A 57,671-nucleotide genomic window follows, 5' to 3' on the forward strand; every position below is an offset into this window, starting at 1 on the left:
TTTAACAGAAGGTCGCCGTGGTGCAGCACTACGTTTAGCCATTGAAAAGGGCGCAACGACATTTGTTGCACCACCCGAAACGTTTTGTGAACGTTCTTATGCAAAAGCACAAAGTGAAAACATTCAATTTTATCACCTGAAAAGTAATACCCCCTATGAAGCATTTACATCAGCACTAGCGAATGGAGAGATTTCACTTTCTACGACATTACCAGAAGCGGAAATTTTACCAAGCGCACCTGTAACAAAATAATAAAAGATATGGAGGAATGAGCATGGTTGAATTTATTACAATGGCCCCGACTTCAGGAGATAGTGAGTATGTAGGAGGTCCATCGAAGGACAAAAATATTGATGGTTGGACTGGTACTGGTACGGATGCCAATCGTGAACCGTCTGTTGACTATATTACACAAGTTGCACAGGCTGCAGAACGTGGAGGTTTCTCAACGTTATTACTGCCAATTGGTGGCTTATGTATCGACTCACTTGTTGCGGCATCACATTTAACAGCAAGAACCGAAACTTTAAAATTTTTATATGCAGTTCGTCCAAGTTCAACAGCACCGACGATTTTGGCAAAGCAGTTTGCTTCCATTGATGAATGGTCGAATGGTCGTATCAACGTTAACATCGTCACAGGTGGTTCACCACAGGAGTTAGCAAGTGATGGGGATTTACTATCTCACACAGAGCGCTATCGTCGCACACGAGAATATATCTATATCTTAAAACGACTTTTTGCGGGCGAGAAATTTGATTTTAACGGTGAATTCTATCAGTTAAAAGGTGCGTATTTACCACGATTACCAAAACAAACACCACCTATTTTCTTTGGAGGTTCCTCGGATGTAGCAAAAGCGGTGGCGGCAGATTTAGCTGATGTATACATGCTATGGGGTGAAACAATAGAAAATACGAAAGCAGAAATTGATTCGGTGAAGGCGCTCGCGTCACAAAAAGGGCGAGAGCTGTCGTATAGTTTTTCATTCCAAGTGGTCATTGGTGATACAGAAGAAGAAGCATGGGCGAAAGCAAATAAGCTCATTAGTCAGGTAGATCCAGAATTTTTAGCATTTAAACATCAACAAACACTAGCAAATGGGGCAGTGGGTGTGAATCGTTTGCATACGTTAATGGTGGCGTCAAAAGACAATAATTTTGTCATTGGACCAAACTTATGGGCGGGTTTAACGCAAGTATTGTCTGGTAATTCCATTGCATTAGTAGGCACACCAGACCAAGTTGCAGCACGTATCGTTGAATATGCGGATTTAGGCTTTGATAAAGTGCTATTACGCGGATTCCCTCATTTAGAGACCATCGAAGAAGTTGGCCAAAAAGTAATTCCACGTGTTCGAGCGTTATTAGCGGAGCGCGAAGCAAAAGTTGTATAAGGAGGAATGGACCGATGACAAAAAAACAGATGAAACTAGGCGTCTTTTTAATGGGCACAGGGCATCATATTGCCTCATGGCGTCATCCAGATGTGCCGAGCGATGCAAGTGAAAGTATTGCATTTTTTCAGCACATCGCACAAGTGGCGGAAGCTGGAAAACTAGATATGTTATTTTTAAGCGATGGGCTATCGTTTAACCATTTATCGCATCCGGCTGAACTTGTGCGCTTTGAACCGTTAACATTGCATGCGGCATTATCAACCGTGACGAAAAATATCGGCTTAACAGCAACGGCTTCGACAACATATAATGAGCCATTTCATATAGCCCGGAAATTCTCCTCGCTCGATCATTTAAGTGGTGGTCGTTCAGGATGGAATGTGGTGACATCTTATTACGAAGCAGAGGCGTTAAACTTTAATCAAAATTCACATTTAGACCATACGCTTCGTTATGATCGTGCAGAAGAATTTGTAGAAGTAGTAAAGAGGTTATGGGACAGCTGGGAGCAAGAGGCGCTTGTCCGAGATAAAGACCTTGGCACTTATTTTGATAAACAGAAGCTACACACCTTAGCTTTTAAGGGCAAGTATTATGCAGTAAAGGGACCATTGAATTCATCTCGGTCTCCACAAGGACGTCCAGTCATAGTACAGGCAGGTTCATCGGAATCGGGCACAGATTTAGCTGCTAAAACAGCCGATGTTATTTTCACAGCCCAGCAAACATTAGAGGATGCGCAGTTCTTCTATAGAAAGCTAAAGGATAAGGCCATAGCCTTTGGGCGCAATGCAGATGATGTGAAAATTATGCCCGGTGTGTCACCGTATGTAGGTGATACAGAGGAAGAGGCCTATGCGAAATACGAACAATTGCAAAGTCTGATTACACCTGAAATTGGCTTGGATTTCCTGTCAGATTATTTAGGGGGCTTTGATTTTTCAGGCTATGATCTAGATGGCCCACTACCGAAAGATATTCCGCTGACGAACGGTAATCAAAGTCGTCAACAGTTGATTGTGGCGTTGGCGGAGCGCGAGCAGCTGTCCATTCGTGAATTGTATTTACGTATTGCAGGCTCACGCGGGCATCGTTTAATTTTTGGGACGCCTGAACAAATTGCCGATCAGCTAGCGGAATGGATGGATAAAGGTGCAGCGGATGGTTTTAATATTATGCCGCCATATTTCCCAGATGGATTTACTGATTTTGTGGAAAAGGTAGTGCCTATTCTACAACAACGAGGTATTTTCCGTACAGCATACGAGGGTACAACATTACGAGAAAATTTAGGTTTACCACAGGTGTTGTCACGTTATGACAAGGTAGAAGTTTAACTTCTTTCAGCAAATGTTTTCTGTAGCGAAAGCGAAGCGTCAGCTACAAATGTTCTGGTAGCGAAAGCGAAGCGTCAGCTACAAATGTTCTGGTAGCGAAAGCGAAGCGTCAGCTACAAATGTTTTGGTAGCGACAGCGGAGCTTATGAGAGATTCGGACGAGATTTTTGAAATTAAAAGAGCGGAAAAATACGTCAAAAAAACAGGATGATTACAACGAATCATCCTGTTTTTTGCGTATATATTTCGTGCAATAGCCTATTCATAAAAACTTTTTGGAATTTCACCAATATGTCTGCGATGATACAGTAAAGGTTCCTTTTGTGCATCATCAATTTCTAGGACCTGCCCAATAAATATCGTATGATCTCCAGCGTCGATTTGCTGAAACGTTTTGCATTGTAAAATGGCTGCGGTATCATGCAAAACCGGTAGACCTAAAGCAGAGATTGACCATTTAGCCTGTGCGAAGCGATCTGGGATTTTACTTGAAAATAGCGTACATAAGTGTTCTTGATTGTTCGCTAAAATATTAACAGCAAACTTTTGAGCTACTGTAAAATATGGATGCAGCTGTGATTTTTTATCGAGCGACCACAAAATAAGGAGTGGATTTATGGAAACGGATGCAAAGGAATTGACAGTTAAGCCAAAAGGCTCATTTGCGTCATTACAAGCAGTGACAACCGTAACGCCTGTTGGATAATTACCTAATGCTAGTTTAAAAGCAGCTACTTTGTCTGTCATTCTAATCACCTCTTCATTGATTTATGGAAATGAAAAATCTTTGCTGATGCACCATCAGCATTTCAATCATTTCGTTGCTGAGCATTTAAATATAGCGGTCATAAAATATAGTAACTTCTTAATAATTATAATATTCTTAATTTTATTTTAAACCAACAAAACTAACAGGTAAAGTATATAATAGAGAAAAAAAGGGGGGATAGTCATGACTTTATATTTTGACCATCTAGTTCATCAAGTTCAATCACCAGAGAATACAAAGATTTTCTTAAATAAACGTAATATCCATACAGTTAACGGTGGTCAACATACAATGTGGGGGACATACAATACGTTAAGCTACTTTGGATTAAACTATATTGAGCAAATAGCCATTTATGATCGTCATTTATTTGAAAATGCAGTGAAATTGCCTTATTCACTACATTATACGTTTAAGCATACAAACGAGCGCTATGGTTTTTCAAGAATTGCGTTACGTACAAAAAATATTAAGGAAGAGGGACAACGTTTGCGTGCACTTGGCTTCGAAGTATATGGACCTGATGCTTGTAGTCGTACAAGACCAGACGGCTCCGTAGTTGAATGGAAGCTATTGCATTTTGGGAAGCCAGGGCTGGAAATTGATTTCCCATTTTTGATTGAGTGGGCTGATACAGATGAGGAACGTGTTGCGCAATTAAAAGCAAATGGAGCCATTAAGACCGATCAACCCATATCGATGGAATCTGTACAATTTTATGTAAAAGATGTGCAAGCTACGGTGAAACTATGGAGGGAAGTATTACAATTACCAGAGCCTGAACAACAAGAACAGTTTATTTCCTTACATTTACCAAATATTCGCCTAGATTTTTATGACGAAGTTACTGCTGCTACTATGGCGCTAGGTCATTTAAATAAAGGGCCGTTTGGGGTTACACTTAAGGATACTGATAGAACGAAGGAAACGCTAGTTTTTCCAGGAGCTTTTTATTGGATCAATAGCTGAGGAGAGTTTAAAAGATCTATGAAGAGCATTTGAAAAAAAGGAGCCGTTCATCAAACGAACAGCTCCTTTGTACTTAAAATTTTACAACATTTGACGCCTGTGGTCCTCGATTGCCTTCCACCACATCAAATGATACCTTTTGACCGTCTTCAAGTGTACGGAAGCCTTCCTCCTGGATTCCCGTAAAATGTACAAAAACATCTTCTCCATCATCACATTCAATAAAGCCATAACCTTTTTCATTATTGAACCACTTTACGATTCCCTTTTGCATAAGCATTCGCCTCCCATGCGCTTGAAAGTAGAATAAAATCAATTAAGTCGTGACATAACCTGCGAAAATGTGAAAAAATGCATTTTCATTAAGAACATACATGAATTGAGCAAAGTTGTCAATTGATTGTCGAAATGCTTGTATAACTAACTATGATTTTTTTCACAATTAAGTCTATAATGGAAATTAACAACATAGAAAGTAGGATGCCAAATGACAACGACAAATCAACCTTTATCAGATTTAGAAATCGCAAATCAAGCGGTTATGAAGCCTATTACAGAAATCGCGAAAGATGCAGGTATTCCAGAGGATGCACTTGAGCAGTATGGTCGCTACAAAGCAAAAATTGATCCATTAAAAATAACAGCACATGGTGAGGATGCAAAGGTTGTATTAGTTACTGCCATTAGTCCAACTCCAGCAGGTGAAGGGAAGTCAACTGTAACGGTTGGACTTGCTGATGCACTTCATCAATTGAATAAAAATGTTGTTGTTGCTTTACGTGAGCCTTCACTCGGCCCTGTAATGGGTGTAAAAGGTGGAGCAACAGGTGGTGGATACGCACAGGTTGTACCGATGGAGGATATAAACTTGCATTTCACTGGTGACCTTCACGCGATTACGACGGCGAATAATGCATTATCAGCCTTTATTGATAATCATATCCACCAAGGAAATGCTTTAAACATTGACCCTCGCCGTATTATTTGGAAACGTGTAATGGATTTAAATGATCGCGCCCTTCGTAAAGTTGTTGTGGGTCTAGGTGGTCCTGTGCAAGGGATGCCACGTGAGGACGGCTTTGATATTACCGTTGCATCAGAAATTATGGCAGTCTTTTGTTTAGCTACAAGCATTGAAGATTTACGTGAACGTTTAGCAAGTATCGTAATCGGTTATACATTTGAGCGTGAGCCTGTTTTCGTACGTGATCTTCAAGTAGAAGGAGCTTTAACTTTATTATTAAAGGATGCCTTCAAACCAAACTTAGTGCAAACACTTGAAGGAACACCTGCCATTATCCATGGTGGACCATTTGCCAATATTGCACACGGCTGTAACTCGATTATGGCGACACAAACGGCTCGCAAGCTAGCTGATATTGTTGTGACAGAAGCAGGTTTCGGTTCAGATTTAGGTGCTGAAAAATTCATGAACATTAAAGCACGTAAAGCAGGCTTTAAACCAAGTGCCGTTGTCATTGTGGCTACTATTCGTGCCTTAAAAATGCATGGCGGTGTACCAAAAACAGAGCTTGTAGGCGAAAATGTTGATGCGCTTTTACAAGGAATTGAAAATTTAGCTAAACATGTCGACACGGTTCGTACATTTGGTGTTGAACCGATTATCGCTTTAAATCGTTTTATTACGGACACAGAAGCTGAGTTAGAAGCAGTCCTGAACTGGTGTCAAGAAAATCATGTTCGTATTGCTCGTACAAATGTTTGGGAAGAAGGCGGTAAAGGTGGATTAGCCTTAGCTGAGCAAGTAGTAGCCGTATTAGAAGAAGAAAATAACTTCTCTCCCTTATACGATGTAACAGAGTCCGTTGAAGAAAAAGTTCGTACAATTGTTCAAAAAGTGTATGGTGGGAAAGATGTACAATTTACCGAACAAGCGAAAAAACAAATTGCTCAAATCGAAAAATTCGGCTGGGATTCTCTACCGATTTGTATGGCGAAAACACAGTATTCTTTATCCGACCAACCAAGTCTTTTTGGACGTCCAGAAGGCTTTACCATCACAATCCGTGAAGTGATACCAAAACTTGGTGCGGGATTCTTAGTTTGTCTTACAGGCGATATTATGACAATGCCAGGTTTACCAAAAGCACCAGCTGCCTTACGCATGGATGTAGATAATGAAGGACATGCGGTAGGGTTGTTCTAATTGATACAAAAAAATTAACGTTAAAGCTGCTCCTTTTTCTAATAGGGGCAGCTTTTAACTTTTTTCAGCGGGTGTACAAACAACCGCTGAAAGAAGTTAAAGCCTCCGGCGGATTTTTAGAAAGTTCAAAGTAGTTAGGCTCCATATCGAATCAGTAAAAAGCTAGCCAACCATAAAAAAATGGCTACTCGAATGATTAGATCCATTGTCAATTCAAAGGCAGAAAGCTTTCTTTCTCGTTTTACCTTTTTAAGAAGTCTAACGGAAAAAGCAGAACATAGAAGTAGAACGGCAATAGATAGTTCATATATGTTTTCTAAAAGGCTTGTATTTTCTAAAAGATTTTTCAACAAAATCATCCTCTCTTTTAGAGGTTATGAGCTATTCCATTGTATTATGTAGGCACTCTGGTGTATGATCAGGGGCCTTTTTTGTGTTTACATATCAAGTTAAATTTACGCAAAGTAATATAGGAACTCTATTGTAAAAGTACACCCAATATTGGAAAGAAAAAAGTGGATTTTTATCACAAATCTCATTGTTAAATAAATTTTTATTAAAAATAGATTGAATTTTCTTTTTATTTTAAATATAATTTACTTAATTTATTAATTGGAACACTGTTCCGATAATAGGAACACGGAGGGATGAAGAGTTGAAAATCGCAACAGATATTGGCGGTACCTTTACCGACCTAGTTTACACGGATGAGAAGGGAAATCTTCAGTTTGACAAGGGGCATACGACTCCAGGTCATTTTGAGAACGGCATATTAAATGTATTAGGACGACATGTAACGGAAGATTCTCTTATTGAATCATTTATTCATGGTTCAACAGTCATTATTAATACATTAACGGAAAGAAAAGGGGGCGTAGTTGGATTAATTACGACGAAAGGTTTCCGTGACGTGCTAGAAATTGCCCGTGGGAACCGACCAGACCTATACAATTTTAAATATAAGAAGCCAAAACCTTTTGTTGAGCGCTATTTACGACAAGAAATCGCTGAGCGAATCGATTTTAAAGGTAATGTTATGAAGGCACTTAATGCTGAGGAAATAGGTAATATCGTACGTGAATTTAAAGAATTGGGTGTAGAGGCCATAGCAATTTCACTAATTCATGGCTATAAAAATCCAATACATGAATTAAAGCTTAAAGAAGAAATTTTAAAAATTTGGCCAGAGGTGTATATTACACTTTCGAGTGAAACGATTAAGGAATATCGCGAATATGAAAGAACGAATACAACAGTTTTAAATTCATACGTTAAGCCAATTGCACACGCGTATTTAAAAAGTTTAAAAGAAAAATTAAACACAATCGGTATTACAGATCATTTGAAAATTATGCAATCCAATGGTGGTACAACTAGCTTTGATAAAGCAATGGAATTGCCGATCAATCTTGTGGAATCTGGTCCAGTAGCTGGTATGTTTGGGGCAGCGAAATTAGGTGAACTTTTAAATGAATCCAATATTATCGCTTTTGATGTTGGCGGAACGACTGCAAAATGTTCGCTAATTACAAATGGAAAAGTAAATGTCACAACAGATTACTATATTGAAAGAAATGAAAAGTTTGCAGGCTATCCGATTAAAACTCCAGTTGTTGATATCGTGGAAATTGGCAATGGCGGTGGTTCCATCGCTCGTTTGGATCAATTCGGCTCCTTAAAAGTTGGTCCAGATTCTGCTGGTGCGAATCCAGGACCAGTTGCATATGGCTTAGGTAATACACAGCCAACGATTACGGATGCAAATATTTATTTAGGAAGATTATCATTAGAAAACTTCGATAATCCAGTGTCTATTGACAAAGTGGAGGAGGCACTTATAGAAGCAATCGCTAAACCGTTTAATGTGACAGCAGAGGAGGCAGCACAAGGGATTTTAGATACTGCCAACTCTAATATGTTAAATGCCCTGAAACTAATTTCTATTCGTAAAGGCTATGACCCTGAAGATTTTACAATGGTTGCCTTTGGTGGCGGTGGTCCTCTACATGCGATTAATTTAGCAGAAGAACTGGGCATGAAAAAAGTCATTATTCCATATGGTTCGTCTGTCTTTTCAGCACTAGGAATGATGATGACGGAATACCGACAAGATTATATCCAAACAAGTTTAATGGACTTTGATCATCATCATCTAGCTGATATTCAGAAAAATATCGATGAAGCTATTGAAAATGCCTATGCGGATGCACCTTTGTCAAAAGATCATTATTATTTTGAAATTAATTATGATCTTCGTTATAAAGGCCAAGAACACGCTGTCAAATTGAATGCATCGAATATTGCTATTTATGAAGAAGAGCTTGCTCATTTAGCAGAAGCTTTCCATATTAAACATAAACAGGAGTTCTCTTTTGATTTACCAGAGACGCCCATTGAGTTAGTGAATTTGCATCTTACTATTTACGGAAAAGATGAAGCGGTGCAATTTAAGGAATTAGAATTCTTCCATATTGACACTTCAATATGTATAAAAGCAACACGAAAGTTATACGTCAAGGAAACAGGCTGGGTAGAGGTAAATGTCTATGATCAACAAAAATTAGTACCTGGCTATGTGATTACTGGCCCTGCTATTGTGGAAAGTCCTACGTCTACAGTTGTGATCAATGAAAAACAATCTATTGAAATAGATAAATACGGTAATCTGATTGTAGAGATGGAGGGGAAATAAAACATGAAAAAAGACGTTTTTGCTATAGAAATTATTCAGGATTCTTTACTAGCTATTGGTGATGAGATGTTTGTAGCGTTAGCTCGTTCGTCCATGAGTCCAGTTATCTATGAGGTATTGGATTATGCTTGTGGTTTAACAGATGCAAAAGGCAATCTAATCAGCCAAGGTAATGGTGTAACAAGTTTTATCGGGATGCTAAGTCCGATGGTACAACGTGTCATTGAAAAGTTTAATCATGGGGAAGATTTACATGAAGGCGATGTCATTATTATTAATGATCCGTATGTTGGTGGAGGTTCGCATTTATCGGATGTTGGTTTAGTCTTACCAATTTTCTATAAAGGTGAGGTTATCGCTTATTCTGCAAACAAAGCGCACTGGACAGAGGTTGGTGGCATGGATCCAGGTTCATTTACAAGTAATTCGAATGAAATCTATCAGGAAGGTCTACAGTTACCTGGTGTGAAGCTTTATCAGAAAGGCGAGCTCAATGAAGGCATTTATGAAATCATTTCTACGAATGTTCGTTTACCAGAACTATCAATCGGAGATATGTTTGCTCAGGTGGCTGCCTTAAAAACGGGTGAAAAACGAATCACGGAGCTTTGTCAGAAATTCGGTGCCGAATCTGTTAAATTGTCCATTCAAAAATTATTGGACAAGGGTGAAAAAATTGTTGAGCTTGAACTACAACAATTACCAAAGGGCGAATTTTATGCGGAAGACTTTATTGAGGGTGATCCTTTAAAAGGCGGACCTTATCCAATCAAAGTAAAGGTAACCATCAGTGAGGAAGAATTTATGTGTGATTTTAGGGGATCACATCCTGCTGTGAATGTGCCGGTAAACTGCTCACAATTTGGTTTGATGGCCAGTGTGCGCGTGATGTTTCTGGCTTTACTTGGCGATATTGATGTCATAAATGAAGGTGTTTTTAAACGCTTAACGATTATGACAGATGACAATTCTATTGTATCTGCCAAACGTCCGCACCCTGTTTCTATGAACTTTGAGGCACGTATTGGTGCAGCGGATTTAATTTGGAAAGCACTTGCACCTCATTTACCAGAAAGATTGTCAGCAGGTCATTTACAGTCGGTTTGTACATTTATCTTAACAGGTAAAAATCCTGAAAATGATGAGTCATTCCTAATTGTTGAACCATCAGTAGGTGGTTGGGGAGCGTCAAATGATGAGGATGGTCAAAGTGGTCAATATTGTATGGGAGATGGGGAAACATATAATCTTCCTGTTGAAATTGCGGAGACAAAATATGGTATTCAGATTGATGAATATAGCTTAAATTGCGATGGTGCTGGTGCAGGGCAATATAGAGGTGGTGTAGGAGTACGTCGAGTTTATACCGTTAATAATGACGGTCAAAAGGTTTCTGTCAATTTAGGTAGACATCAATTTACCCCATTTGGTTTAAATGATGGTGAAGGAGGATCACATAACTATCTGATCATTCATAAAAAAGATGGTACAAAGGTTGGTCCGGTTGGTGTCCTAGCGAATTATGAATTGCAAAAAGGAGACCGTATAGAGCTTGTCACAGCAACAGGGGGTGGCTATGGCAATCCAAAAGAGAGAAGTACGAAAGCAATTGAAAAAGATTTATTAAACGGATATATTTCTTTAGAGGTAGCTGAAAAACGTTACGGTTACCAAAACGCATAGAAGGAGAAATATATATATGACTGTTAAGACATTAAAAAACTCATTGGATATACTTGAATGCTTCGCAACTACAGAAAACGCATTAGGTGTACGTGAAATTTCACGCATGACAAAATTGCACACAAGTGTTGTGCAAAGAACAATCAATACATTTACAGAAGCAGGCTATTTATTACAGGATGAAGCTACAAAAAAATATAAATTAGGTTATAAAATGTTTATATTTCATGATGCACTCGCCAATACTAGTGACCCACATTTTACAATCTATGAATTGATGCAGAGTCTTGCAAGTGAAATTAATGAGTCAGTATTTCTAACTTATATGGATAAAGAGTATGGTGTCACAACAAAAATTGCTGAAAGTAATAAGAATATAAAGTATGCAGTGTCATTAGGTACAAAAATACCACTTTATATCGGCGCTTCCTGTAAAGTTATGTTTGCCTATTTGGACAAAGAAAGACAGCTTGAATTATTAGCGTATTTTAATGAAGAGCAGTCTGAAATGGAACATGAAAAGCTTCTTAACAATTTTCAAGAAGAGCTGCAAATCATACGACAAAATAATTGGTGCGTCACTGTAGGGGAGTACAACGAACATGCTTTTGGTATTAGTGTGCCATTATTCAATCATAAGAAAGAAATCATGGCATCTCTGACGATTTCTGGATTAGTATATGACTTTGACGATCAAAGGGAGAAATACATGCTTGAACAGTTAGTGAAAATTGCTCATCAAATTCAATCTCACATCTCTAAACTATAACAACAATAGGGGAGCTGACACTATGAATAATAAAGTATTACATCCGCGGGCCTTAGAGCCCGTAACTCTATTAATGATAGTCTTAACATCTGTAGTTGGTGCAATTATAGGGATACAACTGATTACTACTTTAGGGATTTCTGCTAATACATCGATTGTTGGTGCAATATTTGCTATGATTCTTGGTAGAATTCCTATTGGAAAACTGATAGCATTTAAATCAGTGCATAGACAAAACATTATTCAAACTGCGATATCATCAGCTACTTTTAGTGCAGCAAGTAGTTTAATGCTGCCAATTGGTATTCCATATGTTTTAGGCTATGAAAATTTAGTATTACCATTGTTTATTGGTGTTGTTTTAGCGATGTTTGTGGATGCTTTATTATTATATAAATTTTTTGATACAAAGATTTTTCCAGCAACAGGTACTTGGCCACCAGGGATTGCAACTGCTGAAGCGATTAAAGCTGGAGATAAAGGTGGTAAAAATGCAAAGGTTCTAATCGGTGGTGTTTTAGTCGGTATTGTGGGAGCTGTACTGAAAATTCCAATGTCAGCTTTTGGAGTAGCGTTTATCGGGAATATTTGGGCGCTTACAATGTTTGGAATTGGTCTTTTACTAAGAGGCTATTCTGTTCAATTATTTAATGTGGATTTAAACCAATACTATATTCCACATGGAGTTATGATTGGGGCTGGTATTGTAGCACTGGTTCAAGTAGCCTTTACTTTATTGAGTAAAGGGTCTGCTGAAAATTCAGAAAAGTTAATCTATTCAAAAAGTCCGAAAGAAATAAGACAAGGCTTTGGTGCAGGTTTTATCGCATATTTAGTCATTTCGTTAGTGATTGCGCTATTAGGCGGTATGATTTCAAATATGTCTATCGGTATGTTACTAGGTTTCTTACTATTCGCAACAATTGCTGCGTTTGTCCATGAATTAATTGTTGGTATTGCTGCGATGCACGCAGGTTGGTTCCCAGCGTTTGCAGTAGCGTTTATTACACTTATTGTCGGCATTTTGATTGGTTTCCCACCACAAGCACTCGCTTTATTAGCAGGATACAGTGCAGCAACAGGTGTAGCATTCGCAGATATGGGCTATGATCTAAAAACAGGTTTTATTTTACGTGGAAATGGTAGTGACCCCGCATTAGAAAAAGAAGGGCGCAAACAGCAAATGATCGCTGGTATTCTAGCCTTCTCTATTTCTGCCATTGTTGTTTTACTTTCTTATAAATCTTATTTTGCACAAGATTTAGTGGCACCTGTAAATCATGTGTATGCTGCTACAATTCAATCTGGTGTTACAGGTGACGTAGCGAAACAATTATTAATTTGGGCGATTCCAGGCGCATTAATCCAACTTATCGGTGGTTCAAAACGACAAATGGGTATCTTATTTGCGACAGGTTTATTACTTGTCAATCCGATTGCTGGATGGGCTGTTTTAGCAGGGATTTTACTTCGAACTATTTTCACTTATGTGACGAAAGGTAAGAGAGAATCGGAAATGACTGTATTTGCAGCAGGTGTCATTGCTGGAGATGCATTATATAGCTTCTTCTCTTCTATTTTAAAAATAGGAAAATAGAAAGGAGTCATTTGATATGGTAAAAGTTCTAACTTATGAGGATGGTATAGCAGCAGTCTATGGGGGGGCGATTCTAGGAGGCGGTGGTGGTGGTCTCCTTGAGGAAGGTTTGAAACTTGTTGAGGGAATTTTCGCTACAGGTATACCTCAATTAATCGATATAGCGGATTTAGAGGATGAAGATTTAGTCGCATGTGTGGCGATGGTCGGAGCTCCTTCTGCAGCTGATCAATATATTTCACACGAACAGCTTTGTTGGAGTTATGAAAGTATGAATACGTATATGGGCGACCGTCTAAAAGGTATTATTACAAACGAGAATGGTGCCATTACAACGATTAATGGGTGGTTGCAATCCGTTTTATTGAACGTACCAGTTTTGGATGCCCCCTGTAACGGTCGAGCACATCCAACTGGTATCATGGGTTCATTGAATTTACATGAACAGAAAGATTATAAATCTATGCAATTTTATGCAGGTGGAAAAAATGAATTTGCAATTCAAGGCTTTATAGAGGGTGATTTGCAAAATACTGCAAAAGCTGTTCGCAATGCTTCTATTTTAGCTGGTGGAATGGTAGGGGTTACTCGAAACCCTGTAACCATAGGCTATTTAAAGGAAAATGGTGCACCTCATGCTATTTCCGCTGCGATTGAGCTCGGCTATAGCTTTCTGAATGGACAAACAATCGAAGGGAAATTAGAAAATGTTATTCATCAGTTGAATGGTAAGCACATCATTTCTGGAATCGTGACGGACTATTCGCTAACAAAAGAAAATGGCTTTGACGTTGGAAAATTAAAGGTTGAAGATTTTCATTTAACTTTCTGGAACGAGTATATGACTTTAGCTAAAGAAGGTAATATCCAATCTCAATTTCCAGACCTCATCATGACTTTTGATACGGAAAAAATGATCCCAGTACCGAGCGCAAGCATTAAAGAAGGTATGCACGTTGTTGTTATTTTAGTTGATCAACTTAATCTGAACTTAAGTACAACGATGAAAAATGAGGCGCTGTTACAGGAGATTGATGAGGTTATTAAAGCTGTTCTATAAATGAGTTGAAAAAATAGAAAAAAACAATAAAAGCTGCCATCATCTACAATAAATAAGATGGGCAGCTTTTATTGTTTCTTCAGCGGGTTGGTATTACATAACATAACTATCGTTCCTACTTCCTTCATAACTTAATACTTCATTTACGGCTTAAATAAAATTCGAAAAAAATGTTGCCTAAAAAAGAATTCTCTAGTCTAGTTAGCACGACTCTGATGATTTGACTTTTCGCAAATGTTGGCAAGAAACTGGTATGCTATTTGCCATTAATGGGAGGAGTTACGTTCACACATATTCAGGATAATGAATAGAAGAAGGTAACGTCGATTAATGATAAAAATATCACACGCTTGCGACATATGCTCAAAGCTTTCTTGGTCGTGAAAATAAGATAATTGTTTGTTCACTTATCTCGTCATGTACATTCACTATGCGGGTTAAAACAAAGAATTTCTAAGGGAAAGTGTTCACTTTTATTTGTTTAGATGATTGGTTTTCACTATACGCATGTCATCTTTCAACACAGTATTCAATTGTAAAGCCCGCTGAAGTTGTTAAATCTGTCAAAACATAGTTCTTGTACATCACTGAAATAGTGAGCTACAGAACAAGGTTAAATGTTCTGTACATTCACCTTACAATATTCTGAAAAATTTGTCAATTGAAATCAACTTTCTATATTGTTTTTTTTAGCCTCGTGGTTACTTAATAATTGCCAACTATTCTAAGCAATACAGTATAATAAAGTATGAAGGGACTGAACAAAGATTATGAACATTTTAATGGACAAAGTACGGGGAATTTACGAACAATTTGATGCTAGTCATGATTTTCAACATATTGAACGTGTTTATCGAAATGCGTTAGCGATATTACAAACAGAGTCAGAAGCGGATGCAGAAGTTGTGAAAATTGTTGTGCTCTTGCATGATGTGAGTGATAAAAAGTATACCGATAGCAAAGAGCAAGAAAATAAGCTGATTGCCGAGCTACCTTTAAGTGAAGAAAAAAAGCAACATATTCGGGATTGCATCGAACAAGTATCGTTTAATGGTGGCAATGAATTAGAAGCAACTTCTCTCGAAGCAAAAATAGCACGGGATGCAGATCGTTTAGATGCGATTGGAGCAATCGGTATTGCACGTACGTTTGCTTTTGGTGGGGCTAAGGGTCGAAAGCTTTATGATAAAGAAGAGGATGCACGTACGAATATGACAGAGGACGAGTATCGTAGTAAAAATACATCCTCAGTTACCCATTTTTATGAGAAGCTATTATTGCTAAAGGATTTAATGATTACAGAGAAGGGCAAACAAATGGCTGAAGAACGCCATCAATTTATGGTGCAGTTTTTAGAGCAATTACAAAATGAGATAGTTGAGATTCCCACCCCTAAAGGGACAAGCTGACTAATGTCAGTGGGATTCCTGAGTAACTAAGCGTTCGCAGTCCATTTCTGTTTTGAACAGCTCTCAAGATTGGGGTATCCCATTACCCCTCCCTATCCAGTGCATATAGCAGATAGGGCTACGCTACTGTTACCATAGCGTATAGTTGGTTCGTTCCATGTGTTTTAGCGTCTTTTTCATGACGACACATATTGTTTTACCGATAGCATGAATTAGGCTATCGAACCATATACAATATCCAATTTTCAATGAACGAGCGTGTTTTAAAGACTTTTACTTGTCTATACATGAAGGATAACACCCTTTCAGACAATTAAGGTAGCAATAGTTACCTCTTGTCTGACCTCACTTTCATCCCATGTCTAAAGACGGGCTATACCCGGCATGGGCTTTCTCATTCGGAAAATCTGTAAGTAATTCAAGACAAAAAATATGAGCACTCTAAATATAGATGTCTCCCTAAAAAATCCGTTGTCTTTCTTAATAGACAACGGATTTTTAGGGATGAACAATTTTGATAGAGCATGAACAAAAACGTGTAAGTTTATTTATTTTACTTTAGCTTGAGCAGGATACGAGTCTGCAATCGTACCATCACTGTGAAACCCTGTCCGTCTTTTTTCTGAACATCCTGTCATTAACATAATAAAACTCAACTACGTTAAACCTACTGTGGATTCTTCAAATTCATTCCCTCCTCCAATATTTCTTTTGCATGGAAGCTAATTTAAATGCTATTCGTATCTTTTTAGTGGATCTTTCACATGCTAATTTCAATAAAAATGATGCTGTCAAAAGTTTTCGGAATAAAGAAATTAATATAAAAAATGGATATTTACAACGAAAGATTATTTTTTTTCTAAAAAATGAGCCAAAACTCTTTTCATTCATTACGTAAAGCATATATAATTACTTATGTTTTTTCGACAATGGGGATCTTGGATTTGGTCTATATTTCATTCAAATAGTAGATCGTGGGAGAAATCGCCTTTTAAATATATTGGGGTAACCGTCAAAGGAGTCTTAACATCATGAAAGAAGCAAAAAGCGGAGTCAAATGGGTTCCTTTCTTCATTTCCCTTGCTGTTGGCGTGGCTATCTGGTTTTGTCCAGTACCTTCAGGAGTAGAGGAAAAAGCGTGGCATCTGTTTGCTATTTTTGTGGCGACAATAATAGGATTTATAACAAAACCGTTGCCAATGGGAGCGATATCCTTTATTGCTATGGCTACGATTGCCATAACTAATACATTAACTATAGAAGAGACATTAAGCGGTTTTGGCAATTCAACGATTTGGCTAATTGTTATTGCTTTCTTTATTTCTCGTGGATTTATTAAAACGGGACTAGGAGAACGAATTGCCTATGTATTTGTTCGTCTTTTTGGGAAAAAAACTTTGAGTCTGTCTTATTCTTTATTAGCGAGTGACCTAATATTAGCACCTGCTATTCCAAGTAATACAGCTCGTGCTGGTGGTGTAATTTTTCCAATCATCCAGTCATTATCCCATACTTTCGGATCTAAACCGGAAGACGGGACAGAGCGTAAGATGGGTGCCTTTCTTTTGAAGGTAGGGTTTCAAGGGAATTTAATCACGTCTGCGATGTTTATGACAGCCATGGCCGCGAACCCTTTAATTGTAAAGCTAGCAAGTGATTCAGCTGGGGTAACGATTACTTGGTTTGGTTGGGCATTGGCTATGATTGTCCCTGGGTTAACAGCATTAATCGTTGTTCCTTATGTTATTTATAAAATTTATCCGCCTCAAATCAAGGAAACACCAGAGGCAGCAGCAATCGCTAAACAGAAACTGGATGAATTTGGTCCACTGAAAAGTTCTGAAAAACGAATGATCGTAGTATTTGTTGTTGTGTTGTCGTTATGGATTGGTGGAGACTACTTAGGAATTGGTGCTACTACAGCAGCTCTTATAGGTCTTTCATTGCTTTTATTGTTAGATGTATTAACATGGGCAGATATCAAAAAGGAAGAAGGCGCATGGGATACACTAATTTGGTTTGCAACGCTATTTATGATGGCATCTTTTATGAACAAACTAGGGCTGATTCCATGGTTTAGTAATGAAGTGGGTGGACTGGTATCTGGGTATAGTTGGATATGGGCTGTTGTTATATTAGCATTAGTCTATTTCTATTCTCATTATTTCTTTGCGAGTTCCACAGCCCATATTAGTGCGATGTATGCAGCATTTTTATCTGTTATGCTGCAAGCGGGAGCACCTGCCATGTTGGCAGCTATATTATTAGCAGCATTTAGTAATTTATTTGGCGCCACTACTCATTATGGTTCTGGTCCAGCACCGGTCTTCTTTGGTGCAGGTTATATTGATCAAAAAAAATGGTGGACAGTTGGATTTGTAGTTTCCGTTGTTACCATCCTAATTTTTGTTATAGTAGGAGGACTATGGTGGAAGCTTCTTGGTTATTGGTGAAATAATTAGCTTCTGTATCCGGATAGAACATGTTCTATCCGGATATTTTTTTGAGATTTTTAACCCTTCTTTATTTTGCAGTTAATGGGGGAGGTATTTTTTTAGATGGCTAGAAGAGTTTGTTGTCCTTTGTTTACCTGTCATTTGGTGTTATGATAAAAATGGATATCAATAATAAACTACATATTAAAAAAGTAGTATGGACACTAAACAACACCTAAATGAAAGAGATGGACAAGTGTAATGAGTCATTTAATTGTACAAAATTTAACGAAAACAGTGGGCGATAAAACGCTCTTTCAAAATATTGAATTTACGATTTATGAGGGGGAGCGAGCTGGGCTAATTGGTATTAATGGTACTGGTAAATCCACATTGCTTTCTATTTTAGCAAATGAAATCGAAGCGGATTCAATGGAAGTTGACCGCCCAAATAAATATCGTGTTGCATATTTACCACAGGAGCCTACTTTTAATGGTGGCGAAACTGTGTTACAGGCAGTGTTTGCAGGGGATTCACCTATTTTAAAACTGAATCGTGAATATGAGGAAACGGTTGCTGCACTTGCATTAAATCCGACTTCAGAAAGTTTACAAAAAACGTTATTTAGCTTGCAACATCGTATGGATGAAGAGCAGGCATGGGATGTCAATGCACTTGCTAAGACAGCGCTTACGAAGCTTGGAATTGAAATGTTTGATAAAGAAGTATTAACACTGTCAGGCGGTCAGCAAAAGCGCGTTGCTTTAGCTAAAGTTTTAATCGAGCCGGCAGATCTTTATTTATTAGACGAGCCTACCAACCATTTAGATGTGCAGTCAACAGAGTGGCTGCAGGAAATGGTGTTACGATTAAAGGGAGCAGTTATATTTATTACCCATGATCGTTATTTCTTAGACGAGCTGTCTACGCATATTTACGAGCTGGCTGATCAAACATTATACCGCCATACGGGGAATTATGGGGATTATTTAGAGTCTCGCGCTATTCGTGAGGAAATGAAAGCAGCCTCTGCCCAAAAAGATCGCAACCGCTATCGCTCAGAATTAAAATGGATTCGTCGTGGTGCAAAAGCGCGTTCTACGAAGCAAAAGGCACGTATCCAGCGCTTCGAGCAGTTAGAGGATAACTTGGAGCGTAAATCTGAGGATGTTTCTCTTGAAATGGGACTAGCAACAACACGCCTCGGTCGGAAGGTTTTGGAGGCTGAAAGTATTTCAAAGGCATTTGGCCAACAAAAAATCCTTGAAAACTTTTCATTTTTACTACAGCAGGGCGATCGTATTGGTATTATCGGAGCGAATGGTGTAGGAAAATCAACATTATTGAACATGCTAGCAGGAGAGCTGACACCTGATGCTGGTGAAATTCTTGTTGGTTCTACAGTGAAGTTAGCGCATTTTAAACAAACACTACCGAAGATGAATGAAAATGAGCGCATGATTGAATATATTCGTGAGGCTTCAAATGACATCACAGATGCAGAAGGTGTACGTTATTCTGCTGCTCAAATGCTGGAGCGTTTCTTATTCCCACTTCATGCACACGGTACACCTATCGGTAAATTATCGGGTGGAGAACGTAAACGACTGCATTTATTACGATTATTAATGGAGCAACCAAACGTACTGTTACTAGATGAGCCTACAAATGATTTAGATATTGAAACATTAGGTGTGCTCGAGGATTTCATTGAGCGTTTCCCTGGAGTCGTTATAACGATATCCCACGATCGCTTTTTCTTAGATCGAATTGCGAAAAAGCTGTGGATATTAGATGGTCTGGGGCATGTTAATGAGATGCTTGATATTTACAGTGAATATTTACAAAAGCGTGAACAGGAAGCTGCTGTAAAGGTAGAGGCACCAAAAGTCGAAAAACCTAAGACTGAAAAGCCTAAATCGGACAAGAAAAAATTATCCTTTAAAGAGCAAAAAGAATGGGAAACAATTGCTGATGACATAGAAAAGACAGAGACAGCGATTATGGAGACAGAAGAAGGTATTGCTAATGCTGGAGCTGATTTTACAAAGCTACAGGAATTAACGGCGGAGCTAGATGAGCTGAATGCACAATATGAGCATCTTATTGAAAGATGGTCGTATTTAGATGAAATCGTAAATGGATGAGGAGCGATATACATGAAGATTATTACAATTGAACCGACACCAAGCCCTAATTCTATGAAGATTATCGTTGATACAGAGTTACCTTTTGGCAAAAGCTATAATTTTACAAAGGATAATAAAGAGGAAGCAACTGGTGAAGCGGCAGCGATTTTAGCAATCGAAGGTGTTAAAGGTGTTTATCATGTAGCAGATTTCTTTGCTGTTGAGCGTAACGCAAAGTATGCATGGGAAGGTATTTTAGCAAGCATTCGTCAAGTGTTAGGGGAAGATGTACAGGAAGTAAACACAGCACAAGTAGCCAATGAATTTTATGGTGAAGTGTACGTCCATGTGCAGTTTTATAAACAAGTACCGCTTCAAGTAAAGGTATTTGATAATCAACGTGAGCATCGTGTAAGTTGTGGTGAGCGCTTTGTAGAAGCTTTCAATAAAATTATTGAGACAGCAGTTGATGAAAATTATATTTTCCAACGTAAGTGGATTGACTATGGCGTACGTTATGGAGAGCTTGAGGAAATTGCAGAAGCCGTAAAACAAGAAATCAATGTAACATATTCTGAGGAACGTTTAACGGAGATTATTGCAACGATTAATGATTCTGAGAAAACAATTGAGAAGCCAGCTAAGCTAAAAATGACTGTTGAACAGTTTAAGCAACCAGAATGGGAAAAACGTTTCCAATTGCTTGACCAAATGGCAGATCCAGAGCTAGTTGATTTACCACTTTTAGATTTAGCGTTACAAGATGAGCAAATGTCTATTCGTCGATTAGCAACCGTTTATTTAGGAATGATTGAAGATGTGGCAGTTGTTCCATATTTGGAAAAGGCATTACAGGACAAAAGTGCAGCGGTACGTCGAACTGCAGGAGATTGTATGAGTGATCTTGGCTTCGTGGAGTTTGAAGATGCGATGCAGCAAGCATTACAGGATAAAAACAAACTTGTTCGTTGGCGTGCGGCTATGTACTTATATGAAGTCGGTACTGAAAAGTCATTAGGTGCATTAAAGACTGCTGCAGGGGATAAAGAGTTTGAAGTGAAGCTACAAGTAAAAATGGCGATTGCCCGCATCGAACAAGGTGAGGAAGCAAAAGGGTCTGTCTGGAAGCAAATGACAGAATCTCGTCAGCAATAAATTGAAATTTTAATCAGTGACCCGTTAATGGGGATAAAAGAAATAAACCAGCTCTCTGCTATGAATGTAGTTCAACAGAGACGCTGGTTTTCTTTTATTGTTACTTTTGGTAAAAAGTAAAATTATCTACTAATGTTCCAATAAAAATATTAACCTCTGATAAATGATAAAACCAACTTTGTTTCGAAATTGTATACATCTTCATTTAGTGAATAAAGATACCTTTTTCCTTTGTCCAAGTGCAAATCGTATTTCTATATGGCTTCCTTTTCCAGCTGGAAAAATGACGATAAGGAAGTCGCTTGCATGACTACATTTCTTTCGGAAGTTCCAATTTGTCTTTTAATCTTCCAATATAATAGCAGCACAATGTTTTTAAAAGTAGACTGTTTTCTCAAAGTTTGTTACTTCTGGTTTGGCTATCTTCTTCTTCAACAAAAGCACCCGATAGTTGAAGAAGGAAGTATTTAAAATTCAAAGTTTCGAACCACACCAAGGACAAAAATCAATGCTAATAATCGACTTCCTACCATCATGTATTATCAAACCGTAGTCATTATTTTGTTCATAAAAAATGATTATTTTATCAGGACATTCAAACGGATTCTCATGTATTTCACACTTGAAATTTGCATGAAAAGTCATATCCTCACAACAATGGTTTTTCATAATTTCATTTCCCCTTATTTAAGTAAAGCACCCCGTTAGCTGAAGAAGAAGAATTTTTTAGTCAGAAATAACGATTACATTTTCTGCAACTTTCTTTTGGTCAGTAGAACTTGGGTTTTCTACTAAATCAAAGGATACTTTTTGACCTTGTTTAAGGAATCTGAATTCATTCAGAAATCTTTCTTTATCAGGTAAAATCGAACTAAAATGAACAAAAACATGATTTTCATCCTCACCGTCAAGCATGATACGACCATAACCCTGTTCTTCTTTAAACCATTTAACAATTCCCTCTCGTTTCATATCTGTTCGACCTCCAATTCATTTTTTACTCAACTAATCTACGCCGTTAGCACAATAAGCGATTGCTCTAATCGAACTATCACCTCTTAGCTTACATGTATGTATTGACAAAATTAAACACCATAATGAATCAACCATCTATCTTCTTTTATTGCTTCAGCTATTTTTTTCATCAATTCTTCAAGTTCTTCTGATTTGTACTCGTCGTTTGCTTCACAAACCATATTTAAAAATTGTTTATGAGAACTCAGTGGTATCAATGTTATTCCAAAATAGGCTAGGCTTTTATAAGGTCTATTTGTGTTGTGTGCGAATGTTTCTAGATGATTCATTTTTTTACCAAAATCCTTAGACATAAGTTCATCAAAAAGGTCCCCATCTACACCTATGCAATTATATTTTTCAGGTTCATAACTAACATACTCTTTATTTTTTTCAATACATTCAACTATTCCAAACTCGTGAATATAAGCCAAATTAACACATCTCCTAAGTCTTCAGTTTCTCACATTATTTTACAACACTTTCTTGTTCATTTTTCAACTAACCTGCTTCGTTAGTTCACTAAAAAAGAGCTGGCTATGCAACTCCATGTTCTTCAAGTAAAGCACCTCGTTACTTCAATATGTACATACTTTATTCTTTAAAAGGAAACAATACAATTTAGTAAGTAAACCGTAAAGAGGTGTAATTGAAGATATAATGAAAAAGATGTTAATTACTTTTATACTATTCCTTATTCTAACATCTATTCAAACAAAAACCGTTTCATCATATAATTCAACTCAAGACTCTGAAGAACTTAGATTACAGGATATGCTTATGCTAATGCTTACTCCTTATATTGATAAAGATTTGAATAGCTATTATTATCCAAATATTTTAAAGGATTTTTCAGCTAATGTAGCTCCGTGGAAAATTGAAGTGATTGAAACAAAGAGAGTGAATAGTTTCCGTGGCTTTTTATTGCAAATTACATTTGAAATTGAACCTACAGATGGTGGACATCATATCCCTGTAGGGAAGGACCGCATGACCTATGAAATTTCTCCCGGACCTGAGGTTAAATTAATAAATCACACGCACCTAAAAACATATAAATATCTACCAGAATAATTACGTAATTAATACGGACTTTCTTTATCTATCTAATCTGCGTCGTTACTTCAATAAGAAAAAGCCAATCCTCTTCTTGGAGAATAGCATCCGTTAGCCATCCATGAAGCGCAAAAATCAGCTCTTCACCACAGAAAATGAAAGATGATTAAGTTCTTTCATGGGAGTTGAATAAGGATTAGGACACGATATCTTTCAATTCCGCTAAAAATTCAGTTTGAAAGCCCACTTCAAATACTACAAATTGAAACAAGCCTAACTGACTTAATCAGTAGGCTTAATTTTTTTCCATACATACCACCAGGAAAGCGCCCAGCCGGAACGGAAATCAACCCCACGTTATGATAATGTGACAATTATTCCGTTTTAGTATATTTTTCAATTAATATAGCTCCCTTTTTATCTAAAAATAACATAAAGCAGATAATTTTGTTGTTTTCTAGTTTTTTACTACTAAACAAAAAGTTAATAGCATTCTATATATTATTAACAAAGTGTCTAATACTTGTCTAATAGGACAATGTTAGAATTATTTAACTTCTTCTAGCAGGTGTCCAAACACCTGCTAAAATAGAGGAACTCAGTCTAAGAACGCCACGTCCTGTGGCAACGACTGAGTGACCAACATCATGTTGTTGCCGCTGACGCTTTGCTTTCGCGCAGACAAAAACGTGTTGCTGTCGCTTCGCTTTCGCACAGACAAAAACATGTTGCTGCCGCTGCGTTAGCACTACGCTTTCGCACAAAAAACATCTGCTGCTGACGCTTCGCTTTCGCGCAAAAAACATTTGTTGGCCCAAAGTCTCCGGCGGATGTCATGGAATCGGAAAGGAGTTCTTAAAGGATGTTAGCCTAAAATCATCGCATCCATGCGAGAACGGCTAACTGACCTGCATCGTGCAGGCCTAAACACAAAGCCGATTCCGGACGCAATTATGCCGAGGCATAATTGATCTCTAGAATATTCTATAAAACAAGGAGGCGTTTGAATGACAGTAACAAGTTTAAAGACAACGGAATCTTATATACGTGACCGCGAAGCAGTTATTGAGCTTACACAAAAGCTAGTCCGTATAGAAAGCGTTTACCGAGAAGATGATCCAAATGGCAATGAACAAGAAGTTGCGAATTTTGTCGCTCAATATTTACGTGATATCGGGATTGAAACACATATAGAGGAGGTAGTGCCAGGTAGGCCGAATGTCATTGGTATTATTGATTCGGGTAAGCCGGGAAAAACACTACTTTTTGAAGGACACACAGATGTCGTTACTGAAGGAAATCGGGAAGCATGGACGTACGATCCATTCGGTGCAGAAATTATTGATGGTCGAATGTATGGCCGAGGCACAAATGATACAAAAGGAAATCTTGCATGTATGATTACAGCTTGTCAGTCGTTGTTACTGGATCAGGAAGAATTTACAGGCAAGATTATTTTATGTATTCCATGTGATGAAGAAGGACTGATGCTTGGTATTAAACATTTTATAAAAAATGGCTGGGCGGATGATGTGGATGGGGCGATTATCTGTGAGCCAGAGGAAAACAATGTCTGTATTGCACAGCGCGGGGCAATACGTTTGAAAGTAGATATCTTCGGTAAAATGGCGCACGGTGCAATTTCTTGGAGTGGCATTAATCCGAACTGGCGCATGGCACGTTTTATTGTAGAGCTTGAAAAATTAGAAAAAGAAGAGCAAGCACGATTAGGACGTGATCCGATGCTTAATTGGCCATCTATTACACCAACGATTTTACGAGCACCCGTAAAAGGAGATGCGCAAATTAATGTCATTCCTGATCACTGTATGACGACACTTGATATTCGTACAGTTCCTGCACAAGATCATGATGAGCTTCTCGGAAAAATAGAGACGATTATTAAACGTCTGCAAGCAGATGATCCAGATTTTAAAGTGGAGCTTACAGTACTTGATAACCGTCCTGCAACAGCAACACCGAAGGAGGATCCTGTTGTACAAGCCATTTATGAAGCAGTCGCAGAGGTAACGGAAAAAGAGCCGAAATATAACGGTGTCCCAGGAGCTACGGATGGAACGTTTCTTCATGTCCATGGAATACCGATCGTTACCGTTGGAGCAGGTGATCGTGATATTCCCCATCAAATTGACGAATATGTCGATATCGAAGAATTAGCAGAAACAACAGCCATTTATCGTTTGGCGGCATTAAAGTTTTTAGCAGGTGATGCACAATGACTCACACAAAAATTGCAGTCATTCCAGGTGATGGCATTGGAAAGGAAGTTATGGAAGAAGCATTAAAGGTATTGAATTCTCTTCAGGAACATGATTCATCTTTACAATTAGCAACAACAATTTTTCCGTGGAGCTCAGATTATTACCTCAAGCACGGTCGGATGATGCCAGACAATGCATTAGAGATATTAAAAGAATACGATGCGATTTTATTCGGGGCTATTGGAGATGCTCGTGTTCCGGATGACGTGACAGTATGGGAATTAATTATGCCGATACGAAAAAGCTTCCAGCAATATGTTAATTTCCGTCCGATTAAATCACTACCTGGCATAGCTTCACCGCTTGCCAACGGAAGGGATATTGATTTTGTTATCTTCCGGGAAAATGCCGAGGGGGAATATTCCGAAAGTGGTGGTCGAATTTATCATAATCAACCGCAGGAAATGACGATTCAAAACACGATTATGACACGTATCGGAATTGAAAAAATTGTCCAAGCCGCCTGTGATTATGCCTATAAAAATGGCAAAACGAAAATTACGAGCGCGACCAAATCGAATGCTATTATTCATTCAATGAAGTTTTGGGATGAACATGCTAGGAGAATTCTTGCACAAAGCTCACCAGCATTAGAGCTAGAATCTATTTATATTGACGCTTTAGTAGCCTATTTCGTGGAACGACCGCAAGATTTTCAGGTTGTAGTTGCTTCAAATTTATTCGGAGACATCTTATCAGATTTAGGGTCAGCCATTGTCGGTGGTCTTGGGTTATCACCGTCAGCTAATTTAAATCCAGAAAAGGCATTCCCGTCTATGTTTGAGCCTGTGCATGGGTCAGCACCAAATATTGCAGGAAAGGGCATAGCAAATCCAATCGCACAAATTTGGTCACTTGCTTTGTTACTTGGACATATTGGGAGACCGGATATAGAACAGTTAATTGTGAGTGCGATTGAGACGGTACTTCGGGAAGGTATCGTGAAAACCGCAGATATTGGTGGACAGGCAACAACAGCACAAATGGGTGATGCCATTTGTCAGGAGATTATTAAAATGAATTTAGCGGCAAGGGGTGTATAGCATGGCAGTAGAACAACAGGTCATTATCGTTACAGGTGCTGGCGGCGGTATGGGAAAAGCCATTATTCAGGAGCAGCTTGCAAAGGGCAATATTGCAGTAGGGCTCGATCTATCAGTAGCTTCTCTTAGCGATTTAGCGCAGGATGCCTTGCAATGCTTTGAAGTCAATGTCTTGCATGAGGGGCAAGTGAACGAAGTATTCAAGCAGGTTTTTGACAAGTATGGAAGGATTGACGGACTTGTCAATGCGCTTGGTATAGCGCAGGCAGCAACGCCGATTGAGCAAGTGACGATGGACGAGTGGAATCGGTTAATGGATGTCAATGTTAAAAGTTTATTTATTACTACAAAGGCAGTCGTTCCTTATATGAAAGAGCGCCAAAAGGGATCAATTGTAACAATTGCATCCATTTCTGCTGTACGTCCACGCCCAGGTTTGCAATCTTATATTGCTTCTAAAGGGGCGGCAGAGAGCTTTACACGTGGTTTGGCTATAGAGCTAGCACCGTTCCAAATACGTGTTAACACGATTCATCCAGGGCCAGCTGATACACAGATGCTCGGTCAATTTACGGCACAAGGAGCAGACATCGAGCAAACTAAGCAAAGCGTCTTTGTTCAATCGGTCCCCCTTGGACGCTTAGTAGATCCAGCAGACATTGCAGGAGCAGTAAGTTATTTACTCTCTGATGCAGCGAGTATGGTTACAGGAACGACATTACATGTAGATGGTGGTCGCGGACTATAGGAGGGATAAGCGTGAAAAAAATTCCGATGTTGATAAATGGTGAGTGGATACATGGTGGTATGGAAGCATTATTGGATGTCATGAATCCCTCTACTGGTAAAGTCATTGCCCAAATTACGAATGCTAGTAAAACCCATGTTGACGAGGCTGTACGCGCTGCACGTGTAGCGTTTGAAAGTGAAGAGTGGCGAAAAATAAAGGCCTATGAACGTGGGCAGTTACTTATTGAACTTGCACGCTTTATACGTCTTCATGCAGAGGAATGGAGTTTATTAGAATGTCGTGATGTTGGAAAGCCGTTAACACAAGCAAGAGCCGATATTGAAGCAGCAGCTCGCTATTTTGAGTTTTATGGTGGAGCTGCTGATAAAGTAATGGGGGATACGATTCCCATTGAAGACGGTATTTTAAATGCGGTAGTGTTAGAGCCTATCGGAATTACCGTACATATCGTGCCTTGGAATTATCCTATTCAAATTACGGCGAGAAGTGTAGCGGCTGCCATTGCTACTGGCAATGCAGTAATTGTCAAAAGTGCTGAGGATACGCCATTAACTACACATGCCATAACGGAATGGTTTGCGGATAAATTGCCAAGAGGTATTTTTCAGCATATTACAGGTTTAGGTCGTGATGTTGGGCCGTATGTAACAGCTCATCCTGATATCAATCATATTACGTTCACAGGCTCTGTTCCAACAGGCATTGCGGTGATGAAATCAGCTGCTGAAAATGTTGTACCTGTAACGTTAGAGCTTGGTGGGAAATCCCCAAATATTATTTTTGCGGATGCCAACATGGAGCAAGCACTTGATGGAGTTGTACGTGCCATTATTCAGAATGCCGGACAAACATGCTCTGCAGGGGCTAGACTACTAATTGAAGAGAGTGTCAAAGAAAAATTCGTTGCACAATTAGTGCGAAAATTCCAAGCTTTAAAAGTTGGTCCGGGTGAGGCAGACGTTGATATGGGGCCACTTCTAAATGAACGACAATATACGAAGATTTCAACACTACTGCAAAAGGCGAAGGAAGATGGCTATGTGATTACAGGTGGTGAGACACTGACGATTGCGGGCTATGAAAAAGGATATTATGTTGAACCAACAATACTTGCAGGAGTAGAAGCTAACGATGCACTTGCACAGGAGGAAATTTTCGGACCGGTGTTGACTGTATTGACGTTTGCGACGGTTGAGGAAGCAATTTCTTTAGCGAACAGTACAGATTACGGTTTAGTTGCAGGGGTTTGGTCAAAAGATTTAGACACTGCACATTATGTCGCAAGCCGTGTAAAAGCTGGACAAGTGTTTGTTAATAATTATGGAGCAGCAGGCGGAATTCAAATGCCGTTTGGTGGCTATAAAAAGAGCGGCATTGGTCGAGAAAAAGGTTTTGTTGCGTTGAGAAATTATACGCAAATGAAAAATATCGCAATTCGCTATGCACTACCAAATCAAATATGAGATGGAGGTATGCATATGGAACAGCCAAAAGAAAAACAAGTGCTCCTAGAGGTAAGTCATTTAAAAATAAAATTCCATTTAAAAAATGGTCGGCAGGCAAAAGTTGTTGATGATGTAAGCTTTACGATTCGTAAAGGAGAAACGGTTGCGCTTGTAGGTGAGTCTGGAAGCGGTAAAAGTATTACATCGTTATCCATTATGCGATTATTGCCCATACCTCCAGGAGAAATTTCAGCTGGTACGATTAAATTGAATGGTAAAAATCTCTTAGACTATAAAAATAAAGAGATGAGCACTATAAGAGGCAATGAAATAAGTATGATTTTTCAAGAGCCGATGACGTCATTAGATCCTGTTTTTACAATCGGTAATCAAATGATGGAAGGAATTCGTAGACACCAAAGGATTTCAAAAAAAGAAGCGTGGGAGAAATCACTACAGCTTTTAAAAGAAGTCGGTATTGCCAATGCAGAAAAGGTTATTACTGAATATCCGCACCAATTATCAGGTGGGATGCGCCAGCGTGTCATGATTGCGATTGCAATGTCCAATAACCCTCAGCTGCTGATTGCGGATGAGCCAACAACGGCACTTGATGTAACCGTACAGGCACAAATTTTAAAGCTTATGATGAAGATGAAGGAAGAACATCATTCGGCTATTTTATTTATTACACATGATATGAGTGTTGTAGCAGAAACGGCAGATCGCGTTATGGTCATGTATGCAGGACAAATCGTAGAAGAAGCACCCGTGCGAGAGCTTTTTATGAATCCAAAGCATCCGTATACAACTGCTCTTTTAAAAACAATGCCTAATCTAGACGCAGATGTTAAAAGATTACCGTCAATCCCAGGCACTGTTCCACCAGCTTATGCGTTACCAGAGGGCTGTCACTTTGCACCACGCTGTCCATTTGCGATGGAACAATGCCATGAGGTGCAGCCTGAGGTAATCCATATTCAAGACGAGCATAAAGTGCGCTGTCATTTATTTACGGAGAAGGGGGCGCTTGATCATGACGAAGAAAGAAGTTTTGCTTGAAATTAATCATTTAAAAGCCTACTTTCCTGTAAAACGTAAGTCGATGAAGGAAGAGAAAAAAGTCATTAAAGCAGTCGATGATATTTCTCTTGAAATTTTCCGTGGCGAGACGCTTGGGATCGTAGGAGAATCTGGCTCCGGAAAATCGACGTTTGGCCGAACTATTTTGAAACTCGTTGAACCGACCGGGGGAGAAATTTTCTATAAAGGACAGCCTATTCAGCAGTTAAAGGGCAGTAAGCTCCAAACCTATCGCAATCAAATGCAAATGATTTTTCAGGATCCTTTTGCATCGCTCAATCCTCGTATGCGAATAGGTGCCATTATCGAAGAGCCGATGAAGTTGCAATTAACATTAACGAAAGAGCAGCGCAAAAAACGTGTAAAGGAGCTTTTACAGAAGGTAGGTCTACCAGAAGATGCTGTGCAAAAGTTCCCGCATGAATTTTCCGGCGGTCAAAGACAACGAATCGGTATTGCGCGGGCTCTTGCTATTCATCCAGAGTTCATTATTGCGGACGAGCCTGTATCTGCACTAGATGTTTCGGTGCAATCACAGGTCTTGAACTTAATGATGGATTTACAAGATGAATTTCATTTGACCTATTTATTTATTTCACATGATTTAAGTGTTGTGAAACATATTAGCGATCGAGTGGCTGTGTTGTATTTAGGGAGGGTAGTGGAAATTGGAGCGAAGAAAGAATTATACGCTAATCCGCTGCATCCATATACGCAGGCGTTACTATCGGCCATTCCAGTGATCAATTTTGATGAACCGAAACAAGAAATACCGTTACAGGGTGAATTGCCAAGCCCGATGAATCCTCCTGTAGGCTGTGTGTTTCATACACGTTGTCCCTATGTCATGGACAGATGTCATCAGGAACGGCCTGTGCTTCAGGAAGAAAATAACCATCAACGGGTAGCGTGCTTTTTATATGATAAATAAACTGAAAATTTAGTCTTTTGTGAGGTGAGGTGTGTATTATGTTTGGCAATATTACGGATGTGCCTGGAGTTAAAGTTGGGCATGCAGAAAATAGTGAAGGAATTACAGGCTGTACAGCGATTTTAGTGGGAAATGGTGCAGTTTGCGGTGTCGATGTAAGAGGCTCAGCACCAGGCACTCGAGAGACGGATGCACTTGATCCTATTAATGAAATTGATCATGTGCATGGGATTTGTTTGTCCGGAGGAAGTGCATTCGGATTGGATGCTTCGACAGGAGTCATGCAATTTTTAGAGGAGCAGGGTATTGGTGTGGATGCAGGTGTTGCTACCATTCCAATTGTTCCTAGTGCTGTACTGTTCGATCTATTTATCGGTGATCCAAAGACAAGACCTACTGCTCCAATGGGCTATGAAGCGGCTAGGAGTGCGGTTGCAGGTCCATTTGCAAATGGGAATACAGGAGCTGGTTATGGTGCGACTGTAGGGAAATTGGCAGGTCCTCAATTTTGTATGAAAGGGGGGCTAGGTAGTGCCTCTATAGCTGGCAAAGAGGGTGTTGTAGTTGGCGCCATAGTTGCTGTCAACGCTGTTGGGGATGTAAAAGATCCTGCTACAAGAGCAACACTAGCAGGAGCAAGGGATCCGAAAACAGGGGAATGGATTGATTGCTGTACTTATTTAGAGGAGTATGTGCAATCGGAAGCATTATCTGGTACGAATACGACAATCGGTGTCATTGCAGTGAATGCCAAGCTAACAAAAGCAGAGGCGAAAAAAATAGCCCAGCTTACACAAAATGCTCTTGCACGGACAATTTATCCAGTACACACAATGCTGGATGGAGATACGATTTTCGTGCTAGGTACAGGAGATAAAACATATCCAGTTGACTATTTGGGCCATTTGGCTACAAGAGCTATGGAGGAAGCAATCATTGCTGGCATTAAAGCTGCTGATAAATTAGCTGAAATAGAAAGCTTTAAAAGCATTCAAATAATGAGCACATAGGGGATAGGGGGAAATGACATGAGGCTGAAGAACAATTGGTTGATGCTGTTGTTGATATTGATAGTAGGTTTACTAATAAGTGCCTGTTCAAGTGATGACGGAGAAGATGCAAGTTCTGGTGGAAAGTCAGTAGCAGATTTACCTCAAGAAATCGTAGTACGTGTGAATGATGATCCAGATTTTTTAGATCCACATAAAGCAACAGCATCTATATCGTACCAAATGATTCTCAATATTTTTGAAGGACTGATGGCACCAGAAACAGATGGTACTTTAAAAGAAGGGCTAGCCGAAAGCTATGATATATCTGAGGATGGTTTAACCTATACATTCAAAATTCGTCCGGGTGTGAAATTTCATAATGGTGAGGATTTAACTGTTGAGGATATTCAGTATTCATTTGATCGTTTAATGGGGAAAAACGGTGGCGAAAAGATGTCAAACAGCTTTGATAATGTTGCGTCAACGGAAGCACCAGATGCCAATACATTTGTGATCAAGCTAAAGGAGCCGAATTCCAACTTCTTATATTCATTAACTGCTCGACAATCAGCCATCTTACCAAAAAGCAATGATGGAAAGCATAATGAAAACCCAATAGGTACTGGACCATTTGCTTATGTAAAATACTCTCCAGGTACTAATTTAGAATTGAAGAAAAATGAACACTACTGGAAGGAAGGGTTACCATACTTGAATAAAGTGACGTTTACCTTCCAATCGGATGATCAAGCGGCGATTATGAGTTTAATGGCCAATGAAGTCGATTTAACGAGTGTACCTTGGCAGCGCGTAAGTGAAGTAGAAAATAACTATAGCTTATCTCATCAAAACAATAACTCATCATTAATCGTGACATTTAATGAAACTAAAGCACCTTTTGATAATGTAAAGGTACGTCAAGCAATGAACTACGCTATTAGTAAGTCCGATATTATTGACTCAGTGTTTGCAGGCTATGCGGTACCACTTGGTTCAAATATGAGTCCAGCGATGGGGGACTATCAAAAGAAAGGCTTAGAAAATATGTATAAGCGTGATGTGGAAAAAGCCAAAGCATTATTAGCAGAAGCGGGCTATCCTAATGGCTTTAAAACAAAAATTACAGTGTCTTCGCATAATGATATGTATTCAAATATCGCGCAAATCGTAGCGGCTAATTTAAAGGAAATCGGTATTGATGTGGAAATTGAAGTTGTAGAATGGGGCATTTGGCTAGATCGAGTTTACTTTGGTCGCGACTATCAAATGACAACGATCGATTTAACAGGTCGTGCATCTGCCTATGAAATTTTAAATGATTACATTTCAACAAATGATGGTGAAAACTTCTTCAAATTTAAAAATGATGAATACGACAAAATTATGGCAGACGTTTTAAAGGAAAAAGATCAGGCAAAACAAATTGATTATTACCATCGTGCACAGGAAATTTTAGCTGAGCAGGCAGCAGCGGTTTACATCGCAGATTATCAGATTGTTTGGGGTTCTAATAAAAAAGTTACTGGATTAAAGAGCTACCCATTCTGGTTCCATGATATGTCTGAGGTTAAATTTTCTAACTAGAAAGGGATGAGCGCTAGATGATGTATATATTACGTCGATTCATCCTGTTAATAACAACCATCCTTCTAGTGTCGATGATTACATTCGGTGTTTTTCAAATTTTACCTGGTGATCCGGTTCGGACAATGTTAGGCACTGAAGCGGACCCCACACAAATTGAAAATTTGCGATCAGAGCTTGGCTTGAATCGCCCCCTTTATGAGCAATATACAGATTGGATGAAGGGATTATTAACAGGGGAATTAGGAAATTCCATTCGTTTTTCAATGCCAGTAAAAGATTTACTGTTTGATAGATTACCTGTAACGATGTCATTGGCTGGGCTCACCCTCTTAATCGTGTTATTCATTTCCTTACCATTGGGTATGTTTGCCGCGAGAAGACAAAATAAGTTCAGTGATGTGTCGTTGTCGACAGTAACGCAAGTTGGGATGGCGATTCCTTCTTTCTGGCTTGGCATGATACTCATTTTATATATTGGTATGCAGTTCAGCTTCTTTAAAATAAGTGGGTATATTCCGTGGACGCAAAGTGTAGCAGGAGCGTTAAGTACGCTCGTTCTCCCAGCGTTAACAATTGCGATTCCACAAATTGCTGTCAATTTCCGCTATGTTCGTACGGCTATTTTAGAGCAAGTTCAGCTCGATTATGTGCGTACGGTTCGCAGTAAAGGGATGTCTGAGCAAAATGTTATGTATAAGCATGTCTTAAAAAATTCGATGATTCCCATATTAACAGTATTTGGATTGATCATGGCAGAAGTTGTTGCTGGAACGATTATTGTGGAGCAAGTATTTTCACTCCCAGGTGTTGGTCAACTCCTCATCACGGCTATTAGTAATCGTGATTTTCCATTAGTACAGGGAATCGTAATGTATATTACTGTTGCGGTGGTTATGATCAATTTTATGGTCGATATTTTATATTCCGCGTTAGATCCTAGAATCCGATTACGATGAAAGGTGGATACGATGAAAAATATACAAAGGTACATGAAAAATATCAATTTAATCATTGGTCTACTAGTCATTGTCGGTTTTCTAATCGTAATGATTATCAGCTTTTTTTATACACCACATGATGTGAACTCGATGAATATACCTCAAAAATTACGTAGCCCAAGTAGTGATTATCTTTTTGGTACGGATGAATTTGGTCGTGATATTTTTAGCCGTATAATGAAAGGAACACAAACGGCCTTTACAGTCGGTCTACTGACGGTATTTATCGGAACAATTTTTGGTATTTTAATTGGGGGTATAGCAGGGTATGTAGGAGGCTGGATCGATGAAATTTTTATGCGCATGATGGATGCATTAATGGCCTTTCCAGGAATTATATTAGCTTTAATGCTCGTTGCGGTATTTGGTCCAGGGATTGTTAATACGGCTATTGCATTAGGCATTATTGCCATACCGGCCATCGCAAGAATTACGCGAAGTGGATTCGTCCAACATCGTGACACTGAATATGTCTTAGCTGCAAAATTAATCGGCGTAAAACCTTTTAACATTATGTTTCGCCATATTTTACCTAATATTTCTTCTCAAATTATCGTCGCAGCAACTGTAACCTTTGCCACTGCGATGCTTGCGGAGGCGGCACTGAGTTATTTAGGGCTTGGCGTGCAGCCACCAAACCCTAGTTGGGGACGAATGTTAAAAGATTCACAAGCCTATCTAGTGGGAGCCCCTTGGTACACTTATGCGCCAGGTGGGGCCATTACAGTACTTGTATTAGGTTTGTATTTGCTTAGCAATGCATTACGCGATTTTATGGATCCACGTTCAAAAGCGTAACATATCAGGTGCTGTTTTTTTCAATAATTCATAGGCCTTCACCGCTATTTCTATATTGAGACGATGAGGGGCTTGTAAAAAATCAGCACCTAAAATATTTTCTAGTCGTTCAATTCGTTTATAGAGTGTTTGACGGACAATAAATAATTGTTCAGCTGTATCATTTTTGGCACCATTGCATGCTAAATAAACACAGAGCGTTTGATAAAGGTCATTACCATTCTTTTGATCAATCAACAGTATTTCTTGTAAATAATCTTTAACGTATTGCAAAAGGGCAGTATGGTCCTGATGTAATAACAATCTGTAAACACCTAAATCCTTGTAATAAATAGAAGAAGCAAGTTCATTGTGTTGCATTTGGATGGTTGTTTTTGCCTCTTTATAGCCTTGCTGAACGCTGTTAACGGATTGATAAACATTACTAATGCCAAAGGTAAGGGTTATTTGCTCGAAAAGCTGCGGTGTTTTTCGGGCAATAATCTGCTGTATTGCTTGATTAAAAGAGTCACGATTTTCTTCCATATCATCTGCGGCAATATAAAATGCAAGGAGTATTATTTCCTGTTGTCGAACCGAAACGGTAGGGAAGAAGCCAAGTTTCTTTAAGATGGAACGAACAAACATGACATTTTGAAGCTGTATTTCTTGCCAGTCTTCCTCTGTAAAGGTAGCGGCATAATCAAGAATAGTAAACACGACTACACGATAAAATAAGTTGCGACTTTCCATTGGCAAATAGCTCTGATAATACTGAAGATCAATGGGCTGACCTTGTATTAAGGCGAGGATAAATTCATCCTCACGACTTTGTTGGCGTTCCTGTAACATTCGATTGCGCATTAATATTTGGGCAATAGACATCGTTGCACGCTCAAGGTTTAACAATGTATAGTCACTTGGCTTCGGCAGTGTAGAACGCATACATAAATAGCCCCATACTTGTCCAAGTCCGTTGACTGGAATGATGACGAAATGATCTTTATCAATGGATAGAAGTTGTAGGGTTTCTTGTAATTCTAGTTGTTGACAGTGATCCTTCATAAGTTGTAAATACTTTTTGGCTTCTATTGGATAATAAAAGCTTTTTGTATCTTCGGAGACAAATAAAAATAATGCATCGGTATCTTGATGAAGCACCTGTAAAATTTTTAAAATTCCATTTGGCATTAGCGACAATTCCATAAACGTCTTTGATATCGTATCAAGCTGTGTTAATGCTTGCTGATGCTGATTAATAATGTAAGTATGTAGATCCTGCGTAATATCGATAAATCTTACAACCTCTTCAAAAATGATGATAGGAAAATCATGAGCATTAGCCATTGCAACCAGTTCTGCAGGGACATAATTAAAATAATCACCAATCTCAATACAAAGAGCTGCAGCACCGTTACGAATAAGGTTTTGAAAGTAAGCAATTTGTGTTTCACGCTCTAACTGTAAACCTACACCGGTTGTTAATATGAGCTCACCGCCATTTATTAACGTATCAAAATCTTTTATTTCTAAAATATGTGTCCATAGTACTTGTCGATTTAGGCCTTGTTGTCCTGCGATTAGCTTGGCGGATTCAAAATGCTTTCGCTCTAATACATCACGTACAAGTAGAGGATGTTTCGACATTAATAAGCACCTACCCTTCGAATGTACAATAATTATGTTTGATTAATCAGAAAATTTCAATGTTAAATAGAATAATAGAGTAAAGTCGGTGAATAAGGGTTCCCGGGGATAGAGACGGACGGATGTATGTGTGGAGTGGAGAGATAAAAAGGTATTTTTCGCAAAGGAAGGCGATTCCAAATGCTCAGAAGCGCAAGGAATCGCCTTTAATAATTTCGTTTATGCCCTTTTTTTACGTATTCCCAATCAGTTTCGATGTTTTGACGAATACGAATTAAAAAGTCTTGAACACTGTCCATTTCTTCAGGAGAAAAACCATCTAATGCTCTAGTATTCGAATAGTCTCCTTCTCGCTTTAAAAACGGATAAATCTTTAAACTTTTTACTGTTGGGAAAAGCTGTTTGTTTTTCTTGTTACCAACTTCAGTACGCTTTTCTACAAAACCTTTTGTCTCCAACTTTTGAATCGCTCGGGAGGCAGTTGTGCGATCTACCTTCAATAGTTCAGCAACCTTTTCTTGAATAATACCAGGGTTTTCACAGATGCGAGTGACATACAAATACTGTCCCTTTGTTAAATCAAGTTCTTTAAACTCAATATTACTAATGGAATCAAGTGCCCGCGCAATCGCACCAATATCTCGTAAAATTTCCTTCATTGATTGCCTCCGAAAAATATTGTATTTGCAATAAAAAATACTCTATACTATATATTATCATCCATGCAAGGAAATTTCACTTCATATCTACAGGTGATTTTCTTTTCCAAGCAGCGGAGATTACGCTTCTAAACCATCAAAAAACGAGGAGGAATATAAAAATGAACACAAAAAAAATTACAGATGAAAAAGATTTACAAACAGCATTTGCGATTCGTAAAAAAGTTTTTATTGATGAGCAAAAGGTGCCAGAGGAAGAAGAATTTGATGAATTCGACACGCTAGATGCAGCATGTGATCATATTCTTGTGTACTATAATGAACAACCTGTGGGCACTGGCAGACTGCGAGTTGTTGATGGCTACGGCAAACTAGAGCGTATATGTATATTAGTAGAATTCCGCAAATTTGGTCTAGGTAAAGTGATTATCCAAAGTTTAGAGGAAATAGCATTTGAAAAAGGTTTAACAAAATCTAAATTAAACGCGCAATCCTATGCAGAGGGCTTTTATGAAAAATTAGGCTATAAGCGTGAAGGTGAAGAATTTATGGATTGTGACATCCCACATATTTTAATGAAAAAACAATTTAATAGAGTGTAGTGGTATTTATTTTTCATTTAACAAAATAGCAAACTAGGTTTAATTTAGTTTGCTATTTTGTTTTAGTGCAATAGCTCTTTTATTTTTTCCCAGAATGGCTTAATTTTTTCTTTATTCGGCACATTTTCAAATATCCAATCTGATTCGTTTTCGAATGCGTTCACTAATTTCTTTACTGCCATCTCATGTGTTACAAGGCTCATACAATTCATGATATCGACTACCTCATCTAATGGGTCAGTGGGTAACGAATTATACAACGCTTTAAGTCCAAGTAAAGCCCGCTCAGGACAATATTTATGCAGTAGAACTTTTGCGAAGTGTTCTAAACTATTCCGTAGTAAATGAACACTCCAAATCTCATTTCCACGTTTAGCACTCCAATAATATTGATACAAATACCAAACCGTATCATCTACAGCATCTTGAAATTCGAGTGAAGTTAATGACAAAGTAGTATTTTTTTGTTTAGCTGTGAGAATTTCATTTGGATCAAATAATATTTTAATCGCATCGTGATCACTTATTTCAGAGTGAGTTACTGTAAATAAATCGATATGAATCAAATCGTCATATACGACTAGTAGCTGAGGGGCAATAATATAAATGTCATCAACAAATAATGTATCCTTATAAGTTTCAATATGCTTCTTGCGATTGGGTAAAAACGCTTCAATATTTTCTTCCTTCACAACGCAATACATATCGATATCTGAAAATTCATCATGCTCCTCTCTAGCCATGGATCCTCTTAAAAATACAGCTTCAATATAGTGATCATCTTTTAAACTTTCAAGTAAAACCTCAACAACATGATCTAAATTCAAGTGTATCCTCTCCTTTTATTAAAACAGGCTACCCAAAGTATATTTTGAGTAGCCTTATTTTCCTAGACTTCCTTTACAACAGTGTCTGAGAAGTTATCGTGAGGAAGAAGTTGTCCATTTTGTTGTTCATATGCAGTTGGATTTTTCAAGTAATCGAATGGGCTAATTGAGTCACGGTAAGCCATTCGTTTCAAAAGTTGAGAGGAAGTCAGCTTAGTCCCATGTTCATTTTCAAGAACTAGACCCATTTTTTTGTAGCCAACTGTTTGGCCCTTTTTACGTAATTGTGCAAATTCAAGTGACCACAAAACGACTGTTGGTGTGACAATGGCATGAATGGCCTCGTTTTTTACTTTTTTTCGCAGGACATATTCAACCCCAGTTGTGACAGCCGTTGAAATTGCCAAATCAATTAGAAATGCTTTTGTTCGTTTTTTAGTAATAGATTTCATCGAAGTATCTCCTCATAAGTTCCGAAATTTTTAAAGGAATATATTATTTTTAAATGGTAATTCTTGTTTAGTAAGGTAAGAGGCAATGGCCCCATGTTTTTCTGTCGAAGCTCCTGCATAGCTATTCGCGAATGTAAGGAGGGAGGTAGCATGCTGCTGACAAAAGTCGATTAGATTAATCGCTGTAATCTGTTTGCTAAGGAGAATAGCTAACAATGCGCCAATAAAGGCATCACCCGCTCCAGTTGTATCAATCGCATGGACTTTGTCAGCTGGTACTTTAACATGAAACTTTTTAGTATAAAGACTTGCACCTTCTGCTCCACGAGTAATTGTGATCACTTGTACTTTCCCTTGAAATAATGATTGGACCGCTGTTTCCTCCTCCTCAATCGCTGTTAAAAATAAAAGTTCTTCCTCGGACAATTTAATGATATGGGCCTTTGGTAAAAATTCTAAAATGGTTTGACGGCATGCCTTCGCATCATTCCATAGTGGCAAGCGAACATTTGGATCAAAAGAAACAAGACTACCTGCCTGATGAGCCTGTTCAATCAAGGCCACATGTGCATGTTTCATCGGGCTTTCTACTAAATTAACTGAACAAAAATGAAGAATATCTTTATCTGTTAATAGACTAGTTGGGAGTTGCTTTTTGTTGTATAGCAAATCTGCAGCGTGGCGGCGATAAAATAAGAAATCACGTGCTCCATCACTTGTCAGTGAAACAAAGGCTAGACTTGTTTCACCCTCAACAGTTTGAACAATATAGTTCGTATCGACATCGGCCTTTTTTAATGTTTCTACTAGAAAATCTCCAAAAGCATCCTGACCTACCTGTGTAATGAGGGCTGCTTGTTGCTCAAGCTTAGCACAAACAGCGGCAACATTGGCAGGGGCCCCACCAGCATTTTTAGTAAATTGCTCAACTGTAGCAAGGGAGGCATTTTGTTCAGTAGGTGTAAAATCAATTAATAATTCACCGATTGCATAAAGTTTACTCACGGAAAATCCTCCTTTATATCAATTTCGCCTTAGCGTAATTGTAGCTGACGCTTTGCTTTCGCTACAGAAAAATTGCCACAGGCGTGGGCTTTCCGTCGCTCTGTTTGACCTTTCCGTCACTAAGCGCTTTGTATCCGTCGTTCTGCCAGTCCATTCCGTCGCCTTCATGTGTATCCGTCGTTCTGCCCGACCTTTTCATCACCTTGCCCTTGGCGTTTTAGCCTGAGTTCCTCTATTTCAGTATGTGTTTGGATATCCATTAAAAGGAAGCACACCCGCATTCATCTCTTCACCTTTAAAGGTGGGAGTCTTGACGCTTTGCTTTCGCTACAAAAAACATCTGTAGCTGACGCTTCGCTTTCGCTACAAAAAACATCCGCTGTATGAAGATAAATAAGAACTACGCCTGAGACATACGCTTTTTCTTTGGTACGTAAATAGTATAGAAAATACCACCAAAAATTAATACAATACCAACTGTTTGCATGAAGCTCGGCATAAAATCAAGCAACAGCATATCAAGAAATATAGCCACAACTGGGTCAACAAATACTAATACTGAAACTAGAATGGTAGAGAGACTACGAATACTATCAAAAAATAAATAGTAAACAAACCCTGTATGAATAAAGCCTGTACCTAATATATATAGCCAGTTTGTTGTCGTTAAGCTTTCAAATAATGAAAAATTAACAAATGGGAATAGTATGATAATTCCGACCGTTGTTTGAATATATGTTAATGCGTAGGAGCTAAGCTTTGTGATCGTTTTACTTGTTAGCATCGTAAATGCGTAAAACAATGCAGACAGTAATGCCCAAATAAAGCCTGATTTCATAAATTCAGAGAGGGACATAAAATTATTTAAACCAATAATGAACATACTGCCGATAAAACAAGTGAGTGTTGCTAGTAAAGCTTGAATAGTCATCTTTTCTTTTAAAAACAATGCGCCAAAAATTAAAACGAATATTGGTGCTAAATTATAGATAGAAATGGCAATGGAAATCGACATTTCTTCAAAGGCTTTAAATAAAAATACCCAGTTTAAGACAATAAAGACACCGCATAGAAGTGTACGTAATATTTCTTTTTTATCCCATTTCTCCGTCTTATGACCACCAGTGATAAGCCACATTCCTCCAAGGAAGAGAGTAGCACAAATACATCTAACAAAAACTAGCTCGATTGCAGGTACGCCCGTATGAACGGTGAAAAATCCAATAGAGCCGAACAGAGCCATAGAAACAGTTAGTTTGATAATCGCTGATATGTTCATATAAAACCTTCTTTCTTAAATTTTATTATAATTTTTGACGCATGTGAAAGTAGGGGAGACTTAACGTTATTTCGCCCCCCATTATCAAAGTTCTTCGCTCACGTAGTGGTCAGAACTGCCCAGCTAAGAGTAAAATTCGCCACGTCCCTTTACAAATCTTTCAAATCCCTAGACTTCAAAAAATAAGCAAAGAAAGCCGACAGCGTATGTCAACTGTCGGCTTTTCCTAGTTCTACAATTATTCTCGGATTTGGCCGTTACCGTGAATGTAATACTTTGTAGATGTTAACGCAGGTAAACCCATTGGTCCGCGAGCGTGTAATTTTTGCGTACTAATGCCGATTTCTGCACCGTAGCCAAATTCAAAGCCGTCTGTGAAGCGAGTGGAGGCATTGTGATAAACAGCAGCAGCATCCACGCTATGTAAGAAAGTATCTGCTGCTAACTGATCCTCTGTCATAATAGCTTCAGAGTGGTTCGTGCCGTATTTATTAATGTGTTCGATTGCTTCATAAACGTTTTCCACAATTTTGACACTGATCTTTAAATCTAAATATTCAGTTGCATAGTCTTCTACAGTTGCTAGTTGCGCGAAATCAATAGCTTGACAAATGGTTTCATCACCGATAATTGTCACACCTGTTCGATGCATAGCACTTAGTAGCTGTTTGCCATGTTCATTGAACCAATCAGGATGAATAAGTAAGCTTTCTGCTGCATTACAAACCGAAGGACGCTGTGTTTTTGCATTGATACAAATCTTTTCTGTTTTTATGTAATCGGCCGTTTGGTCTACATAAATATGACAGTTGCCAGCACCTGTTTCTAATACTGGTACAGTGGCTTCATTTACTACTAAGTCAATAAGTGCCTTTCCACCACGAGGAATTAAAACATCTAAGTATTCTTTTAAATGGAATAATTCTTTGACAGTTTCTCGATTTGTATCCTCGATTAATTGTACTGCGTCCGCAGGGATAGCCGTTTTTCTAAGTGCACGATGAATACTTGCCACTAGCGCTACATTAGAAAATTTTGCAGAAGAGCTGCCGCGTAAAATGACTGCATTGCCTGTTTTCAATGATAAAGTTGCCGCATCCACTGTTACATTCGGTCGTGCCTCGTAAATCATCCCGATAACGCCAATTGGCACTAGACGCTTTTCAATTAGTAAGCCATTATCTTTTTCTATTCGTTCTAAGAGACTGCCTACTGGATCATTTAATTCAACTAGTAAATGAATAGCATTTGACATTGCCTGCACTCGTTCTTTGTTTAGCATGATGCGATCGAGGGTAGAAGCGGGCATTCCTTGTTTCTCGCCATTTGCTAAATCCTTTGCATTTTCAGCAATGATAGTATCTTGGTCGATTAGTAATTGCTCAGCAATTTTTGTGAGAGCCTCATTTTTCTCGCAAGTTGTTTTAATATTTAAAATATAGCTTGCGGCCTTAGCCAGCTTTCCTTTTTGTTGAACTTCACTCGTCATGTGAATTCCTCCTTAATTTGTTTGGATTTTAAGCCATTTATCTCGATGAATGACCTCAATGGGATAGTTCGCTAACTCATCTGTACGTTTTCCCATCGCATGTGCTAACTCTAGGGAAGAATATAAGACCTCACCACGGCCAAGCAGTCCCTTGTCACTATAAACCTCGACAACGTCACCATTTGCGAAGTCGCCTTCGACCCGATATACACCAGCAGGCAACAAGCTTTTCCCATTTGCCAATAATGCATGTTCAGCACCGCTATCTATAAAAATTTTACCAGATACTTCCGTGAGTGCAATCCACTGTTTATTATTCGTTAAAACAGCAAGTGCGTCATGCTCAACATACGTACCATCACCATGTCCTTCTACTATATCGACAAGCTTATTAGCACCGTGACCAGTTCCAATAAACACTTTGACACCTGCATTTAAAGCTGATCGAGCTGCCAGTAATTTGGATTCCATACCACCTGTACCGACCTTTGACCCTGAACCATCTGCAAAGCCAAGCATCTCATCAGAAACCTCTGTTAAACGATCAATACGTTGGGCATCGGGGTTTTTAATTGGATTGGCATTATACAAGCCATTGATGTCTGTTAAGATAATGAGTTGATCAGCATGTACAAGACCACTTACAAGTGCCGATAACATGTCGTTATCGCCAAAGGTTAATTCGCTGACAGATACCGTATCGTTTTCGTTAATGATAGGTAGAATGGAGCGCTCTAATAATTCCTCAAATGTGGCACAGGCATTTTTATAGCGCTCTTTTTTTGAAAAATCAGTGCGTGTCAGTAAAATTTGAGCAGGCACAATATCATAAATACTAAATAAAGCATTGTAGGTTTGAATCAGTAAACTTTGCCCAACTGCCGCTGCAGCCTGTTTACCTTTTACTGTAACGGGACGAGAAGGGTACCCTAGCTGTTTAAAGCCTGCTGCAACTGCACCTGACGAAACAAGCAAGACTTCATGACCGTATTTTTTTAATTCAGCTATCGCTTGAACATGGTCCATTAAACGTATTTTATCAATTTCACCTTTTGCATTTGTTAAGGAGCTACTCCCAATTTTGACGACGATTCTTTTTCTTTCCATAGCAATACCTCCAATTCGTCATTCACTTCTATAATCAATTATGCCTCGGCATAATTGCGTCCGGAATCGACTTTGTGCTTAGGCCTGCGTGAGGGCCGACACGATGTCGGTCATTTCGGTAATGCCACAGGACGTGGCGTTTTTACCGATGCAGGTCAATTAGCCGTTATCGCATGGATGCGATGATTTTAGGCTAACATCCTTTATTAACTCCTTTTCGATTCCGTGACATCCGCCGGAGGCTTTAGGCCAACAGATGTTTTTTGTGCGAAAGCGAAGCGTCAGCAGCAGATGTTTTTTGCGCGAAAGCGTAGTGCTAACGCAGCGTCAGCAACGTGTTTTGTCTGTGCGAAAGCGAAGCGACAGCATAAGGGTTTTATCTGCGCGAAAGCAAAGCGTCAGCGGCAACAGCATGATGTTGGTCACTCAGTCGTGTGTTGCTGTCGCTGCGCTTTCGCACAGATAAATTGCCACAGGACGTGGCGTTCTTAGACTGAGTTCCTCTATTTCAGCGAATGTTTTATTGCTGAAAGAAGTTAAAAATAAAAAAACCTTTTCATCCTAATAAATTAGGACGAAAAGGTTTGCTTTCCGTGGTACCACCTAGATTGAACATCATTGACATTCCACTTTGCTCATAACGCTTGAGACTGCGCCTAGTTTAGCTAGGACGATTTACGAAGTAGGTTCTTTAGTCTTTCTTGTACAATGCCTTACAGCCGATGGGCATCGCTCTCTGATCAAGCAGTTTCTAGGTACTAATCTTCGCTCGTTTTAATTGTATAATTCAATATCTTTTTTGAATGGACCCTTATCAATTATTTTGGTTGGTGTCCGATTTCTATAAAGGATGCACTACTTTAGCATGTCTGTCAAGCTGATTAGGAATGTTAATAAAAATTTTTGAATAAATAAGCAGTTAATACTGAACGATCGGGGATAAAGTGTAGGGGCAACATAACCATGTTTACTTGAACCACCAGATTGCGATAAATAGTGGGAGCATCGCTATAACAATTACGAAAAAACTCCATACTATTTGTTTTCCTGAAGACATATTTTTCGGTTTTATACTCATTTTTTCATATAGTTCGTTGATGGCACGTTGTTCTTTTGCATAAAGCATTGTTTGAAATTCATCGTAATCTTGAATATAACTTGAGGGAGGGCGAGGGCTAAAGCGCAAACTTCGAATATCGTCTGTAATCTCTTTTTCACCCATCCAATAAGTAATAACTGGCGCTAACCCTGAATTTTGCGTAGCTTGTACCCCGATATCATGTGTTTTCATTTTATAATAGACATTTCCTTGCTCGTCTTCATATTGCTTTACAATATCACTTACTGCCATCAACAAACACCTCTTTCTCCAAAACATACGACTTTTACGTTATGATAATATTCATTATAATGGATTAAAGCAGAAAAGTATTGCCGAAACGAGCAGAATGGGCTAGATGTTTTTGTAAAAATTTAGAAAAGATGTATCGAAATGTAGTATAATAAAAAAATCCATTTTATAGTTGTTCTTTTCTAAAAGTAATTTTTCATTACTAAAAGCAGGGTTAGTCGGAATGGAAATTAACCCCACTTATGATGAGTATTTTTATAAAAGTAATAGAAAGAAGGGATAATATTGGCATTTTCAACCTTAATGGCGTTTTTAGGAGTGGCAATTATTTTAACACTAATGCCAGGTCCAGATAATTTATTTGTTCTTGCACAAAGCATCACACAGGATAAAAAGGCCGGTATAGCAACATCACTTGGCTTATGTACAGGTTTGCTCGTCCATATAGGTGCGGCGGTTCTCGGTATCTCTGCTATTATTTATCAATCAACAGTTATTTTCTCTATTGTTAAGTTTGCAGGAGCGGCGTATTTATTGTACTTAGCATGGCAATCGTTTCGTGCGAAAGGCGATCCATTCACACTGGAACAGCAAAATGAACAAGCCTATGTGACGTTGTATCGAAAAGGTATTTTAATGAATATTTTAAATCCAAAAGTTTCTTTATTTTTCTTAGCACTATTGCCACAGTTTGTAAATCCTTCTAATGGCCATGTAGGTTTACAGATGTTAATTTTGGGTATTGTATTTTTAGTACAAGCGCTAATACTATTTTCTTTATTTAGTATTTTTGCCGGTAAAGTAAGAAAAGTAATTATTGGGAAGCCTGCAATTGCTAAACGATTAAATATGATCCAAGGCGTACTTTTCACTTTTATTGGAATACAAATAGCGCTAAGTAAACAGTAAAATGGGGGATTTTCATGGCAATTTTACATATAACGTTTAGCTTATCTACACAGGGTTCAATTAAACATGCAATACGACAACATCATTTACAACGAGATGAGTCAGTGCTTAGTGTCAATGAGATTTTCTCGATTGGTCCGCTATGCAGCTCAGAAGAACGAAAAAGCTGGTTAAGAGCCAACATCTTTAGGGACAGTGAAGAACGTGAATTGAACGAGGATCTTCATAAAGAATGGAAGAAAAAAATTGCATGTTTACCGTGCGATGTTGATGTCTGGGTATGGTACAGTCAAAGTACTCATGAAGAGATTGGGTTACGTTATGTCATGAGCGAGTTGATCAATAAATGTAGTATGGTATATGGGATTGATGCGACAGATGGCTTGAAACGTGTACAGCCAAACATGATGATTCGTCAAACAGGTGAGCTTTCACCAGACTTGCTTATGAAGCTACGTTCTGAGGCAAAGCGTTTTTCTATTGATGAGTGTCAGCAACTTGCTAAGGAATGGGACGAGCTAAAACAAAACCCTAGTACATTGCGAGTTTGGCAAGATGGAATTGTCCATGTAGCGGAGGATGCATTGGATCCTATCATTATAGAATGTGCCGAAAAAGTACATGCAGAACTAAATGAGGAATGGCTTAAACCGATGCGTATCATCGGTGAAACAATTGGTTCAATTGATGAATATTTAGGTGAAAAGTTTGTGGAAAAACGTCTGATGGCCCTTGCAAAGCAGGGACTTTTTGAGATTGATGGAAATACAACAGATATGTATTCGTATCAATTAAAATATGTAGGGAAAAAATAATAAAACAGCTTCCGGTAACCACCTTTCGTTTGGAGAAGGTGGTTTTTTGTTGTTCACGAAAATTGTCTTTACGTGAAAGCTTAAAAATTTATTTTCGTGAAAAGTCATTTAAAGGAATATCTGCTATACTAATTTTTCCGCAATTGAACATATAAAGAAAAGCGAGTAACAATTGTTACTCACTTTTATGCTTTAGCTCATTTTAGGAATGATAGAGCTAGCAATTACTATTTTTCATAAAAATCGAATACAAATTGCTGAAATTGCCGTGCTGACGGTGGAAGATATCGATTTTCAATCCAAGCCATACCTATGATCCGTTCACAAACCATATCCTCCACACGAATTTTCGCCAATTTATTTGGATTCAAGTCTTCGTCTACAGGCAGTAACGACACGCCGAGGCCAGCACCTACAAAACCAGCTACTGTTGATACCTCATCACCTTCAAAAGTAATCTTCGGTTTGATACCTGCAGCATTTAATAATCTATCAGCTGTACGGCGCAATGCGTAACCCTTTTTCATTAGAACAAAATTCTCATGTTCAAGTTCCTTCATTTTGATACTTTTACGTTTGGCGAAGGGATGATCGATTGGTACCATAATATAAAGCTCATCACGCCACAGCTCCTTCCAACAAACAGGTGGCTCCGTGTCAATCGCTGCGAGTAAGCAAAGATCTAACTCTCCTGCAAGTAGTTGCTTCAATTGGGAGTGTGAGTAATTTTGTGTAAAGTGAAAGCGTATATGCGGATGGTTCTGACGGAAGGCGCGAATCAAATCAGGAACGATGCTAGTCCCTAGAGTATGTAAAAAGCCGAGTGATACATCTCCTAGCTCTGGGTTATTAAGCTCCTGTAATTCTATAACTGCTTTTTCGTATTCCTTACGCATACGTAGGACACGATACAAAAAAAGCTCGCCATATCGGTTGAGCATAATCGAGCGTCCTTGTCGGTCGAATAAAGGTACTCCTAACTCCTCCTCAAGCTTTGAAATAGAACGACTTAATGCTGGTTGAGAAATCGCTAATGTTTCAGCAGCACGAGTCATATGCTCAAGCTTTGCTACTGCTACAAAATATTCTAATTGCTGCCATTCCATTTTTTCACCTCAATTCCCGTTATTTTTAAGTTAACTGCATTATAACGGTAAAAGAGTAGGAAGTATAGGCACATCAAGTGAAACTTTAATCAGTAAGGTTTCCCTCACTGACTATTAGTCTTCACCAATCGGGCATTTTACGGGCAGTTCATCTCTTTGCTTTCAGGTGGTAGTTTTGTACCTGTCTCTTCGTTTTTGGTAGGGATCATTTACTGCAGTTAAAGCGGGATGAAAATTTTTTTGAAAAACGGAGCACGTAAAATGAAGATTGGAAAATGAAAGTAGTAGAAAGTGTGATATAACAGCCATTAACCTTACATCGTTAATGCACAAAAGACATTAATATGATAAAAACTATAAATTGTACATTATGAATAAAGGGTGTTAAGATAGACACATAAATTACACAATTACAAGTTTCCGTGAAGGGGATATTATAAAATGAATTTATCAAAGCCACAACCTCTAACAATTGAGGGAGGCAAAAAAGCCGTACTATTACTGCATGGATTCACAGGTAGCACAAAAGATGTAAAAAAGCTAGGTGAATTTTTATCAAAACGTGGTTATACAGTTCATGCACCGATTTATAGTGGGCATGGTGTAGAACCAGAAGCATTACTTGAAACAAGACCAGAAGACTGGTGGAACGATGTTGTGGAAGGTTATAACTTCCTAAAAAGTAATGGTCATGAAGAAATCGCGGTAGTAGGAATTTCACTTGGCGGCGTATTTTCGTTAAAAGTAGCAGAGACGTTTCCTGTGAAAGCATGTGTTGCCATGTGTGCACCAATCACACGCGATAACTCAAAAGGCTTATTTACACGTTTATATCATTACGCTCGTTTATATAAACATTTTGAAAATAAATCAAAAGATCAAATTATTTCAGAATTACATGAATTACGTATTACACCTAAGGATTCATTAGATGGTGTGACACGTTTAACAACAGAAACACGCGATGACTTATCTACAATCAAAGCACCTACATTAGTATTACAAGGTTCATTAGATGATGAGCTTTATCAAGAAAGTGCGCCATTCATTATAAATACTGTGGAAACTGATGATAAAGAGATTATTTGGTATGAAAATTCTGGCCATATTATTACATTAGATAAAGAGCGCGATAAAGTGTATGAGGACGTATTTAAGTTTTTAGATCATGTAGAGTGGTCTGTCGCAAACTAAGGAGCTGTCAACAGACAGCTCTTTTAGTTTTGTCTACTTAAAGCTAAGAACTGTACAATTAACGATTATAAAAGAAAAAACTATTGTTTTTAAAATAAATGCCTGATACCATAGTGGAATTGCAGCAAGGAAATCTCTTCGATTTAAATTATTTGCAATAGATCAATTTCGCCTTGGCGTAATTGTAGCTGTCGCTTTGCTTTCGCTACACAAAACATTTGTAGCTGTCGCTTTGCTTTCGCTACACAAAACATTTGTAGCTGTCGCTTTGCTTTCGCTACACAAAACATTTGTAGCTGTCGCTTCGCTTTCGCACAGATAAACAATGCGTCCGGATTTTGAATTGTGCCTAGGCCTGCACGATGCAGGTCAGTTAGCCGTTTTCGCAGGATGCGAATGTTTTAGGCTAACATCCTTGTATTCATTCCTTTCAAAATCCGTGACATCCGCAAGAGGCTTTAACTTCTTTCAGCGGATGTTTGGACACCCGCTGAAAAGAGGGAGACGACGTTTCACTTTCGCAATAAAAGCATTTGCTGAAAGAAGTTAAATACATCTAAGGAGTTCATCAAAATGCAACAGAAAATACCTTTTTCAACATATGCAGTCATCGGTACGATGCTTTTCGGACTGTATTTTGGAGCGGGGAATCTTATTTTTCCAATTCAGCTTGGACAATTAGCAGGGACCAACTTTTGGTTTGGCCTAATTGGATTTTTAGTAACAGCTATCGGTTTACCGTTTCTAGGTATTTTAGCTATTGGTTTATCAGGTAGTAACGGTTTGCGTGACTTAGCGAGCCGCGTTCACCCATTATTCGGTGTCATCTTTTCATTAGCTCTTTATTTAACGATCGGTCCTTTTTTTGCGATTCCACGTACAGCGACAGTTCCGTTTGTTGTTGGCTTTGAACCTTATATACAAGCAGAGCATACAACACTTCTACTTGCTTTATTTAGCTTTGTATTTTTTGCCATCGTTTATTATTTCTCATTGAATCCAGCGAAAATTATGGATTATATCGGAAAATATTTAACACCAGCATTTCTGATTGTGTTATTTATTTTAATTATTATTAGTATTGTAAAACCGATGGGGCATTTCCAACCGCCAATGGGAGATTATATTGATTCAGCATTTATGACAGGCTTTAAAGAAGGCTATAACACAATGGATGCATTAGCTTCACTAGCCTTTGGTATTGTTGTCATTAATGCAATTAAAAGCGCAGGAATAACAGACAGAAAAGAAATTGCTAAGGCAACGTGGAAATCTGGTATTTTTGCCATGGCATTAATGATGTTAATATACGGTTTAATCACGTATATGGGGGCTTCAAGTATTGGAGCTGTTGGTACATTTGACAACGGTGGTTTAATATTTGCCGCAGTGGCAGATCACTATTTTGGATCATACGGGGCTATTTTATTGGCAGTTATTATTGTCCTTGCTTGTTTAAAGACAAGTATTGGCTTAATCACTTCTTGTAGTGAATTTTTCAATGAAGTATTTCCGAAAATTAGCTATAAATGGTTTGTATTGATCTTGTGCGTTATGTCATTTACAATTGCCAACTTCGGATTAACGAACATTATTAAATTTGCCATTCCAGTGCTGATGTTCCTATATCCGATAGCAATTGTCTTAATTGTACTTGCATTATGCTCATCACTATTTAAAAATAAGCAAACGGTATATGCGGTTGCTATGATTTTTACAATTTTTATTAGTGTTATTGATGGCTATAAAGCATTAGTAGTTAGCATTCCTACGGCGAAGCTAAGTATTTTTGATGCGATTGAGAAAGCTTATTCGAATATTTTACCTTTTTACGACATAGGCTTAGGATGGATATTACCAGCGTTAATTGGGGCATTAATAGGATGCTTATTCCCAGCAAGAAGAGCGTAATAGTTTTAAATACCACAATCTATGGGTTGTGGTATTTTGTTTTTGAGAGTTATTTACAAACTGACATAAAAACATGTAACAGAAAGACTGTACATGAAATCTAACGCTATAGCAGTACTGATCGTAGCTGTCCTCTCTTTTGTTTTTTCAGGAAGGTTGACCGAGACTGTATTCAATTTCGCATAAAAAATACTCACAGAGTGCAATGCGCTGTGAGTATTTTTTTCTTCAATCGAAGTGTCTTATGAATCCGCTTGAACATTATACTGGAATACTAGAAATACAAAGGAACTTTACAATTGAATCTGTTTTATTTATCCAGTTATGAGGGGTAGTCGAATCTAGGAAAATACAATCATAAGGATTCAAATCATGCTCCTCTGTGTCAATGATGATGGTTAGCGTTCCTTCTAGAACATAAAGAAATTCTTGCCCCGAATGTGAATAAGAATCCTCTCGATTTGCACCTGGATTCAGCAATACCAAAATCGGATTAAAGAGTGGATTTTCAATGTTTCCCGCTAAATCTCTATAAAAAAATTGATTATGCATGGTGTTTGTCTTACTAATAATATTTCTCATAACTGTCGGTGCTGTCTGCTCATCGGAATTTGAAAAAAAGTAGCTTGGATTGACACCGAGTGCTTCAGAAATTTTTTTCAATGATTCGAGCGTTATGGATGATTTTGATCGTTCGACCTGTGATAAAAAGCTAATTGAAAGATTCGTTTGATCAGCAATTTGTTTTAATGTTAACCTTCGCTCTTTTCGTAAACTCTTCATTTTTGCTCCAATTAAGTCATTCACTTTTCTCCACTCCTGTTACTGATATGAAAATAAAAATTTAGTTAAAATCTATTGCATAAATGTATGTTAATAGTTAATCTGCCTTTGAATATTTCTAAATCAACTAATTAATTTTGCAATTAATAATAGCTAATTATCACTATCCCTTATAACGCAGTTTAGTGCATCTGTCCAAATTCCAAATATAAGGAGTCACGTTGATAGGATAACATAAAAGCTCTAATTTCAGAACGATTACAAAAAAATCGACTTGTAGAAATATAGTAAATTATATCGTAATGCCAAAGTGAAGAGTATCAATTAATGTTGAAGTACCACTTTAATAGTTCGAAAGTATAACTTTTAAAATATTCTGAAAATTACATTTACAATGAAAATCCAGTGTGTTACTATCATGAATAATTGAAGTAGTACTTCAATAATAGCTTTTTAAAATCAAGTAATCTATCACAAATAAAGGAGAATGAATATGAATTTTCATGGCATTTTGGTTCCGTTAGTAACCCCGTTTAAAAGCGATAAAAGCTTAGATGTAGATACTTTAAAGCAATTGACTAACACATTTATTGAAAAAGGTGTTACTGGTTTAGTGGTGTGTGGAACGACAGGCGAATACTACGCCTTAAACGAAGCAGAACGTGAAACCGTTTTAAAAACAGTAGTAGAAATTGCTAAAGGTCGTATTACTTTAATTGCAGGTATCAATGATTTATCAACTGAAGGTGCGGTTAACCGTGCCAAACAAGCCAAAAATTTGGGCTATGAAGGTTTGATGTTATCACCGACACCTTATAGCTTGCCAGACCAAACGGGTTTAATTGACCATTATGAAACGGTAGCAGCGGCAACCGATTTACCTATTATCATGTACAACTTTCCAGCTCGAATCGGCATTGAAATTGAATACGACACGGTGGTGTATTTGTCGAAAAATCCAAATATTGTTGCTATTAAAGAAAGTAGTGGGGACTTTAGCCGCGCACTACGTTTGTTACAAACCCCATTTGAGAATTTTGAAGTGATTTGCGGTTGTGATGATCAGCCTGTAGACTTTTTCTTCTGGGGTGCTAAAAGCTGGATTGCTGGTGCAGGTAATGTGTTCCCAGAAGAGCAAATAGCCCTGTTCAAGGCTACACAGACCGGTGATTGGGATAAGGCTCGACAAATCATGAGGGATATCTACCCGGCTATTCACTCTATGGAGTCCGGTAACTATAACCAAAAAGCTAAATTAGGCTGCCTGAAAGGTGAAATCAACGTTGGTTCGGTACGCCTACCTTTATCTGATTTATCAGAAGTGGAAAAAGCAGAATTTTTGGCCTTTTTTAATAAATAATCGGGAGGAGAGACAGATGATCGTATCAAAAGAACAAGTCTTTGCCCTTGCTAATGAAGGAAAGCTATGGGCAGGCAACTTAATTGATGGTTTTACGAGTACAACCTGCAAAATAGAAAACCGCACTCCCATCGACAACAGCATAATTGGCTATATTGCTGATGGTGATGCACGAGATGTAGACGCTGCTGTTAAGGTAGCCAAAGACACATTTGAAGCAGGTACTTGGAGTCAATTATCTCCCAGTGAGCGCAAAAAAGTAATGATTTGCTGGGCAAAATTGCTAGAAGAGCACAGCGAAGAATTGGCTGCCTTGGATTGCGTGGATGCTGGTAAACCTATTACCGAATGTTTAAATACCGACATACCAGCAACCATCGATACATTTTATTGGTATGCTGAAGCCATTGATAAAGTCTTTGGCAAAGTCGCTCCTACGGGTAAAGATGCTTTAGGATTAATTATCACGGAACCCATTGGCGTAGTTGGTGCGGTATTACCTTGGAACTTCCCTGCGCAAATGTTTGCTTGGAAAGTGGCACCTGCTTTAGCCGCTGGTAATTCTGTGATTGTGAAGCCTGCTGAATTAACTTCGCTTAGCGCTTTCCGTATGATTGAACTTGCTTATGAAGCAGGTGTGCCTAAAGGCGCTTTAAGCTTGGTGTGTGGTTTGGGAGAAAAAGTAGGTGAACCTTTGGGGCGGAGTATGGATGTGGACGTTGTCTCCTTCACAGGTTCAACTGAAGTTGGTAGATATTTCTTGAAGTACTCAGCTGAAAGTAACCTTAAAGAAATTATTTTAGAGTGCGGTGGCAAAAGTCCACAAGTGGTGTTTGAAGATGCTGATTTGGATGCGGCTGTTCCACATATTTTATCAGCCGCCTTCTGGAACATGAGTGAAAACTGCAGCTGTGGTTCAAGATTAATCGTACATGAATCTATCAAAGAGGAATTATTAGAAAAATTAAAGTCCGGATTAACAAGCTGGAGAGTGGGTAATCCGATGGATGAGTCGGTTTCCATTGGCCCCATGGTTGAAGAAGCACACTTTAATAAAGTGAAATCGTTCTTGGACATTACTCTTCAAGAAGGTGGTCGCATAGTTACTGGAGGCAGCATTCACAGTGATTTGGGCAGTGGCTGGTACATCGAACCAACTATTTTTGATAATGTAACCGCAAATATGACCTTGTTCCAAAATGAAGTATTTGGTCCGATTTTAGCAGTTAGTACGTTCGAAACGGAAGAAGAAGCCATTGCACTTGCCAATGACACCTCTTATGGTTTGGCTGCTTCTTTTTATAGTCAAAATGTACAGCGGACGATGCGCGTGGCACGTGCGATTAAAGCAGGAACCGTTTCAGTGAATGGCTTTAGCGAAGGTGATATTACCACTCCATTTGGAGGCTTTAAACAATCTGGTTTTGGTGGTAAGGACAATGGCTTAGAAGCATTTGAACAATATGTACAGTCAAAAGTAATTTGGTACGTTCATTCATAATAATTTGAACCGGATTTTTGGGGGGAGTATATATGGAGAAAACAGATAATAAACAGCTAAAAAAAGTTGTTGCTGCATCGATGATTGGATCTGTAGCTGAATGGTATGAATTTTTCTTATATGGTACCGCTTCTGCTCTCGTTTTCGGAGAATTGTTTTTCCAAAAAACAGGAAACGCTATTGACGGAATTCTAGCTGCATTTGCTCTCTATGCAGTAGGCTTTCTAGCTAGACCTATCGGCGGACTTGTTTTTGGTCATTATGGTGATAAAATTGGGCGTAAAAATTTATTACAAATTAGTTTGGTTATCGTTGGAATTACGACTTTCTTAATGGGATGTATTCCAACATTCAACAGTATTGGCTATTGGGCTCCTATCTTACTCGTAACTTTACGTTTAATTCAAGGATTTGCTTTCGGCGGAGAGTGGGGAGGAGCAGTTATTTTAGTATCTGAGCACAGTCCTGACGATCGACGTGGTTATTGGGCAAGCTGGCCACAGGCGGGTGTGCCATTGGGTAATTTAATAGCTACAATTGTCCTTTTACTTTTATCTAAAAACTTAAGCCCCGAACAATTTATGGACTGGGGTTGGCGTGTAGCATTTTGGTTCTCTGCAGTTGTCGTACTAATTGGTCTTTGGATTCGTAAAAGTGTAGATGATGCCCCTGTTTTCAAAGAAGCTCAAGAAAAACAAGCGCAATTAGAAAAACAACAATTAGGGATTATAGAAGTGATTAAATACCATAAAAAAGCGATTATTGCTGGTATTGGTGCTCGTTTTGCAGAAAATATCTTATACTATATGGTTGTCACTTTCTCCATTAGTTATTTGAAACTTGTTGTCAATAAAGATACTTCACAAATTTTATTATTAATGTTTGGCGCCCATGCTATTCACTTTTTTTTCATACCATTAATGGGACACTTAAGTGATGTTTGGGGTCGGAAGTCAATCTATCTTACAGGAGCCTTTTTAACTGCATTTTGGGGATTTATTGGGTTCCCAATGATGGATACAGGGAATGATTGGATCATCATGGCTGCCATTATTATTGGTTTATTCATACAATCGATGACGTATTCACCATACTCAGCATTAATGACAGAGTTATTCCCAACTCATATCAGATATACAGCTTTGTCTTTATGTTATCAAGTAGCACCAATTTTAGCAGGCTCATTGGCTCCATTAATTTCATTAAGTCTTCTAAATAAATTTAATAGCTCCATCCCAATTTCAATTTATTTGGTCATAGCAAGTATCATTTCTATTTCATGTATGATGCTAGTAAAAGAAACTAAAGGAAAATCACTCACTTTTAAGAAAGCACAGTAACTATTATCGTTAGCTATAGATTCTTTTAAGTAAGGCTAAAGTCAATTAGCAAATACAATAGGTTTAAAACTACTATTAATTTACAATAAAGTTTGATATGAATGATCTCTTGGAATAGTGTGTCTCTAAGAGGTCATTTTTTGATTTTTTATAGAACAGTCTTCCTAATCATTGATATGGATTAAAGGTAGACTATTAAACAAGATTATTCTGCATATAAAAAGGGTCCAGGAATGCATTAATAGGGATGAACTTTAACGGATAAAGGCCAAATACAAAATGAGTTCGATACAATATCGAACTCATTTTAAACATGCTACCAAATGAAATAACCTCAGATGTGCATAGAGAAACTTAGTAAGCCGTCCAACCACCATCAACAGCTATTACTTGTCCGTTGACAAAACTTGCTTCATCTGAGCCAAGGAAAATAGCAAGCTGAGCGATTTCCTCAGGTTGTCCTGCTCGTGGGTTAATGGACAAACCTAGTGCTTGGCGAGCAGCACCTGTTTGGCTCACATTTGTCATGGTAGAAGCAATGTTTGTGATAACTGCACCTGGTGCGATACCATTGCAGCGAATATTTTTATCTGCATACATGAATGCTGTGTTTTTTGTCAGTCCAACAACAGCATGCTTAGAAGCAGTGTAGGCAGCCCCAGCACGTGCTCCATATAGACCGCCAGCAGAAATATTGTTAACAAAGACACCATGTCCTTGAGCAAGGAAAATCTCTGTCGCCATACGCATTGAACGCATAACAGCAGTAGTGTTTACCGAGAATAATTTGTCCCATCGTTCAT

General features: G+C 38.4%; 53 protein-coding genes (1 of these 53 running past the window's edge). 33 read left to right on the forward strand and 20 right to left on the reverse strand.

Going from position 1 to position 57,671, the window contains the following annotated elements; translation table 11 throughout:
- The 3 genes from ACFXN8_RS00640 to ACFXN8_RS00650 form a co-directional block, all read left to right on the forward strand.
- Positions 1-253, forward strand: a 253-nt coding sequence (locus ACFXN8_RS00640) for a chemotaxis protein CheY (protein ID WP_386841940.1), incomplete at its 5' end; no start/stop codon positions are given.
- A gap of 22 nt (positions 254-275) precedes the next feature.
- Positions 276-1,397: an LLM class flavin-dependent oxidoreductase gene (locus tag ACFXN8_RS00645; protein ID WP_386841942.1), complete on the forward strand. Its 1,122-nt coding sequence runs from the start codon at positions 276-278 to the stop codon at positions 1,395-1,397.
- A 14-nt stretch (positions 1,398-1,411) separates the two neighbouring features.
- Positions 1,412-2,737, forward strand: coding sequence for an LLM class flavin-dependent oxidoreductase (locus tag ACFXN8_RS00650; protein ID WP_386841944.1), 1,326 nt, complete (start codon positions 1,412-1,414; stop codon positions 2,735-2,737).
- A gap of 258 nt (positions 2,738-2,995) precedes the next feature.
- On the opposite strand, the gene ACFXN8_RS00655 is transcribed toward ACFXN8_RS00650, so the two are convergent.
- Positions 2,996-3,484 (reverse strand): flavin reductase family protein, encoded by a 489-nt coding sequence (locus ACFXN8_RS00655; RefSeq protein ID WP_376071780.1) that lies wholly within the window; start codon positions 3,482-3,484, stop codon positions 2,996-2,998.
- A gap of 205 nt (positions 3,485-3,689) precedes the next feature.
- On the opposite strand from ACFXN8_RS00655, the gene ACFXN8_RS00660 reads away from it, so the two are divergent.
- Positions 3,690-4,475, forward strand: coding sequence for a VOC family protein (locus ACFXN8_RS00660; protein WP_386841947.1), 786 nt, complete (start codon positions 3,690-3,692; stop codon positions 4,473-4,475).
- A gap of 73 nt (positions 4,476-4,548) precedes the next feature.
- On the opposite strand, the gene ACFXN8_RS00665 is transcribed toward ACFXN8_RS00660, so the two are convergent.
- A complete protein-coding gene (locus ACFXN8_RS00665; protein ID WP_376071786.1) occupies positions 4,549-4,749 on the reverse strand; it encodes a cold-shock protein in 201 nt (66 codons plus the stop codon).
- Positions 4,750-4,962: 213 nt separating this feature from the next.
- Between ACFXN8_RS00665 and ACFXN8_RS00670 the strand changes: the two genes are divergently transcribed.
- Entirely contained in the window at positions 4,963-6,642 is a 1,680-nt protein-coding gene (locus tag ACFXN8_RS00670) for a formate--tetrahydrofolate ligase (protein WP_386841949.1), read from the forward strand.
- A 134-nt stretch (positions 6,643-6,776) separates the two neighbouring features.
- On the opposite strand, the gene ACFXN8_RS00675 is transcribed toward ACFXN8_RS00670, so the two are convergent.
- Complete coding sequence (locus ACFXN8_RS00675) at positions 6,777-6,995, reverse strand: hypothetical protein (protein ID WP_376071792.1); 219 nt, start codon at positions 6,993-6,995, stop codon at positions 6,777-6,779.
- Positions 6,996-7,297: 302 nt separating this feature from the next.
- Here ACFXN8_RS00675 and ACFXN8_RS00680 point away from each other — a divergent pair, with 302 nt between their 5' ends.
- The 9 genes from ACFXN8_RS00680 to ACFXN8_RS00720 all read left to right on the forward strand — a co-directional run bounded on the left by ACFXN8_RS00680 (position 7,298) and on the right by ACFXN8_RS00720 (position 21,572).
- The gene (locus ACFXN8_RS00680; RefSeq protein ID WP_386841952.1) at positions 7,298-9,334 is read left to right on the forward strand and encodes a hydantoinase/oxoprolinase family protein; all 2,037 of its coding nucleotides are present in this window, start codon (positions 7,298-7,300) and stop codon (positions 9,332-9,334) included.
- Positions 9,335-9,337: 3 nt separating this feature from the next.
- Positions 9,338-11,017 (forward strand): hydantoinase B/oxoprolinase family protein, encoded by a 1,680-nt coding sequence (locus ACFXN8_RS00685; RefSeq protein WP_386841954.1) that lies wholly within the window; start codon positions 9,338-9,340, stop codon positions 11,015-11,017.
- A gap of 16 nt (positions 11,018-11,033) precedes the next feature.
- Positions 11,034-11,786, forward strand: coding sequence for an IclR family transcriptional regulator (locus tag ACFXN8_RS00690; RefSeq protein WP_386841956.1), 753 nt, complete (start codon positions 11,034-11,036; stop codon positions 11,784-11,786).
- Positions 11,787-11,808: 22 nt separating this feature from the next.
- Positions 11,809-13,383, forward strand: coding sequence for an OPT/YSL family transporter (locus ACFXN8_RS00695; RefSeq protein ID WP_386841959.1), 1,575 nt, complete (start codon positions 11,809-11,811; stop codon positions 13,381-13,383).
- A 16-nt stretch (positions 13,384-13,399) separates the two neighbouring features.
- Positions 13,400-14,443 (forward strand): S-methyl thiohydantoin desulfurase domain-containing protein, encoded by a 1,044-nt coding sequence (locus ACFXN8_RS00700; RefSeq protein ID WP_386841961.1) that lies wholly within the window; start codon positions 13,400-13,402, stop codon positions 14,441-14,443.
- Between the two features lie 770 nt (positions 14,444-15,213).
- On the forward strand, positions 15,214-15,852 hold the full coding sequence (locus ACFXN8_RS00705) for an HD domain-containing protein (protein ID WP_376071810.1): 639 nt from the start codon (positions 15,214-15,216) through the stop codon (positions 15,850-15,852).
- Positions 15,853-16,883: 1,031 nt separating this feature from the next.
- Positions 16,884-18,305: an anion permease gene (locus ACFXN8_RS00710; protein WP_376071813.1), complete on the forward strand. Its 1,422-nt coding sequence runs from the start codon at positions 16,884-16,886 to the stop codon at positions 18,303-18,305.
- 243 nt (positions 18,306-18,548) lie between these two features.
- Positions 18,549-20,435: an ABC-F family ATP-binding cassette domain-containing protein gene (locus ACFXN8_RS00715; RefSeq protein WP_386841964.1), complete on the forward strand. Its 1,887-nt coding sequence runs from the start codon at positions 18,549-18,551 to the stop codon at positions 20,433-20,435.
- A gap of 12 nt (positions 20,436-20,447) precedes the next feature.
- A complete protein-coding gene (locus tag ACFXN8_RS00720; protein WP_386841966.1) occupies positions 20,448-21,572 on the forward strand; it encodes a conserved virulence factor C family protein in 1,125 nt (374 codons plus the stop codon).
- 474 nt (positions 21,573-22,046) lie between these two features.
- On the opposite strand, the gene ACFXN8_RS00725 is transcribed toward ACFXN8_RS00720, so the two are convergent.
- From ACFXN8_RS00725 to ACFXN8_RS00735, 3 genes are all read right to left on the reverse strand, one after another.
- Positions 22,047-22,241, reverse strand: coding sequence for a DUF6980 family protein (locus tag ACFXN8_RS00725; protein ID WP_386841968.1), 195 nt, complete (start codon positions 22,239-22,241; stop codon positions 22,047-22,049).
- A gap of 57 nt (positions 22,242-22,298) precedes the next feature.
- Positions 22,299-22,544 carry a cold-shock protein gene (locus ACFXN8_RS00730; RefSeq protein WP_386841970.1) on the reverse strand — a complete coding sequence of 82 codons (246 nt, stop codon included), beginning with the start codon at positions 22,542-22,544 and terminating at the stop codon, positions 22,299-22,301.
- A gap of 113 nt (positions 22,545-22,657) precedes the next feature.
- The gene (locus ACFXN8_RS00735) at positions 22,658-23,020 is read right to left on the reverse strand and encodes a hypothetical protein (protein WP_386841972.1); all 363 of its coding nucleotides are present in this window, start codon (positions 23,018-23,020) and stop codon (positions 22,658-22,660) included.
- Positions 23,021-23,246: 226 nt separating this feature from the next.
- Between ACFXN8_RS00735 and ACFXN8_RS00740 the strand changes: the two genes are divergently transcribed.
- On the forward strand, positions 23,247-23,660 hold the full coding sequence (locus ACFXN8_RS00740) for a DUF3888 domain-containing protein (RefSeq protein WP_386841974.1): 414 nt from the start codon (positions 23,247-23,249) through the stop codon (positions 23,658-23,660).
- Positions 23,661-24,193: 533 nt separating this feature from the next.
- Here ACFXN8_RS00740 and ACFXN8_RS00745 read toward each other — a convergent pair.
- Entirely contained in the window at positions 24,194-24,406 is a 213-nt protein-coding gene (locus tag ACFXN8_RS00745; RefSeq protein ID WP_386841976.1) for a hypothetical protein, read from the reverse strand.
- A gap of 243 nt (positions 24,407-24,649) precedes the next feature.
- Between ACFXN8_RS00745 and ACFXN8_RS00750 the strand changes: the two genes are divergently transcribed.
- From ACFXN8_RS00750 to ACFXN8_RS00795, 10 genes are read left to right on the forward strand one after another with little or no spacing between them, the layout of a single operon-like run.
- Positions 24,650-25,882 (forward strand): M20 family metallopeptidase, encoded by a 1,233-nt coding sequence (locus ACFXN8_RS00750; RefSeq protein WP_386841978.1) that lies wholly within the window; start codon positions 24,650-24,652, stop codon positions 25,880-25,882.
- Positions 25,879-26,967 carry a tartrate dehydrogenase gene (locus tag ACFXN8_RS00755; RefSeq protein ID WP_386841980.1) on the forward strand — a complete coding sequence of 363 codons (1,089 nt, stop codon included), beginning with the start codon at positions 25,879-25,881 and terminating at the stop codon, positions 26,965-26,967. Before ACFXN8_RS00750 ends, ACFXN8_RS00755 begins: the two co-directional genes overlap by 4 nt.
- A gap of 1 nt (position 26,968) precedes the next feature.
- Positions 26,969-27,715: an SDR family NAD(P)-dependent oxidoreductase gene (locus ACFXN8_RS00760; RefSeq protein WP_386841982.1), complete on the forward strand. Its 747-nt coding sequence runs from the start codon at positions 26,969-26,971 to the stop codon at positions 27,713-27,715.
- Positions 27,716-27,726: 11 nt separating this feature from the next.
- Positions 27,727-29,181, forward strand: coding sequence for an aldehyde dehydrogenase family protein (locus tag ACFXN8_RS00765; protein WP_386841984.1), 1,455 nt, complete (start codon positions 27,727-27,729; stop codon positions 29,179-29,181).
- A 15-nt stretch (positions 29,182-29,196) separates the two neighbouring features.
- Positions 29,197-30,225: an ABC transporter ATP-binding protein gene (locus ACFXN8_RS00770; protein ID WP_386841986.1), complete on the forward strand. Its 1,029-nt coding sequence runs from the start codon at positions 29,197-29,199 to the stop codon at positions 30,223-30,225.
- Entirely contained in the window at positions 30,200-31,177 is a 978-nt protein-coding gene (locus ACFXN8_RS00775; RefSeq protein WP_386841988.1) for an ABC transporter ATP-binding protein, read from the forward strand. The genes ACFXN8_RS00770 and ACFXN8_RS00775 overlap by 26 nt, the downstream gene beginning before the upstream one ends.
- Before the next feature lie 38 nt (positions 31,178-31,215).
- Entirely contained in the window at positions 31,216-32,187 is a 972-nt protein-coding gene (locus ACFXN8_RS00780; protein WP_386841990.1) for a P1 family peptidase, read from the forward strand.
- Positions 32,188-32,205: 18 nt separating this feature from the next.
- Positions 32,206-33,753, forward strand: a complete 1,548-nt coding sequence (locus tag ACFXN8_RS00785; RefSeq protein WP_386841992.1) for an ABC transporter substrate-binding protein — start codon at positions 32,206-32,208, stop codon at positions 33,751-33,753.
- A 17-nt stretch (positions 33,754-33,770) separates the two neighbouring features.
- The gene (locus ACFXN8_RS00790; RefSeq protein ID WP_386841994.1) at positions 33,771-34,712 is read left to right on the forward strand and encodes an ABC transporter permease; all 942 of its coding nucleotides are present in this window, start codon (positions 33,771-33,773) and stop codon (positions 34,710-34,712) included.
- Positions 34,713-34,724: 12 nt separating this feature from the next.
- Positions 34,725-35,552: an ABC transporter permease gene (locus tag ACFXN8_RS00795; RefSeq protein ID WP_386841996.1), complete on the forward strand. Its 828-nt coding sequence runs from the start codon at positions 34,725-34,727 to the stop codon at positions 35,550-35,552.
- On the opposite strand, the gene ACFXN8_RS00800 is transcribed toward ACFXN8_RS00795, so the two are convergent.
- Both ACFXN8_RS00800 and ACFXN8_RS00805 read right to left on the reverse strand, forming a co-directional pair.
- Positions 35,541-37,178: a PucR family transcriptional regulator gene (locus ACFXN8_RS00800; protein WP_386841998.1), complete on the reverse strand. Its 1,638-nt coding sequence runs from the start codon at positions 37,176-37,178 to the stop codon at positions 35,541-35,543. The genes ACFXN8_RS00795 and ACFXN8_RS00800 overlap by 12 nt on opposite strands.
- Before the next feature lie 206 nt (positions 37,179-37,384).
- Positions 37,385-37,837, reverse strand: coding sequence for a MarR family winged helix-turn-helix transcriptional regulator (locus tag ACFXN8_RS00805; RefSeq protein ID WP_376071863.1), 453 nt, complete (start codon positions 37,835-37,837; stop codon positions 37,385-37,387).
- A 161-nt stretch (positions 37,838-37,998) separates the two neighbouring features.
- Here ACFXN8_RS00805 and ACFXN8_RS00810 point away from each other — a divergent pair, with 161 nt between their 5' ends.
- Complete coding sequence (locus ACFXN8_RS00810; protein WP_386842001.1) at positions 37,999-38,439, forward strand: GNAT family N-acetyltransferase; 441 nt, start codon at positions 37,999-38,001, stop codon at positions 38,437-38,439.
- Positions 38,440-38,501: 62 nt separating this feature from the next.
- On the opposite strand, the gene ACFXN8_RS00815 is transcribed toward ACFXN8_RS00810, so the two are convergent.
- The 7 genes from ACFXN8_RS00815 to ACFXN8_RS00845 all read right to left on the reverse strand — a co-directional run bounded on the left by ACFXN8_RS00815 (position 38,502) and on the right by ACFXN8_RS00845 (position 45,949).
- A complete protein-coding gene (locus ACFXN8_RS00815) occupies positions 38,502-39,266 on the reverse strand; it encodes an aminoglycoside 6-adenylyltransferase (RefSeq protein WP_386842003.1) in 765 nt (254 codons plus the stop codon).
- 62 nt (positions 39,267-39,328) lie between these two features.
- Positions 39,329-39,718, reverse strand: a complete 390-nt coding sequence (locus ACFXN8_RS00820) for an RDD family protein (protein ID WP_386842005.1) — start codon at positions 39,716-39,718, stop codon at positions 39,329-39,331.
- A gap of 30 nt (positions 39,719-39,748) precedes the next feature.
- On the reverse strand, positions 39,749-40,723 hold the full coding sequence (locus ACFXN8_RS00825) for a carbohydrate kinase family protein (protein ID WP_376071875.1): 975 nt from the start codon (positions 40,721-40,723) through the stop codon (positions 39,749-39,751).
- Positions 40,724-41,123: 400 nt separating this feature from the next.
- Positions 41,124-42,002: a DMT family transporter gene (locus ACFXN8_RS00830; protein ID WP_386842007.1), complete on the reverse strand. Its 879-nt coding sequence runs from the start codon at positions 42,000-42,002 to the stop codon at positions 41,124-41,126.
- Between the two features lie 238 nt (positions 42,003-42,240).
- A complete protein-coding gene (locus ACFXN8_RS00835) occupies positions 42,241-43,491 on the reverse strand; it encodes a glutamate-5-semialdehyde dehydrogenase (protein ID WP_386842009.1) in 1,251 nt (416 codons plus the stop codon).
- A gap of 12 nt (positions 43,492-43,503) precedes the next feature.
- Positions 43,504-44,598, reverse strand: a complete 1,095-nt coding sequence (gene proB / locus ACFXN8_RS00840) for a glutamate 5-kinase (RefSeq protein WP_376071887.1) — start codon at positions 44,596-44,598, stop codon at positions 43,504-43,506.
- Positions 44,599-45,565: 967 nt separating this feature from the next.
- Positions 45,566-45,949, reverse strand: a complete 384-nt coding sequence (locus ACFXN8_RS00845) for a sodium:proton antiporter (protein WP_386842011.1) — start codon at positions 45,947-45,949, stop codon at positions 45,566-45,568.
- 285 nt (positions 45,950-46,234) lie between these two features.
- Here ACFXN8_RS00845 and ACFXN8_RS00850 point away from each other — a divergent pair, with 285 nt between their 5' ends.
- Positions 46,235-46,858, forward strand: coding sequence for a LysE family translocator (locus tag ACFXN8_RS00850; protein WP_386842013.1), 624 nt, complete (start codon positions 46,235-46,237; stop codon positions 46,856-46,858).
- A gap of 14 nt (positions 46,859-46,872) precedes the next feature.
- Entirely contained in the window at positions 46,873-47,673 is an 801-nt protein-coding gene (locus tag ACFXN8_RS00855) for a DUF1835 domain-containing protein (protein WP_386842015.1), read from the forward strand.
- 227 nt (positions 47,674-47,900) lie between these two features.
- On the opposite strand, the gene ACFXN8_RS00860 is transcribed toward ACFXN8_RS00855, so the two are convergent.
- Positions 47,901-48,779 (reverse strand): LysR family transcriptional regulator, encoded by an 879-nt coding sequence (locus ACFXN8_RS00860; RefSeq protein WP_376071897.1) that lies wholly within the window; start codon positions 48,777-48,779, stop codon positions 47,901-47,903.
- Positions 48,780-49,220: 441 nt separating this feature from the next.
- Between ACFXN8_RS00860 and ACFXN8_RS00865 the strand changes: the two genes are divergently transcribed.
- Complete coding sequence (locus ACFXN8_RS00865; protein WP_376071899.1) at positions 49,221-49,973, forward strand: alpha/beta hydrolase; 753 nt, start codon at positions 49,221-49,223, stop codon at positions 49,971-49,973.
- 143 nt (positions 49,974-50,116) lie between these two features.
- On the opposite strand, the gene ACFXN8_RS00870 is transcribed toward ACFXN8_RS00865, so the two are convergent.
- A complete protein-coding gene (locus ACFXN8_RS00870) occupies positions 50,117-50,263 on the reverse strand; it encodes a hypothetical protein (RefSeq protein WP_386842018.1) in 147 nt (48 codons plus the stop codon).
- Between the two features lie 283 nt (positions 50,264-50,546).
- On the opposite strand from ACFXN8_RS00870, the gene brnQ reads away from it, so the two are divergent.
- A complete protein-coding gene (gene brnQ / locus ACFXN8_RS00875; protein WP_386842020.1) occupies positions 50,547-51,884 on the forward strand; it encodes a branched-chain amino acid transport system II carrier protein in 1,338 nt (445 codons plus the stop codon).
- Between the two features lie 261 nt (positions 51,885-52,145).
- On the opposite strand, the gene ACFXN8_RS00880 is transcribed toward brnQ, so the two are convergent.
- Positions 52,146-52,691 carry a helix-turn-helix domain-containing protein gene (locus ACFXN8_RS00880; protein WP_376071904.1) on the reverse strand — a complete coding sequence of 182 codons (546 nt, stop codon included), beginning with the start codon at positions 52,689-52,691 and terminating at the stop codon, positions 52,146-52,148.
- 469 nt (positions 52,692-53,160) lie between these two features.
- Here ACFXN8_RS00880 and dapA point away from each other — a divergent pair, with 469 nt between their 5' ends.
- The 3 genes from dapA to abaF are packed head-to-tail and all read left to right on the forward strand — an operon-like array spanning position 53,161 to position 56,868.
- Positions 53,161-54,027 carry a 4-hydroxy-tetrahydrodipicolinate synthase gene (gene dapA, locus ACFXN8_RS00885; RefSeq protein ID WP_386842022.1) on the forward strand — a complete coding sequence of 289 codons (867 nt, stop codon included), beginning with the start codon at positions 53,161-53,163 and terminating at the stop codon, positions 54,025-54,027.
- Positions 54,028-54,043: 16 nt separating this feature from the next.
- Positions 54,044-55,528: an aldehyde dehydrogenase gene (locus ACFXN8_RS00890; protein WP_386842024.1), complete on the forward strand. Its 1,485-nt coding sequence runs from the start codon at positions 54,044-54,046 to the stop codon at positions 55,526-55,528.
- Between the two features lie 32 nt (positions 55,529-55,560).
- The gene (gene abaF, locus ACFXN8_RS00895; RefSeq protein WP_386842026.1) at positions 55,561-56,868 is read left to right on the forward strand and encodes a fosfomycin efflux MFS transporter AbaF; all 1,308 of its coding nucleotides are present in this window, start codon (positions 55,561-55,563) and stop codon (positions 56,866-56,868) included.
- 354 nt (positions 56,869-57,222) lie between these two features.
- Here abaF and ACFXN8_RS00900 read toward each other — a convergent pair whose 3' ends face one another.
- Positions 57,223-57,671, reverse strand: partial view of an SDR family oxidoreductase gene (locus tag ACFXN8_RS00900; RefSeq protein ID WP_386842155.1) — the 3' portion only. The gene runs 310 nt beyond the window's last position; the window shows 449 of its 759 coding nt (coding positions 311-759); its start codon lies beyond the right edge, outside the window — the gene reads right to left on this strand; it ends in the stop codon at positions 57,223-57,225.

The sequence above is a fragment of the Lysinibacillus sp. NPDC059133 genome (genome assembly GCF_042755925.1).
In the GTDB taxonomy this organism is placed as follows: Bacteria; Bacillota; Bacilli; order Bacillales_A; family Planococcaceae; genus Lysinibacillus.

What these genes read in the sequence shown, in the direction of transcription:
- ACFXN8_RS00645 (WP_386841942.1), top strand. Translation starts at nt 276, where the DNA reads ATGGTTGAATTTATTACAATGGCCCCGACTTCAGGAGATAGTGAGTAT.
- ACFXN8_RS00650 (WP_386841944.1), top strand. Translation starts at nt 1,412, where the DNA reads ATGACAAAAAAACAGATGAAACTAGGCGTCTTTTTAATGGGCACAGGG.
- ACFXN8_RS00655 (WP_376071780.1), bottom strand. Translation starts at nt 3,484, where the DNA reads ATGACAGACAAAGTAGCTGCTTTTAAACTAGCATTAGGTAATTATCCA.
- ACFXN8_RS00660 (WP_386841947.1), top strand. Translation starts at nt 3,690, where the DNA reads ATGACTTTATATTTTGACCATCTAGTTCATCAAGTTCAATCACCAGAG.
- ACFXN8_RS00665 (WP_376071786.1), bottom strand. Translation starts at nt 4,749, where the DNA reads ATGCAAAAGGGAATCGTAAAGTGGTTCAATAATGAAAAAGGTTATGGC.
- ACFXN8_RS00670 (WP_386841949.1), top strand. Translation starts at nt 4,963, where the DNA reads ATGACAACGACAAATCAACCTTTATCAGATTTAGAAATCGCAAATCAA.
- ACFXN8_RS00685 (WP_386841954.1), top strand. Translation starts at nt 9,338, where the DNA reads ATGAAAAAAGACGTTTTTGCTATAGAAATTATTCAGGATTCTTTACTA.
- ACFXN8_RS00690 (WP_386841956.1), top strand. Translation starts at nt 11,034, where the DNA reads ATGACTGTTAAGACATTAAAAAACTCATTGGATATACTTGAATGCTTC.
- ACFXN8_RS00695 (WP_386841959.1), top strand. Translation starts at nt 11,809, where the DNA reads ATGAATAATAAAGTATTACATCCGCGGGCCTTAGAGCCCGTAACTCTA.
- ACFXN8_RS00700 (WP_386841961.1), top strand. Translation starts at nt 13,400, where the DNA reads ATGGTAAAAGTTCTAACTTATGAGGATGGTATAGCAGCAGTCTATGGG.
- ACFXN8_RS00705 (WP_376071810.1), top strand. Translation starts at nt 15,214, where the DNA reads ATGAACATTTTAATGGACAAAGTACGGGGAATTTACGAACAATTTGAT.
- ACFXN8_RS00710 (WP_376071813.1), top strand. Translation starts at nt 16,884, where the DNA reads ATGAAAGAAGCAAAAAGCGGAGTCAAATGGGTTCCTTTCTTCATTTCC.
- ACFXN8_RS00715 (WP_386841964.1), top strand. Translation starts at nt 18,549, where the DNA reads ATGAGTCATTTAATTGTACAAAATTTAACGAAAACAGTGGGCGATAAA.
- ACFXN8_RS00720 (WP_386841966.1), top strand. Translation starts at nt 20,448, where the DNA reads ATGAAGATTATTACAATTGAACCGACACCAAGCCCTAATTCTATGAAG.
- ACFXN8_RS00725 (WP_386841968.1), bottom strand. Translation starts at nt 22,241, where the DNA reads ATGAAAAACCATTGTTGTGAGGATATGACTTTTCATGCAAATTTCAAG.
- ACFXN8_RS00730 (WP_386841970.1), bottom strand. Translation starts at nt 22,544, where the DNA reads ATGAAACGAGAGGGAATTGTTAAATGGTTTAAAGAAGAACAGGGTTAT.
- ACFXN8_RS00740 (WP_386841974.1), top strand. Translation starts at nt 23,247, where the DNA reads ATGAAAAAGATGTTAATTACTTTTATACTATTCCTTATTCTAACATCT.
- ACFXN8_RS00750 (WP_386841978.1), top strand. Translation starts at nt 24,650, where the DNA reads ATGACAGTAACAAGTTTAAAGACAACGGAATCTTATATACGTGACCGC.
- ACFXN8_RS00755 (WP_386841980.1), top strand. Translation starts at nt 25,879, where the DNA reads ATGACTCACACAAAAATTGCAGTCATTCCAGGTGATGGCATTGGAAAG.
- ACFXN8_RS00760 (WP_386841982.1), top strand. Translation starts at nt 26,969, where the DNA reads ATGGCAGTAGAACAACAGGTCATTATCGTTACAGGTGCTGGCGGCGGT.
- ACFXN8_RS00770 (WP_386841986.1), top strand. Translation starts at nt 29,197, where the DNA reads ATGGAACAGCCAAAAGAAAAACAAGTGCTCCTAGAGGTAAGTCATTTA.
- ACFXN8_RS00775 (WP_386841988.1), top strand. Translation starts at nt 30,200, where the DNA reads ATGACGAAGAAAGAAGTTTTGCTTGAAATTAATCATTTAAAAGCCTAC.
- ACFXN8_RS00780 (WP_386841990.1), top strand. Translation starts at nt 31,216, where the DNA reads ATGTTTGGCAATATTACGGATGTGCCTGGAGTTAAAGTTGGGCATGCA.
- ACFXN8_RS00785 (WP_386841992.1), top strand. Translation starts at nt 32,206, where the DNA reads ATGAGGCTGAAGAACAATTGGTTGATGCTGTTGTTGATATTGATAGTA.
- ACFXN8_RS00790 (WP_386841994.1), top strand. Translation starts at nt 33,771, where the DNA reads ATGATGTATATATTACGTCGATTCATCCTGTTAATAACAACCATCCTT.
- ACFXN8_RS00795 (WP_386841996.1), top strand. Translation starts at nt 34,725, where the DNA reads ATGAAAAATATACAAAGGTACATGAAAAATATCAATTTAATCATTGGT.
- ACFXN8_RS00800 (WP_386841998.1), bottom strand. Translation starts at nt 37,178, where the DNA reads ATGTCGAAACATCCTCTACTTGTACGTGATGTATTAGAGCGAAAGCAT.
- ACFXN8_RS00805 (WP_376071863.1), bottom strand. Translation starts at nt 37,837, where the DNA reads ATGAAGGAAATTTTACGAGATATTGGTGCGATTGCGCGGGCACTTGAT.
- ACFXN8_RS00810 (WP_386842001.1), top strand. Translation starts at nt 37,999, where the DNA reads ATGAACACAAAAAAAATTACAGATGAAAAAGATTTACAAACAGCATTT.
- ACFXN8_RS00820 (WP_386842005.1), bottom strand. Translation starts at nt 39,718, where the DNA reads ATGAAATCTATTACTAAAAAACGAACAAAAGCATTTCTAATTGATTTG.
- ACFXN8_RS00830 (WP_386842007.1), bottom strand. Translation starts at nt 42,002, where the DNA reads ATGAACATATCAGCGATTATCAAACTAACTGTTTCTATGGCTCTGTTC.
- ACFXN8_RS00835 (WP_386842009.1), bottom strand. Translation starts at nt 43,491, where the DNA reads ATGACGAGTGAAGTTCAACAAAAAGGAAAGCTGGCTAAGGCCGCAAGC.
- proB (WP_376071887.1), bottom strand. Translation starts at nt 44,598, where the DNA reads ATGGAAAGAAAAAGAATCGTCGTCAAAATTGGGAGTAGCTCCTTAACA.
- ACFXN8_RS00845 (WP_386842011.1), bottom strand. Translation starts at nt 45,949, where the DNA reads ATGGCAGTAAGTGATATTGTAAAGCAATATGAAGACGAGCAAGGAAAT.
- ACFXN8_RS00855 (WP_386842015.1), top strand. Translation starts at nt 46,873, where the DNA reads ATGGCAATTTTACATATAACGTTTAGCTTATCTACACAGGGTTCAATT.
- ACFXN8_RS00860 (WP_376071897.1), bottom strand. Translation starts at nt 48,779, where the DNA reads ATGGAATGGCAGCAATTAGAATATTTTGTAGCAGTAGCAAAGCTTGAG.
- ACFXN8_RS00865 (WP_376071899.1), top strand. Translation starts at nt 49,221, where the DNA reads ATGAATTTATCAAAGCCACAACCTCTAACAATTGAGGGAGGCAAAAAA.
- ACFXN8_RS00870 (WP_386842018.1), bottom strand. Translation starts at nt 50,263, where the DNA reads ATGTTTTGTGTAGCGAAAGCAAAGCGACAGCTACAAATGTTTTGTGTA.
- brnQ (WP_386842020.1), top strand. Translation starts at nt 50,547, where the DNA reads ATGCAACAGAAAATACCTTTTTCAACATATGCAGTCATCGGTACGATG.
- dapA (WP_386842022.1), top strand. Translation starts at nt 53,161, where the DNA reads ATGAATTTTCATGGCATTTTGGTTCCGTTAGTAACCCCGTTTAAAAGC.
- ACFXN8_RS00890 (WP_386842024.1), top strand. Translation starts at nt 54,044, where the DNA reads ATGATCGTATCAAAAGAACAAGTCTTTGCCCTTGCTAATGAAGGAAAG.
- abaF (WP_386842026.1), top strand. Translation starts at nt 55,561, where the DNA reads ATGGAGAAAACAGATAATAAACAGCTAAAAAAAGTTGTTGCTGCATCG.